Raw genomic sequence first — 56,668 nt, 5'->3', positions numbered from 1 at the left:
CTGAGCCGCACCCGCCGCTCCAAGCACATGCTCTTCGGGCTGATCAACCGGCCGGAATTCGACGCCCGGCTGGTCGAGTCGGCCAAGGACGCCGGTGCCACGGTCCGTACCGGCGTCACGGTCTCCCGGGTCGAGCAGCACGGCGCCGAGGTCCCGGACCGCCGTACGGTCGCGGTGGTGCTGGGCGACGGCGAAGTGGTGCTGGCGCGCGCCGTAGTGGGCGCGGACGGCAGCGCCGGCCGGATAGGAGCACATGTCGGGGTCAAGCTCGACCAGGTCGACCTCGGCCTGGAGGCGGAGATTCCGGTGCCCGGGCCGGTCGCCGAGGACTGGGCGGGCCGGGTGCTCATCGACTGGGGCCCGCTCCCCGGCAGCTACGGCTGGGTCTTCCCCAAGGGCGACACCCTCACCGTCGGCGTCATCTCGGCACGCGGCGAGGGCGCGGCGACCAAGCGCTACCTGGAGGACTTCATCGGCCGGCTCGGCCTGGCGGGCTTCGAGCCGAGCATCTCCTCGGGCCATCTGACCCGCTGCCGCGCCGATGACTCGCCGCTCTCCCGCGGCCGGGTGCTGGTGTGCGGCGACGCGGCCGGCCTGCTGGAGCCGTGGACCCGGGAGGGCATCTCGTTCGCCCTGCGGTCCGGGCGGCTCGCGGGGGAGTGGGCGGTCCGGGTCGCGGAGGCGCACGACGCGGTGGACGCCCGCCGCCAGGCGCTCAATTACGCCTTCGCCATCAAGGCGGGCCTCGGGGTGGAGATGGGCGTGGGCCGCCGCATGCTCCAGGTCTTCTCCCGCCGCCCCGGCCTGATGCACGCCGCGGTCACCGGCTTCCGCCCGGCCTGGCACGCCTTCGCGAAGATCACCCGCGGAACAAGCACCCTCGCCGAGATCATCCGCACGAACGGCGTGGCCCGTCGTGCACTGGAGGCGCTGGACCGGGGGTGAGCCGGGGCGCCGGGGGCGCTGTTGGTTGTGGGCCGGAGGCACCGGGATGAGCTGGGGCGTCAGGGGTGTGCCGGTTGTCGCCCGGGGTGAGCCGGGTCGGCAGGGCTGAGACGGAGCACCTGGGGTGAACCGGGGCGCCTGGGGTGAACCGGGGTCGCCAGGGGTGAGTCCGGGCAGCAGGGAGAGGCCGTGGCACCTGGGGTGAGCCGGGGCACCTGGGGTGATTCGGGGTCAGCAGGGACAGGCCGGGTCACTTGGGGTGAGTCGGGGCGCCGGAGCTGAGCCGGTCACCTGGGGCGAGCCGGGGCGGCAGGGGTGAGGGGCTTCGGGCGGGGTGTCCCGGGTGTGCGTTCGGCACGCGCATCGGAACGGGGTTGCGGCCGACCTGCCGGGCGGCGGCTCCGCTTCAGGCTTCCGTGACCGGCAGCCTCCGGCCATCTGCAGCCTTCCGTGACCGGCAGCCTTCGGTGATCCGCAGCCTCCCGTGGTCCGCAGCTTCCGTGACTGGCGGCCTTCGGTGATCGGCGCCCTCCCGTGGTCCGCAGCCTTCGGTGATTGGCGACCTCCCGTGGTCCGCAGTCGTCGGTGAGCCGCAATCTTCAGTGACCCGAGGCCTGGCCTTTCCTGACCTCCAGGCCTGGCTGATCGTCAGGCTTCGGTGATGCGGAAGACGGGGTGGCGGGGGGCCGCGGCGTGAAGTTCCGCGTCGGTGGAGGTGGCGGTGACCCCGCCGAAGTACGGCTTCGCCTCCCAGCCCCAGCGTTCGAGGTAGGCGCGCAGCAGTTCCGGGGTCTCGGCGAGCGGCAACTCGACCGCGGTGAACGGGCGGGCCCGGCGTCCGACACGCAGTTCGCCGCCGCCCGCCGCGCGGAGGTTGCGCACCCATTCGGAGTCGCCGCGGACCGAGACGAGATACCGGCCGTCCCCGTACGCCATGGGGTTGACCGGGACGCGGCGCCATTCGCCGCTCTTACGGCCCCGGACCGCCAGGTCGGCCGAGCCGGCGAGGCTGATGCCGCGGCGCGCGAGCCAGCCGATGGTTCCGTTGAGACGGGCGGCGAGGCGGCTGGGCTTGAGGTAGCGGGACATGAAGCGGGCTCCTTGGGGCGGGGACTCCGGTCGTCCGTTGTCCGAGCGCTGATCTGTTTCGAGAGCAGTGCTCTCGGTCATGAACAGTGTGCACGCGACTGCCGCACCAAAGCAAGAGCACTGCTCTCGTTTTTGTGCGGCGCTCCGAAGCTGGCACACTGCTCACATGACTGCGATCCGAGGAGCCAGGGAACGGGCCCGTACCGAAATCACCGAGGCCATCAAGGCGGAGGCGCGCGCCCAGCTCGCTGCCGAGGGCGCCGCGAAACTCTCCCTCCGGGCCGTCGCCCGCGAACTGGGCATGGCCTCCTCCGCGCTCTACCGCTACTTCCCCAGCCGCGACGACCTGCTCACCGCGCTGATCGTCGACGCCTACAACGCGATCGGTGAGGCCGCGGAGCGCGCCCGCGACCGCCGCGGCACCGCGACCGCGAGCCCCGTGGACCGCTGGACCGCGATCTGTACCGGCGTCCGCGAGTGGGCGCTGGCCCATCCGCACGAGTACGCGCTGATCTACGGCTCACCCGTTCCCGGCTACCACGCCCCGCGCACCACCACGGAGCCCGCCGGCCGGGTCGGTCTGGCGCTGATCGGCGTGGTCCGCGACGCCCATGCCGCCGGGGCCCTGAAGGAACCCGCCGAACCACTGCCCGACCCGGTCGTGGCCGATGCCCTGGCACTCGGTGCCGAGCACGGCGTCGAGCTGCCCGGCACGGTACTGGCCCGGCTGGTCGGGGCCTGGGCGCAGCTCTTCGGGCTGTTGAGCTTCGAGCTGTTCGGCCAGTTCCGGAACGTCATCGAGGCCCGTACGGAATTCTTCGAGCAGGCCGTCCTCCAGCTCGCCCGGAGCGTCGGCCTGACCACCCCGCGCTGACCCGGCCGCCCCCGGCCCGGGCTGAACCCGCCCGCCGATGCCCGTTCATCGCCGCGGATGCCCGTCCATCGCGGATGCCCGCTCACCGCGGATGCCCGCTCACCGCCGAGGCCCGCTACCGCACCGCGGTCTGTCGTACCGCTGCGGTCGCGCCACTGGGTCCTGCTGCCATTGCCGGCCGTGCCTCCGGTGCCGGTGCCGTTCCGCCGCTACGGCCGTGTCGCCGGCGTCGGCGCCCCCGCCCGCCGCTGCCCGTCCATCGCGGATGCCCGCTCACCGCCAACGACCGCTCACCGCGGATGCCCGCTCACCGCCGAGGCCCGCTCACCGCGGAGTCCCGCTACCGCACCGCGGCCGGTCGTACCGCTGCCGTTGTGCCGCTGAGGTCCTGCCGCCAGTGCCGGCCGTGGCACCGATGCCGGCCGTGCCGCCGGTGCCGGCCGTGGCGCCGGTGCCGGGGCCAATCCGCCGCTGCGGCCGTGTCGCCGGTGTCGGCCGTTCCGCCGCTTGCCGTGCGGCCACTCGCCGTTCCGCCGTTCCCCGCTGGCCAACGCGTCGTACTGCGTACTCCCGGTACTCCCGCGGGAGTACGCGCGGGCACTGCGTCCGGCTGACGCCGCCGCGTCCCGTCGCGGTCTAGCGTTGCGGCATGGAGAACGCACGGCCGCCGTGGGCGCGGCGCCCCCTCGGCCCGGCGTGGGAGCGGTGGCTGTCGGCCCCGCCCGGCCTCGGGCACGACCGTCCGGCCGCCCGGCTGCCGTGGCTGTCCACGCTGGTCGTGACCGTCTTCGTGACCGTGGGCACCAGCTTCGCCGCGCACCAGCAGCCGGACCGCGTACTCCTGGACGCCCTCGGGCGCGCGCTCCTGGTCTTCGGCGCGGCCCTGCTGCTGTTCCGGCACCGCGCCCCGCGCACCGTCGCCCTCGGCACGGCCGTGACCACCGCGGCCTATCTCGCCGCCGGTTACCCCTACGGGCCGGTCTTCCTGACGCTCGCCCTCGGTGCCTTCGCCGCGCTCGTCGCCGGGCACCGTACGGTCGCCTGGTGCGCGCTGGGCGGGGTGTGGGCCACCCATCTCCTCGTCACCCACTGGCTCTACCGCTGGCTGCCGCCTCCGCACGACGGTCCCGCCCCCTGGGGCGACGAACTCTTCGTCACCGCCTGGGTGGTGGCCGTGGTGGCCCTCTCCGAACTGGTCCGGGTACGCCGCGAGCAGCTCGCCAGGGCCCGGGCCGAGCGGGCCGCCGCGGAACGCCGCCGGGCCGACGAGGAGCGGCTGCGGATCGCCCGCGAGCTGCACGACGTGCTCGCCCACAGCATCTCCGTCATCAACGTCCAGGCCGGCGTCGGCCTGGCGCTGCTGGACCAGGACCCGGAGCAGGCGCGCACCGCGCTGACCACCATCAAGGCGGCGAGCAAGGAAGCGCTCGGCGAGGTCCGCCAGGTCCTCGACACCCTGCGCACCCGGGGTGCCGCGCCGCGCTCCCCGGCCCCCGGGCTGGACCGGCTGTCCGAACTCACCGAGCAGGCCCGACGCGCCGGCCTCGCCGTGGACGTCACCACCGAGGGCACCCGGCGCCCGCTGCCGCCCGGCACCGGACTGGCCGCGTTCCGTATCGTCCAGGAGGCGCTCACCAACATCGTCCGGCATTCCGGCTCCCGCACCGCCCGGCTACGGCTCCGCTACGCGCCCGGAGAACTGGAGATCCGGATCGACGACGACGGCCCGGCGACCTCCACCACGGGCGAACCGGCCGGCGGCGGTAACGGCCTGGTCGGCATGCGGGAGCGGGCCGCGGCACTTGGCGGCACCGTCGAGGCCGGCCCCCGCCCCGACGGGGGCTTCCGTGTCCGCGCCCGCATCCCGTTCACCGGGGGCGCGGCGGACGACGCCCCCGATACCGTGTCGCCGACCCCGACCCCGACCCCGACCCCGACCCCGACCCCGACCCCCGAAGCGACCCCTGCCCCCGAGGCGACCCCCGCCCCCAAGGCGACCCCTGCCCCGGAATCTGTCCCTGCCTCAGGATCTGCCCCCGCCCAGAAATCGGCCCCGGCCCAGGAATCTGCGCCCGCCCAGGATCCAGCCCCCACCCAGGAACCGGCCCCCACCCACGATCCAGCCCCCGCCCAGAAGCCGGACCCCGCCACCGAGGAGGAGTCGTGATCCGCGTACTGCTCGCCGACGATCAGCTGCTGGTCCGGGCCGGTTTCAAGGCGCTGCTGGGCGCCCAGCCGGACATCGAGGTGGTCGCCGAGGCCGACGACGGGCAGCAGGCGCTGGCCGCGGTCCGCGAACACCGGCCGGATGTCGTGCTGATGGACATCCGGATGCCGGTGCTCGACGGGCTGGCCGCCACCCGGCGGATCACCGAGGACCCGCAACTGGCCGACGTCAAGGTCGTCATGCTGACCACCTTCGAGCTGGACGAGTACGTCTTCGAGGCGATCCGGTCGGGCGCCTCCGGCTTTCTGGTGAAGGACACCGAACCGGACGAACTGCTGCGGGCCGTGCGGGCGGTCGTGGCCGGTGACGCGCTGCTTTCGCCCGGAGTCACCCGCCGGCTGATCGCGGAGTTCGCGGCCCGCTCCAAGGAACCGGCCGTCGCCGACGCCCTGTCCGCCCTGACGGAGCGGGAGCGTGAGGTGATGGCGCTGGTCGGCATCGGGCTGTCCAACGAGGAGATCGCCCGACGCCTGGTCGTCAGCCCGCTGACCGCCAAGACCCATGTCAGCCGCACCATGGTCAAACTGGGCGCCCGCGACCGCGCCCAACTCGTCGTGCTGGCCTACGAGTCGGGGTTGGTACGGCCCGGCTGGCTGGGCTGATACGGCCGCCACACGACGTCCCGGGCGCTCGGCCGCCCGCCGGACGCGACGTACGGCCGGCGCAACACCCGTACCACCTGGAAAACGAACAGCACACCGCCCACCACGGCACTGACCGCGAGCCACGGCCCCTTCCACGCGCCGGGCAGACCGGACCACAGCACCGCACTGCCCAGCACCAGGAACCCGGCGCCAGCCAAGAACCCGCCACTGACCAGCGCGAACATGATCTCGACGGTGATCGCGTCACGCTCGGCGCGGCTACGGGTGGGTGACATCCCGTCAGTTTCCCAGAACTCCGGTGCCCCCGCTGCCCCCAGGACCCCTCAGATGCCCCCCTTCTCGCGCCACAACTCGGCCAGGGCCTGCTCGCCCGTGACCGTGAGGGTGTCCCACGGCAGGCGGTTCCACAGGGCGAGGTACAGCTCTTCGGCGCGGCCCTCGATCGTGCAGTCGGCGGGCTTGGCGTCGGCCGGCGTCTTGTCCACCGGGGCGCCCGCTTCCGGTATCCGTGCTGCTTCGGGGGTCGGTATCGGCGCCGCTTCCGGTGTCGTACGGATCGCGTGCGGCGGGGCGTCGGAGAGATGGACGGTCCAGTCGGCGCCGGGCACGTCGGTCGCGCGCACCCGCACCGTCCGCGGGACGTCCGTGCGCAGCTTGCTGCGCTCGAGCGAGTGAATGCCCACCAGGAGTTCGTCGATGCCGTCGGCGGCGAAGGCGGACGGCAGGGGCGTGAGGGAGGTGCCCGCCGCCTGCTGGGCGTCGACGCGGTGCACCGAGGTCTCGTGCGCCTGCCGGCGGGCCCAGAACGCCAGCGGCGAGTCCGTCGGCAGGATCGTCCAGGCAGCCAGGTCCCGCGGGGCGCCGTGCAGAGCCAGGACGAGCTGGTGGTGGCCCTCGCGGAGCCAGGGCACGAGTTGGTCGTCGGTCAGCTCCGGCGCCTCCGCGGGCCGGATGGGCTGCTCCAGCCCCTGGGTCACGATCTCCGTCGACCAGCGGTGGACCCGCCCTATATGGACGACCAGGTCCCGCATCCGCCACTCGGGACAGGCCGGGACGGCCGCGTCCGGGCCGGCTTCCTGGGCGGCGTCGGCGAGCAGACCGCCGTCCAGTCGCAGCGTTTCGACGAACTCAGTGATCTCCATGCCACGAGTGTGCCAGCCGCCACTGACAACGAACCGGCGTGGGTCACCACCCCGAACATTGACCCGAGCATTGATCAGGCCCGGCGACTGTCAACGGCACCAGTGATCAATACATTTGGCGGTCCGGGCGGTCCGGGCGGTGCGCCTGCCTGGTCGCGTAGCCGATGACCGCGGCGACCGCGGCGAGCAGGGCGACCGTCGTGAGGGCGAGCGGCAGCGTGCTGGTCTCGGCGAGGAAGCCGATGGCGGGCGGGCCGAGCAGCATGCCGCCGTAGCCGACCGTGGAGGCCACCGCGACCCCGTCGGAGCCGCCGGCCTCACCGGCCCGGGCGATGGCGATCGGGAAGATGTTGGCGAGCCCGATCCCGGCGACGGCGAAGCCGAGGCAGGCCGCCCAGGCGGTGGGGGCGAGCGCGCCGAGCAGCATGCCGGCGGCCGCCGTCGTACCGCCCGCGGTCAGCGACCGGGCGGCCCCGAACCGCTGCACCACTACGGTCCCCGTCAGCCGCCCCGCGGTCATCGCCAGCGCGAACACCGCGTAGCCGGCCGCCGCGAGCCCCGGGCCCGCGGAGAGGTCCTGGGAGAGGTGCAGCGCACCCCAGTCGGCCATCGCGCCCTCTCCGTAGGCGGTGCAGAGCGCGATCAGCCCGAAGACGAGGACGAGACGGCGCCCGCGGGACGGGCGGGCGCCCTGCGGGCCGTCCGGCGACGCCGGCAGCCGCTCGGGGACGACGGGAGCCGGGTGGGTGTGCAGCACGCGCCCCGCGACGGCCGTCACCAGCAGGCCGATCGCGGCGAGCAACAGCAGGTGCACGGTGGGGGAGAGGTGGCCCGCGATCAGCCCTCCCAGGCCCGCGCCGAGCATGCCGCCGAGGCTGAAGGCCGCGTGGAAGCTCGGCATCACGGGCCGGCGCAGCGCCTCGATCAGGTCCACGGCGGCACTGTTCATCGCGACGTTGAGCGAGCCGTAGGCGGCGCCGAAGACCAGGAGGACGAGCCCCAGCGCGGTGGCGGAGTGGGTGAGGGGCGGGAGCACGATGCTCAGCGCCATGGCGGCCCCGGAGGCGGTCGTCACGGCATGGCTGCCGAACCGGCGGCACAGGCGCCCGGTCACCATCATGAACGCGACCGCGCCCGCCGACACGCCGAGCAGGGCGAGTCCGAGCGCACCGGCGCCGGCGCCGGTCTGCTCCTTGATCGCGGGGATCCGGACGACCCAGCCGGCGAACAGGAAGCCGTCCATGGCGAAGAACGCGGTGAGCGCGAGGCGGAGTCGGGTCAGGTCCGTGCGGGGCGGAACGGAGGGGGAGGAGGTCGGGTGTCGATCGGCGGGGGCAGGGCCGTGGTGCTTCTTCCAGGCCCACCGTATTTTGTTTAGCGTCGGCACAAAGTCAGAATAGGGGGGTGACCCACATTCGGACAACCAGGCTGGAGCGGGGCCGAGGCGCCCTCGGCCCCGCACTGGAGCTCGTACACACCGGACGCGCGCCCACCCGTGCCGTGCTGACCTCGGAACTCGGCGTGACCCGCGCGACCGCGGGCGCGGTGGCCGCCGAGCTCGAAGCACTCCGCCTGATCACCGTCGACTCCCGGCCGACCGCCTCCGCCGGCTCCCAAGGGCGCCCGTCGCACCGGCTGTTCGTCAACGAGAACGGCCCGGTGGTGCTCGCCGCGCAGATCCACGCCGACGGGTACCGGGTCGCCCTGGTCGGCCTCGGCGGGCGCATCGTGGCGACGACGAGCGGCTGCGGCACCATCCCCGCCGATCCGGCCCATGTCCTCGCCGAGGCCGTCGCGGCCGGCTCCGACCTGCTGCGCGAGACCGGGCGACGCTGCCTGGGCGCCGGGTTGGCGGTGCCGTCCGCAGTGGCGGAACCGGACGGCGAGGCCCTCAACCCGCTGCACCTCGCCTGGCCTTCGGGTGCGCCGGTACGCGCACTCTTCCTCCGGGCGCTCGCCGATGCCGGCATCCCCGGTGTCACCGAGGCGATCGGTTTCACCGGCAACGATGTCAACCTCATGGCGCTCGCCGAACACCGGCACGGTGCCGGCCGCGGCGCCCGTGACCTGCTCTGCGTGGCCTCCGGCCACCGGGGCGTCGGCGGGGCGCTGGTGCTCGACGGGCGGCTGCACAGCGGCAGTTCCGGGCTGGCGCTGGAGGTCGGCCACCTGACCGTCAATCCCGAGGGAGCGCCCTGCCACTGCGGCAGCCGCGGCTGCCTGGACGTCGAGGCCGACCCGCTCGCCTTCCTCGTCGCGGCCGGCCGCGAACCGGGCCCCGAGGTCTCGCTGCTCCGGCAGGCCGCCGACCTGCTCCAGGACGAGTACGCCGACCCGGACGTACGCGCCGCCGCCGACCTCCTCATCGACCGGCTCGGCCTCGGGATCGCCGGGCTCGTCAACATCCTCAACCCCGACCGCATCATCCTCGGCGGACTGCACCGTTCACTTCTGGAGGCCGACCCGGAACGGCTGCGCGCGGTGGTCGCCGACCGCAGCCTGTGGGGCCGCAGCGGCGGCGTACCGATCCTGCCGTGCAGTCTCGACTACAACAGCCTGGTGGGCGCGGCGGAATTGGCGTGGCAGCCTGTGCTGGACGATCCGCTGGTGGTGCTGGAGCGGTAGCGGTCGCCCGCCGTAGGGGCCGAGGGACGCGGGGTGAGGGGTGCGGGGCGAGGGGCTCGACGCGGAACCGGGCCATTCCGCCCGCCCGCCCGCGAAGGCGGAACTGGACCACTACACCCGCCCACCCCCCGAAGGGGGGTGGGCGGCGGGGAAAAAATGGGGCCCAGGAATGCGGCCCAGCAAACCGGCCCAGCAAACCGGCGACCGGAAACCGCCGCAGGAAACCGCCGCAGGATAACGACGTAGGAAAACACCGCAGGAAGAAGCCCCAGCAGGTCCACCCAACTCCGCAGAACCTGCCCGAAGCCGCCACCCTTACCGCCGCCCCGCCCCCGCCCCCCACTCCGCCGCGAACGCCCGTGCCGGGTTGTCCGTCAGGAAGCGGGTCACCAGCTCGGCGCCCAGGGCGAGTTCGAGCCGGGCCCGGTGGCGGCGGAGCAGATGCGGCATGCCCGGCCCGCCGTTGACCGAGCGCGCGGCGGCCGTCGTGGTGTCCCCGCCGAGCAGGATCCGGTCGCCGAAGCCCGCCTCCGCCAGCGCGGCGAGCGCCTCGGGCAGCCGCCAGTCCGTCGCGTGGTGCGCCCGCGACGGCCCGTCGAAGGCCAGATACGCCCCCGCCTCAGCGGCCGCCCGGTGGACCACGGGGTCCGGCGAACGGTTGAGGTGCCCGAGGACCACCCGGTCCGGCGGCACCGCCAACTCACCGCAGAGGAGCTCCAATACGTCCAGCGCTCCGGTGCCCAGTTCCAGATGGACCCCGATGGCCGCACCCGTTGCCCGGTGGGCCTCGGCGGCCGCGGCCATGGTGTACCGGGCGTGCGGGTCCAGCCCGTGATACCCGCCGGCCACCTTGATCATTCCGGCCCGCGTCCCGGTGTCACCGATCCCCTCGGTCAACTCGGTGACGAACAACTCGGCCAGATTCGGACGGACGCGTTCCACCGTCCCGGGTGCGTAGTGCGCCGCCTGGTGCAGCCCGGTGGCGGCGACCAGCGTGACCCCCGACTCCCGGGCCAGCCGCGGCAGTTCGGCGGCGCACCGGCCCATGCCGTACGGCGTCCACTGGATCACCGCGGCGCCGCCGGCCGCCCGGAACGCGGCCAGTTCCGCGGCCGCGGCGCCGGCGTCGGCCAGCTCCTGGCCCGGCAGTTGGGGGCTGCGCAGGAACAGGTGGTCGTGTGCATTACAGACACCGAGATCGGCGGGGGAGATGTCGCCCAGGACCGTACGGATCGTGGGCCCGGTCACCACTGCCGCCCCGCACCGAGCCGGGCGATGCCCGGGGCGGACAGATGCAGCACCTGATAGCGATCGCCTGCGGACGGCGGAACGTCCGCCGCGGCGTCCGCCCAGAGGGTGAAGCGGATCAGTTCCCAGTGCCGCGGATCGAGCGCCACCACGGCGCTGTGCACCCCGTCCCCCATGGCCAACTCCTCCTGCTCGGCGACCGCCTCCGCCACTACGGTGGTCACATCGGCGCCCTCGGGGAGGACATCGGCCCGCCGTGTGTACGCGCGGGGGACGGCACCCGACGACGGGCCGGGCCGGTGGAAGAGCCCCCGCCAGTTCTGGACGACCGGCCGCCCGAAGTCCCGGACCACGCCGCGGAACCCATCGCCCAGCAGGAAGCCGTTCATCGCCTCCGGGTCCGTCCAGAGGTAGAACGGCGCGTACTGGTTGACCGGCGAACCGTCGACACCGCGCTCCCGCATCCCGTACGCCTTGAGACCGAGCCCCTGGTAGTCGTCCAGGAGGTGGCCCTTGGACCGCACCCGCTCCCGGATGATCTCCATGTCGTAGTCGGCGGGCAGGGTGACGGCGTACTGCATGGCGTGCATCGGGGTCTCCTGAGTCTCTGTACGGGAGGGCAGGGCGAAGGGGTCTCTGTATGGGTGAGGAGGAGCGAAGGCGGGGTTTTCACGGGCCCTCGGCGGCCGGGGCCGGACCGGCGGCGCTGCCGGTGGCCTGGGCCGCGAGCAGGGCCAGTACGCCGCGTACGGCCGCGTCGAACGGCGCGGTGTCGTCGGCCGCCCTGGCCAGCACATAGCCGCCCTGGACGACGGCCGCGACGGTGGCGGCGGTGGCCACCGGGTCCACCGCGGCGGTCAGTTCGCCGCGGCGCACCCCCTCGCCGAGGACCTCGGCGATCCGTTCCTGCAGCCAGCCGAACATCTCGTCCAACGGGGCCCGCAGTTCGGCGCTCCGCACCACGTCCCGGTCCTGCGTCATCCGCCCGATCGGACAACCGCGCAGCACCCGCCGCTCGCGCAGCAGATAGGCGGCCACCCGGTCGTACGCCGTACCGGGAGCGGACAGGCTTTCCTCGGCGACCGCCTTCATGCCCTCCGCGGTCCGCCGGATGGCAGCCAGGGCAAGATCTGACTTGCCGGAGAAGTGGTGGTACATGCTGCCTTGTCCGACTCCGGCCCGCTCCAGGATCGCCTTCGGGCTGGTGCCGACGTAGCCGCGCTCCCAGAGGAGTTCCTGGGTGCTGCGCACCAGCCGCTCCTGCGCGCCGAGCTGTTGCTGCCGTTCCTGAGGGCCGGGCGCATGCTCCTGAGCATTCATGATCGCGACTGTACATACCAGTAGTTACAGAAGGCAAGGGGGGTCACTCATGGATGCGGGGAAGGGGGCGGCGGGGCGCCATGCTGCGGCCGGCGGAGCAGTCGCCCGACCCCCGCGTACTTCCCGCGTGGTACCGGTGAAGCCGCTGGCCGTACGACGACGCGCGGTCCCCGAAAAGCCAGGCTCGTAAGGGCAATGACAACACCGGTCCCGCAAGGACGTGGACCCGTCCTCCCAAGGAGCTGATCGAGATGTTCGAGCTGGCCCATCCCTGGTCCGGTGGCGGCCCCGGTCCCTGGATCCTCTTCGTGCCGTTCCTCTGGGCGCTGGCGGTCTTCGGCGTGGTCACCCTGCTGCGCCGCACGGTGTGGCGTAACGGCGGACCCGGTCTCCGGTTCGGGGGCGGCCCCCGGTCCGCCGCCCGTACGGCTCGCACCGCCGGTCCCTCCGGTGCGGACGTCCCGACCCCGATCGCCGTACTGGGACGCCGATTTGCGGCGGGCGAGATCGACGAGGAGGAGTACTGGCGCCGCCTGTCCGTCCTGGAGGAGCACTTCGCCACCGGCGGCCCCAAGGGCGGCACGGCATGAGCCCTTGCCTTCGGGGCAGTTGGCGGTATTTGGCGGCAGTTGCCCCCTGATCGCCCCGGTGGCATGCCTGATCGCCCCTGGTCGCCCCGGGTCGCATGTCTGATCGCCCCTGGTCGCCCCCTGGCCAGGCCGGAGGTCGGAGTCCTCGCCCGTGTGGGTCAGCCGACCCGCGCCCCCCGTACGCCCCTCTTGGGCGCCGCCTCGGCGGGCGTACGGGCGGGGGTGTCGTCCAGTGGCAACGGGTCCCAGCGGGAGCGGACCGTACGGGCTTCACCGGGTGCGGAGGTCAGGGCCGGAAGGGTGAACCACACGACCTTGCCGCCGCCCTCCGGGCGCATCCCCCAGCTCTCGCTGAGCGCCGCGATCAGTGTCAGTCCGCGACCGCAGGTCTCCCAGTTGCCGGCGGTCCGGATCCGTGGCAACCGGGGATCGTCGTCGTACACCGAGACCGTCAAGCGGCCTACCAGGACGCTTAGTTCGACGGTGCAGCGTTTGCTGGGGCTCGCGTGCCGGTGGACGTTGGCGAGGAGTTCGGTCACGCCGAGCGTCACGGGGTCTATCAGGGCGTCGAGATGCCAGCGCCGCAGCTGGGCGGAAACGATTCTTCGCACATGTCCGATGCATGCCGGAACGGCGTGGAGCTCCACCGTGCAGTGCCTGCTGGGCTGCGTGATCACGACCGCGACTCCCTGATGAGGTCGGGCGCCCCCCGTTCCTGGCAGGGCGAAGATCGGACCCAGCGATGCCCGCTGCACCACAGCGTCACCGCTGGTGAACCCTCAGTGATACGAGTCCAGGGTCAGCCAGACGGCGCGCTCCCGCAACCGCACCCCCACCGGTCACGGCGACGGTCAGGAACCCGGTGGACGGGCCGTTTCCAGGGCCTTGAGGAAGAGTTCCGGGGTGTCGAGGGTGAGCGAATACCGGTGGCCGTTGAGGGTGGCCAGTGCCCGGTCCCGCGCCGCGAACAGCGGTTTGTGGGCCTGGACCGACTGCAGTGGCGCACTGTCGATCTCCGTGCCGTAACTGGTCAGCAGCACCAGCCGGCCGTCGCTGATGACCACCTGCCCGGCGCGGGTCAGCGACCGCAGCGAGCGCTCGATCCGTACGCCGGTCGCGGTGAACTCGGGCTCCGCCATGGCCGGCACCTCCTCGGTGAGACGGGCGGATCCCCTCCACCGCCCCTTGTGGGCAGTTTGCCGGGAGGGCGCCCGGCGCACCAGTGCCGCTGGTCACCGTGCAGGGACGCGCTCCCTCGCCGGCCCCGGTCGCGGCGGCCCACCGGTCACCGGACGCCGACGTTCCACGGTGTCCGACACCGGGCAACTCCGCCGCGAAAGGCCCGCCCCAGGGTCTCCTTGGGGTCTCTCAAAGTGATGTTTATGCAGGTGAGAAGGGTGCGACCGGTGGTTATAGTCGGAATCAGGCCCGACGTCGTGCGCGGGCTCACATACGTCTGAGGAGTGCGCCGGTGAGTACCGCACAGCAACCCACGAGCCGGCCCGGCGACACGGTCGCGGCCGAGGCACCGATGCCGACCGTCGACGTCGACCGCTCGGATCCGGCCTACCGGGCCTGGCTGAAAGAAGCCGTACGCAAGGTCCAGGCGGACGCCAATCGCACCGCCGACACCCACCTCCTGCGCTTCCCGCTGCCCGAGGAGTGGGGCATCGACCTGTACCTCAAGGACGAGTCGACGCACCCCACGGGCAGCCTCAAGCACCGGCTGGCCCGTTCGCTGTTCCTCTACGGGCTGTGCAACGGCTGGATCCGGCCGGGCAAACCGGTCATCGAGGCGTCCAGCGGCTCCACGGCGGTCTCCGAGGCGTACTTCGCCAAGCTGATCGGCGTCCCGTTCATCGCGGTCATGCCGGCCACCACCAGCCGCGAGAAGACCCGGCTGATCGAGTTCCACGGCGGCCGCTGCCACCTCGTCCAGGACCCGCGGACGGTTTACGAGGTCTCCGCCCGGCTCGCCGCCGAGTCCGGCGGCCACTACATGGACCAGTTCACCTACGCCGAACGGGCCACGGACTGGCGCGGCAACAACAACATCGCCGAGTCGATCTACCAGCAGCTGCGGCTGGAGCGGTACCCCGAACCGGCCTGGATCGTGGCCACCGCGGGCACCGGCGGCACCTCCGCGACCATCGCCCGTTACGTCCACTACATGCAGTACGACACCCGGATCTGCGTCCCCGACCCGGAGAACTCCTGCTTCTTCGACGGCTGGCTCACCGGCGACGCCGGAACCGACTGTGCCACCGCCTCCCGTATCGAGGGCATCGGCCGGCCGCGGATGGAACCGAGCTTCGTACCCGGCGCGATCGACCGGATGATGAAGGTCCCGGACGCGGCCAGCATCGCGGCCGTACGCGCCCTGGAGGCGGCGATCGGCCGCAAGGCGGGCGGCTCGACCGGTACGGGGCTGTGGAGCGCCCTGCGGATCGTCGCCGAGATGGTCGCCGAGGGCCGTACGGGATCCGTCGTCACCCTCCTCTGCGACCCCGGCGACCGCTACCTCGACAAGTACTACTCCGACGACTGGCTGGCCGCCCAGCGCCTGGACATCACGCCTTACGCCCGCACCCTCGACGAGTTCCTGACCACGGGGCGCTGGCCTGGGTGAGGGCGTTTGGGGTGGGTGGGGTTGGTTGGGCTGGCTGCGGGACGACGGGGGTGGCGCCCGGTTGGCGGGGGCGGTACGCGGTCGGCGGGGGCGGCGCGGGGTTGAAGCGGGGGATACGGGGCGGCGCGGGGCTGGTGGGGTCGAGGCTCGGTGGCAGGCGGCAGGCGGCAGGCGGCCGATGCGGCCACGGTTAGTTCGGGGGGTAGGCGGTGCGTGGACGACCGCGGGGCCACCGGCCGACGGGGGCAGCGTCGGCTACTGGCGGGCCAGGCGGCGGTCCAGCTCCCGCGTCGACTCGCGGAAGGCCCGGCCCAATCCGGGCCTGGCCAGCGCCATGACCCAGCGGAACGGCGCCGGGCCGTCCGCCGCGAACGTCCACCGCAGACGGGTGCCGCCGCCCGCCGGCGTCAGCCGCCAGTCCTCCAACAAGGCGCGCAGACCAGGGGCGTTGGTGGTGTCGACCCGGTAGGCGTAGTGCGCGTCCGGCTCGGCCGCCAGCACCGTCTCGGCGAAACGGGTACCTCCCGTGAGCCGCACCTCCCGTTCCCGGCCGTCATGCGTCGACGTCGCCCACACCACACCCGTGAACCAGGACGACCACCCGGCCACATCGTCCGCGAGCGCCGCATAGACCACCTTGGGCGGCGCGGCGATCTCTCCGGTGAACACCAGCCGCAACGGCGCGGACTCGACGAAGTCCAGCTCGACGGCGCGGAGTCGGCGTGCCATGGATGAGCACCCCCTCGGGGACGGTTCGAATCGAGCGGGACGAGCCGGATCGCCAGGATGGATCGGACGGGACGTGATGGACGGGCCAGAACGGGGCGAGATCGGCTGGACCGGATCGGACCGGACAGGGTGGGGTGGGCCGGGCCGGGCCGGGAGTGTGTGGGTGATGGTGGGCGAGGCGGCAGGGGCGCACACTTTACCTGACGCTCCATCAGGTGGATAGTGGACAGCCCTTCACCGCCGCCGGCCGGCAGCGCAGCCTCAGAGCTCTTCGTCCTCCGGAAGCTCGCCCGCGATCATCAACTCCGGTGGCAATTCCGCGAACTCCGCCCGCGCCTCCGCGGACAGCCCCGCATCCGTCACCAGCACATCGACCTCGTCCAGTGTCGCGAACGAACTCAGCCCGACCGTCCCCCACTTGGTGTGATCGGCGACCACCACCACCCGCCGCGCGGACCGGACGAAATGCCGGTTGGTCTCCGCTTCCGCCAGGTTCGGCGTCGAGAGCCCGGCTTCCACTGATATGCCGTGAACACCGAGGAACAGCACGTCGAAGTGGAGCGAGCGGATCGCGGCATCGGCGACCGGCCCTACGAGCGTGTCCGACGGCGTCCGTACCCCGCCCGTCAGCACCACCGTCGCCGCCCCCGCACGGGGCGCCGCACCGCCGCTGGCCGCCGCCCGCTGGGCGGTGTAGAACACGTCGGCCACCCGGACCGAATTCGTGACCACCGTCAGATCCGGCACGTCCAGCAGCTGCTGCGCCAGCGCGAAGGCGGTCGTGCCGCCCGCCAGGGCGATGGCGCTGCCCGGCGCCGCCATCTGGGCCGCCGCCTTGGCGATGTCCTCCTTGGCGCTCAGCTCCAGCCCGGACTTCGCCTCGAACCCGGGCTCATGGGCGCTCGGCTCGCTGACCGGCACCGCGCCGCCGTGCACCTTCTCCACCATGCCCTGGCGGGCCAGCGCGTCCAGATCGCGACGGACCGTCATGTCGGACACGCTCAACTTGCGGGTGAGCTCATTGACCCGCACCCCGCCGCGTCGCCTGACCTCATCGAGAATCAGGGCCCGCCGCTGCTCCGCGAGGAGGTTCTGGTTGTCGCTCAACCCGCCCGTCCCTTCCGCCCGGCTTGCCATGTCGGCTCGTACGCGCCGGCTCCCGCCTGCGATCACTATGCCCTCATCCTCGCACGAGGCACCGACACCGACGCCGCCCCGACGAACACGGCCGAGGCGAGGTCCGCCGATGCATGCCGACTGCCAAGGGCGCCGGTCCGGTGATGCATGCCGACTGCCAAGGGCGCCGGTCCGGTGATGCATGCCGACTGCCAAGGGTGCGGGCCGGTGATGCCGGCTACCAAGGGCGTGGGCCCGGCGATGCATGCCTGGGGCGACGGTCGGCCCAGTGAGCTCCAGGCGCCTTCCTGGCTCCTCCCGGCGCCCTGCCCGGCCTGCCCGCTCTGCCGCTCTGCCCCTCCCGGTCCCCGCCGTCCTGTCGGCTCGCGGTGGCCTGTCGACTCCTTGCCCATCCAGGCCCCTGCCGTGCTGGCTCCTCCCGGCCCCCGGCCCCCGGCCCCCCGCCGTCCCGTCGGCTCCCGGCCCGCCATCCCGTCGGCTCCCGGTGACCTGTCGCCCCCCGGGGCCCGCCCTTCCCGAGCTCTGCCCCCTTCCGGACTCTGCTCCCTTCCGGGCCTGCTCCCCTCCGGTGTCCCGCCGGGCCGCCGCTGTCGCGGCCCTGCTGCCTGCCGGCGCCCCCGCCTGCTTCCGGAGCTCCGCCGGTTCCTGGGTCCTGCCGGTTCCTGGGTTCTGCCCCCTCGCGGAGTCCCGCCGCTCTGCCGCCCCTCGGAGTCCCCTGCCGCCCCGCCGTCTGCGGCGTCCTCTCTCCCCTCGCGCGTCGCTGCCGTTGCCGCGCCCTGCCGCCTGCCACGCCCCGCTTGGTTCCTGGCGCCCCGTCGCCGGTCGCCTGTCGCCTGCCGCGCTGCCCCGTTACCTCCGGCGCCCTGCCGCTGTCGGGGCTCTGTCGCCACACTGACGACTCCCGTAGCCCTGGTGTCCCCACGCCTCCCCCCCCGCAGGCCCTGCCCTGCCGGAGCCCCACGTCACCCGCCGCCCGGCTGCGCGCCGCCGCCTTCTCCCTCCTCGCGCCGGTGCTCCCGTCGGCCGCTGGGTTCTCCCTCCCGGCGCCCGCGCTCCCGCCGGGCTCCGCGGGCTTCCCCCGCCCCCTCCCCCTCTCCCCCTTCGGGGGAGGGGGCGGGGGGTGGGTTCGGGGGTGGGGGGATGCGGAGCATGGCGCGGATACGCCCTAAGCGGGCCCACCGCGCCGGTCCGTGTCGCGGTTCGGGTGGATGCGCCCCTGCCGGAAAGGGACAATCCTTGGTGCGCCGCACCAAGTTCGTCGGCGTACCAAGACCAAGCAGCGCCCAATGCCAAGCCGCACGAAAAGCCAAACCGCACCAATAGCCAAGCCGTACCAAGACCAAGGCCATAACAAAGACCAGCACGTCGCGAAGACCAAGTGCCGCCACCACAACGGGGATCACGAGCAACAGCCGCCGCACCCACCACTTGCGCGCACATCAGGCGCCCCACACGGCACTCGCCTCACGCGACAGCCACGACGCACAGCAGACCGCCGCACAACAACCGCCACACGACAGGCGCCACACACAGCCCACCAGGCCACACCCACGCGCACCGCGCTCGGCCACATCGCGCCGCACCAGACGGACATCGGGGGACACCAGTGGAGACCGCGGAACCCACACCGATCGACCCAGCCAACCCAACCGGCCCAACCGACTCAGCCACCCCACCCCATCCAGCCAACCCGAGCGACCCAATCACCCCTACAACCACCCCTGCCGGCCAGTCAGCCACCCACGCCGACCTACCAACCACTCACAACAACCCACCAACCACTCACAACAGCACCCCAGAAGCCCCCCTCACCCCCTCAACCTCGCCCACCCACCCAGCACCAGAGTCAGCACACGCACCAGCACCCGCGCCACCCCCGCCCACCTCAACACCACCCGCAACCCCAACAAGCCGCACCCCCACCCCCACAGCCACCCCCACCCCCACTCCCGCGACCACCCCCGCTCCCACCCCCACTCCAGCCCCCCAGCTCTCCCTGGAGTTGCTCGTTCACGGTGTAGGCGGCACCACCGCGCAGGACATGCTCGGTGATCCGCGGGTGCAGTTGATCACCGGGGACGACACGGCCGCCTGTTACCGGCGTACGGAGGATGCCGACGCCGAGGAGCGGCCCGGTGACTACCGGGGTGAGCCGGTGCGGGAGGCGTACTGCTGGTCCAACCTCACCTCGGGCAACGGGGCCCGCGCCCTGTGGTTGATCCTGGTGCCCTTCATGGTCGCCAACCTCGCGCACTGGATGCGCCCGGCCGCACCACCCGACCACCGGGCGCAGCGGATCTACGACCTCCTGGTGCGGATGCTCGCCCTCACCCTGACCGTCCTGCTCGCCGCCGCGGCCTGTGAGGTCGCCCTGGACCTCACGGCCTGGCAGTGCGCCGGAACGCCCGTGTGCGTGGCCGGTAAGTCCTGGCTCGGGTTCCTCAGTCCGGCCAACGGCGGCTGGTGGAGCGCTCCCGGCCGGCGGCTGGCGCTCGCCTCGGTGGTGCCGCTGCTCGTCATCGGCTTCCTGTGGTGGCTCTCGCACCGCACCTGGAGCGCGTACGAATCCGCCTCGCCGCCCCCACGGGTGCCGGGCAGTTCCCGCTACACCCCGGACGCCGAACGCACCGCGCTGAGCCTGGAGGGCTTCTGGTACGGCCGCCGGCTGGTCGCCCGGCTGCGGGCCGCGCACACCACCGCGGGCGTGCTCACCATCGCGGCGGTGCTGCTCGCCGCCAGCGCGAAGGCGGACGGGGTCGGAGGCCACTATTCCGTTCTCGCCGTCACCGGGCGGGTGCTGACCGCCCTGGTCATCCTGCTCGCCGCGGCCACCCTGGTGGTCGTCTGGCGCACCGCGCGCAGTGAGGCCGCGCCGGACGAGGAGTCCGACCGGCTCGTCGTCCGCGCGCTGCCCTACGCCGCCCTGGTGGTGCTCGGGCTGATCGCCGTGCACTCCGGCTGGGCGCGGCCCGGATCGCACAGTTACGGCCCGCTGCCGGGCGCCGCGGCGTTCGGTGGCATCGCCGTCTTCCAGGGCGTGCTGGTGCTCGCCCTCGCGCTGACCGCCTGGGTGCTGCAGCGCGCCGCCCGGGACGACGCCCGGAGCGCCCTGCGCGGCATGGGCGGCCCGGCCGTCGCCCTGCTGGCCTGTGCGGTCGGCGGGGTGCTCTCCGGGGGAGTGGCCCAGCGCTTCGCCGACTGGATGGACGGCGGGGCGACACCCGGCCAGGCGCACGCGCCGATCCCCGGCCCGCCGGTGCTGCTGTCCTGGCAGGCCTCGGCCATCCCCGCCCTGCTGGTCGTGTTCGCGGTCGTCGCGGTGCTCGCCGCCGTCCGCGTGCTGATCGTCCGCCGCCGGGTCGCCGCGGACGTGCCCGGCCTCTACGACCCGCGCGAACACCCCGACGAGCGCCGTACCCGGGCGATCGCCGGCACCATCGCCCGGGCCGGGCTCACCGACGCCGCGCCCGTCCTGGTCGCCGCCACCTCCGCGGTCACCCTCGTCCTCGGTGCGGGCGCGGTGGCCGGCGCCTGGCTGACCGACCGTGCGCCCGGCCGCGCCACCGAGGGCGCACCGCCCGTCGTGCACGCCGCCGCCGAGACCGCCGAGTCCCTCGGCTCCTGGCTGATGGGTGCCGGCGTCATACTGCTGCTCGCCATGGGGCGGCGCGCCTACCGCGACCACTCCGCCCGCCGCACCATCGGCATCCTCTGGGACGTCGGCACGTTCTGGCCGCGCGCCGCCCACCCCTTCGCGCCGCCCTGTTACGCCGAGCGCGCCGTACCGGACCTCACCTGGCGGATGGCCACCTGGACCGAGCGGTTCGACGGCCGGCTGGTGATCTCCGGGCACTCCCAGGGCAGTGTGCTCGCGGCCGCCGCCGTCTGGCAGCTGGACCTGGTCACCCGCAGCCGGGTCGCCCTGCTGACGTACGGCAGTCCCCTGGAGCGCCTCTACGGCCGCTGGTTCCCGGCCTTCTTCGGGCCGCCCGCGCTCACCGGACTCCACCGCGAGATGGACGACTGGCGCAACCTGTGGCGCTTCACCGACCCCATCGGCGGGCCGATCCGGCTCACCTGCGAGGACGGCCGCAGGGTCGACCAGGGGCCGCTACGCGATCCGCTCGCCTTCGGCCGTACGCTGCACAACCCGCTGCCCGCCCAGATACTGGGCCACGGCGACTACCAGGCCGACCCGGTCTTCGACACCGTCCGGGCCGAGCTGATCGCCCGGCTCGGCCCCGGACTGCCGGGAATGCCGGAGCAGCGGCCGGCCGGCGGGCACCCCGACGGCCTTCCCGCTCAAGGGAGTTCGGGCAGGTCCTCGGCGTAGAGCAGGGTGAGGTCGTCGGTGCTCGGGTCGGTCAGCTGCGCCACCCGGCCCGCGTGCCGCTCGACCATCGCCTCGAACGTCTGCCGTGCGGTGCGGCCGTTGCCGAACGACGGGCCCTTCGGCAGCACGGTGAAGTACTTCAGCAGCGCCTCGCCGGCCCCGTCGGCGAGGCGGTACTCGTGCTCCTCGCCCTGCTGCTCGACGATCCGCAGCAGCTCCTCCGGGGCGTAGTCGCCGAAGGTGATGGTGCGGGAGAAACGCGACGCCACACCGGGGTTGACCGCCAGGAACCGCTCCATCTCGGCGGTGTAGCCGGCCACGATCACCACCACGGCGTCCCGATGGTCCTCCATCAGCTTCACCAGGGTGTCGATCGCCTCCTTGCCGAAGTCCCGGCCGGAGTCCTCGGGGGAGAGGGCGTACGCCTCGTCGATGAACAGCACCCCGCCGCGCGCCCGGTCGAACGCCTCCTGGGTACGGATCGCGGTCGACCCGATGTGCTCGCCGACCAGGTCGACCCGGGACACCTCGACCAGATGGCCGCGCTCCAACACCCCGAGGGCGGCCAGGATCTCGCCGTAGAGGCGCGCCACCGTGGTCTTGCCGGTACCGGGGGAGCCGGTGAAGACGAGGTGGCGGCGCACCGACGCGGCCTTCAGACCGGCCTCCTGCCGGCGGCGGCCCACCTCGATCATGTTGATCAGGCTGCGCACCTCCCGCTTGACGCTCTCCAGGCCCACGAGGGTGTCCAGTTCGCCCAACACCTCGTCGGAGGGCCGGCTGCTCACGGCCGGGTCCGGGGCCGCGGGGGCGGCCGGCGGGGGGCTCTGCGCCGGGACGTTGCCGAGCAGCCCGGCGGTCTGCGTCGCCTGCTGCACGGCGGGCGCGGTGCCGGTGCCCGGCGCGGGCACCGCCCGGCTCTCGTCGCTGGTGCAGTCCTGGACCGTCGGCCCGTCGCCCTGTCCGGCGCCGCCCTCGGCGAACTCGTAGCCGCCGCGTGCGCACCGCTCCGTACGGCACCGTGTCAGCGTCGTGCGGCAGCCGTCGATCACATGGAAGCCGAAGCCGGAGCTGCCGGTGACCCGGCAGCTGTGGAACGTGCCGCGGCCCTCGGCGGAGACGTAGAAGCCGGCCTCGGTCGGCGAACTGACCGTGCAGCCCTCGATGGTGGGGTCCGCGCCCTTGGTGACGATCACGCCGGTCTGGGCGCCGTCGATGGTGCAGTTGGCGAGCGTGCCGCCGCTGCCGTGGTCGCGGAACCAGGCGCCGGTCGCGGCCTCCCGGATCCGGCAGTCGTCGAGCTGGACGGTGGCCCCGTCGCTCACCGACACCGCGGTGTTGCGCACCTGGGCGAGGTCGCAGTCCACCACGTCCGCCCGGGAGCCGCGGTCCAGGACGAACAGCGCGTCCGGTACGTCGTGGACCCGGGTCGCGTCCAGTACGGCGGTGGCGCCGTCGCTGATCCACACCGCGGGGTAGTCGCCCGTACTGTCGTGGATCTCGCACTGGTTGGCGTCCACCCGCGTGCCCGGGTCCCATACGGACAGCCCGTTCCGCCCGAAGTGGCGCACCGTGCTGCGGGTCAGCGTCAGCACCGAACGGGACCGCAGATCGACCGCGTTCTCCGGGATGTCGTGGATGTCGCAGTCGGCGAGGGTGAGCACCGCGTCGGTGTCCAGGGTGACGCCGTCGGCGGAGGTGCGGTGGACCGTGCAGTCGGTGAGATGGCCGGTGGCCCGCGACGCCACCTGGATCCCGGCACCCTTGATCTCGTACAGCTCGCAGCCGACCGCCTCGACCGCGCTGCCCTCGCCGTTGACCGCCAGGCCCGCGCCCGAGGCGTGATGGACCTTGCAGTTCTCCAGCCGCGGGTGCGCGCCGTCGCGCACCGTGATCCCGGTCTGCCCGGCGGCCATCACCTCGCAGTCCTCGAAGAGCCCGCCGGCGCCGTCCAGGACGCTGATGCCCACGCCGCCCGCGTTGTCGACGGTGCAGCGGCGCACCGTCGGGCGGGCCCCGCCGCGCACCTCGATGCCGGACGCGGACCGGGTCACCACCCGCAGCCCGGACAGTTCGGGGGCGCCGTCCTCCACCAGCAGCGCGGGGGCGGCCGAATCGGTGGCCTCCAGATGGAGGTCGTGCACGGTCGCCGACGCCCGTATCGTCAGCGCCACCCCGTCGGGCGGCGCGATCCGCACCGAGCCGCGCGACCCGTCCGCGCCGCGCAGCGTCACCGCGCGCACCAGCACCAGGTTCTCGCGGTACGTACCGGCCGGGACGGTGAGCACATCACCGTCCCCGGCGGCCTCCAGGGCTGCGGCGAGCGAGCTGTACTCGCCTGTACGGCGCCGCCACCGCGACGTGCCGGAGTGCGTCACCTGGACCGAGCCCTGTGCCATGGCGCTGTCGTGTCCCCACTTCGTGCGGCTGATGTCGGCCCGGCACCCCTCCGTCCGCGGATGTCCGCATTCGGGTCCGCCGGGCCCCAGCCGGGAGGCTGGCGCCCCCACCGTAGCGCGCCCGGAGGGCGCCGGTTGACACGGTCAGCTGCTGGTCAGCCACCGGGCCCGGAAGCCTCAACTCCCGGTGTCCGCCCGGCCCCAGGTCTGGCCGGCGCGCTCCCACTCCTCGTCCCACCGGCGGAAGCGGCGCACCATCAACTGCCCGACGACCAGCCGCCGGACGGCCTCGATCAGTCCGCCGGCCGCGGCGGTGGTGCCCAGGCCGGCCAGCACCGCATGCGTACCGGCCGTGCTGACGTCCATCGGGCGCGGCAGCACCCGGCCATGGCCGTCCGTCCAGATCCGGAACCCCTCACCGGGCTCCACCGGATGCGGCGCCGCGATCTGCCCGATGTGCGGACTGCCGTCGACGGCCGTCCAACGGGCGATGACCCGCAGATGCGCATCGCGCTGCGACGACGTCTCCGGATCCGGGTCGAGCGGGGCGCTGGACACCAGCCGGTCGACCGTGACCCGGACCAGATGCCGCTGCTGGTGCTGCAGCCGTACGGTCTCCAGCAGCGCGCCGTGCGCGGCCTGGCCGGCGAACCAGCCCGCCAGGGGCGCGCCGAGCACGATCAGGAGCATGGCCGCGAGGGCCGCCCAGGCCTCGATCAGGTCCGTGCGGCGCCGCAGCGGATTCCGCCGCCAGCGCCGGACTCCTGTCATCGCGCGCATCGTCGCCCCCTCTCGTGTCCGTTGAATACCGCATCCGGGGCGGTCCGCGCGAGGGTTGTGCGAAGAGAGACCAACATCACGCCCCACGGAACGCAACGTTCCGGCCGTGGGGCGTACGGCGGTCCGGCCGGGCGGTACGGGCCCGCCGTACCGCACCGGCGGGGTCAGCGCAGGCGGACGGCCAGGGTCACCTCGGCGCCCGGCAGGCCCGTCCCGGCCGGCCCCGAGGCGACCGAGAACCGGTCCGCCACCAGGCGCGCCAGCCACAGCCCGCGCCCCTTCGGCGCGCCGTCCAGACCCGGTAGCAGCTCGGGGATCACCGCCTCGCTGAACCCGGGGCCGGTGTCGCTGATCCGGCACTCCAGTTCGTCGCCGATCCGGCGCAGCACCAGCCGGCCCGAGCCGCCCGCGTGCTCCACGGCGTTGCCCGCGATCTCGTCGACGGCGAGCACGAATTCGCCCCTCCGGGGCTCGCACAGGCCCTCCCGGGCGGCGCATTCCTCGACCAGCAGCCGCAACTGCGGCAACAGCCGGGCGGTGAACCGCCGCTGGAGCAGCCGGCGGCCGGACCCCTCCGCCGGGTCCGCCGGATCCGCGTTCACCACGGCCGTACCACCTCCTCCCACACCAGCCGCGGCAACTCGTCGCCGCCCAGCCGGCGCAGCATCCGGCACTGCCCGCCGTCGCAGCGCACCTCCACCAGATCGTGGCCCACGGCGCCGCGGACCAGCAGGAGCAGACTGACGGCACAGCCCACCGACAGGAAGTGCAGCCCGGTCAGATCCACCGTCAGCCGCCGGGCCGGTGCGCTGTGCGCCAGCGCGATCTGCAACGCCCGGGTGAAGGCGCCCTGTTGGGCGGCGTCCGCCTCACCGATGAAGCGCAGCGCGCCGTCCGGCTCCCGCTCCCAGCGCAGACTGCCCAGCCGCTCCAACAGCGCGCGCGGATGCGCCCGTTCCATGGCGGTGAGCACCGCCCGGTCGAACCGGCGGCGGTCGTAGGCGCAGATCTCGGTGTACGGCCGGCCGGCGAAGAGCGCCTGGGCACCGGTCTCGCGGTGCATCATCGCCTCCACGCCGGCGCCGAGCGCGCGCACCCAGCCCATGTCGATGAACGCCCGCAGCCCGGTGTACCCCTCGGCCGTCGCCCGGTCGGTCTCGGAGTGCAGCCGGCCCATCTGGCGGGCGGCGGTGAACTCCGCGTCGGGGCGGATCACCTCGCGCATGCTGCTCACCACCAACTGGCCGCGCCGGCGGGCGCGTACCGTGCTGCGGCTGGGGAAGTCGATGCGGGCCAGCACCTCTTCCTCGGGCACCTCGGGGCAGGGCAGCACCAGGACCTTCTCGCCGCGGGCCAGTCCGAGCCGTACGAACGCCGCGACCACGTCCCAGCGCACCTCGTCATTGGCGTAACTCACAAAGGCGTGGTCCCCGGGGCGCAGCTGCTGGACGGGCAGGAGATGGTCGCTCCAAGGGTCGTTCGCAGGCATCGACACGCAGTTCTTCGTCTCCCGTCGCCTCCGCCGGCTGTGGGCGCGGCCGGCTGGGGGGCCGCGCCGGCCCGTCAGTCGAGTATCTCGAACGGGTCGCCGATCCGGATCGTGCCCGCCCCACGGGGTATCAGGTTCTGGCCGAAGACCAGACGGTCACCGAAGCGGCGGTGTCGGGCGAGGGTGCGCAGCGGTTCCTTGCCGCGCTCGGCGGTGCGCTGGTCGGTGGTCGTGACGACGCAGCGGGAGCAGGGCTTGACGACCTGGAAGACCACCTCGCCGATCCGGACCCGCCGCCACTCGTCCTCCGCCCAGGGAGCCGTGCCGTCCACCACCACATTGGGCCGGAAACGGTTCATGGGCAGGGGGCCCTCGTCGGCGTGGTCGCCCTGCGCGATGAGGGAGTTGAGGGCGTCGAGCGAGGACGTCGTGGTCAGCAGCAGCGGGAAACCGTCCGCGAAGCTGACCGTGTCACCGGGCTCGGAGTACTCCGGATCGACCGGCCGGCGCTTCTCCGGGAGGTCGAGGTACATCAGCCGGCACTCGACGCCCAGATACGCGCTGAACCACTCCGCGGCGGCGGCGCCCGCGGGCACCGCCTCGACCACGTCCCGCCAGACCTCCACCGGGAGGGTTCCGGTGTACTCGGGCACCTCGACCGTCAGCGGCTCCTTGCCGGGCGCGGTGAGGCGGAGGCCGCCGCCCGGCAGCCCCTCGGCACGCGCCAACGCCAGCGTCGGCTGCTGCCGCTGGGTGATCTGCCGGCGCTCGGCGTCCACCAGCAGCCACCGTCGGTCCCCGGCGAGCCCCCACGGCTCCACGACCGCCTCGCCGGGACCGGACCCCGCAATGGATTTGACCGGATAGAGATGGATCGACTGGAGCGCAGGCTTGAGCATGCGTTCCATCCTGCCAGGCACCTCTGACAGCGGATCCGGTGACCGGCTCAGTACCCGCGTGGGTACTGCCGGCCGTACGGATCGTCGTACACCGGGGCCGGCCGGGGCGCGACCGGCGCGGCCGGCCGCATGGCCTCGTACCCCGTGCCCGGCGCCGGGCGCTGGGGCTGCGGTGCCTGCTGCGGCTGGTAGCCGCCGCGGGCACCCGCCTGCTGGGGGATGTAGGGCGCCGGCGCGTGCTGCAGCGGGGCGACCGGATGCGCGGCGGCAGCCGGGTAGCCCTGCGCGGGCGAGGAGTGGGACGGAGCGGCCGGAAGGGCCGGCAGCGCCGAGGGCAGCGCCGGCAGATACGACGAGCCCGTGTCGTAGGGCGAGGGGTTCACCCTGATCGGCGCGATCTGCGGCGTGCCGCGCTCGGCCACGAGGCTGTCGTAGATCGGGGTGTCGGGGAAGGAAGGCGAAGCGTAGTAGCCGCCGTAGGTAGAGCGGGGGGAGGTCATGCGTCATAAGTTAAGCCCACGATGTGTCGATTGGGGAGCCTGAAAAGAAGGTTGTTTTACCTGTGCGGAGCGGCCATGGATCCCCAATGCGAGCGAACTCGGGAAAATCGGTCGCGATCGCCCGTCGGAATCCTGTAAAGACCTGGCTTCTCGTGGGTGAACAGCGGGCGTTCGGCGCGATCCGGGGCACGTTAGGTTGAGGGTGCCGCGTACGCGGGGTGCCACCACGCACGCGGCACGGCGGACGAGAGGAAGGCGCAGCATGTCGATGCCCAAAGGCGGCAACGTTCCGGTCCCGGCCCCGGCGGTACGGGTGGAACTGGGCTGGCGGGCCGGCCCCGGCACACCCGACGTCGACGCCTCCGCGCTCCTGCTGTCGTCCGGAAAGGTCCGCGACGACGGCGACTTCGTCTTCTACAACCAGCCCGCGCACGCCTCCGGCGCGGTGCGCCACGAGGGCAAGCGGGCCTCGGACGGCGCTCTGACGGACGGCCTGACCGTGGACCTCGGCGCCGTGGAGCCGGCCGTCGACACGGTGGTGCTGGCCGCCTCCGCCGACGGCGGCACCTTCGGAAGCGTCCCCGGGCTCCACATCCGCGTACTCGACACGGCCGACGGCACCGAGCTCGCCCGGTTCGACAGCCAGGACGCCACCACGGAGACCGCGTTCGTGCTCGGGGAGCTCTACCGGCGCCAAGGGGCGTGGAAGTTCCGTGCGGTCGGGCAGGGTTACGACAGCGGACTCGCCGGTCTGGCGACCGACTTCGGCATCAGCGTCGAGGAGCCGCCCCGGGCTCCGGCCGCCGCCCCGGCCGCCCCCGCGAGGCCCGTTCCGCCGCCCGCCGCTCCTGCGCCGCCGCCCCTCGCGCCGCCCGCCGCGGCGCCCGCGCCCCCGGTGGCGCCGCCCCCCGCGGCCTTCGCGCCCCCGTTGCCGCCCGGTCAACCGGCGGCGTCAATGGCGCCCCCGCCGGGGCAGTCCGCGCCGGTCTCCGCGCCCCCTGCCGTTCGTCTGACAAAAGTCACCCTCACGAAGGAGGCCCCCGCCGTCTCGTTGACGAAGCAGGGCGGCACCTCCGGGGTGATGCGGGTGAACCTCAACTGGAGCGGCGGCAGCGCCGGCAAGCGGCTGACCCAGAAGCTCGGCCGCAAGGCGATGCAGGCCATGGGCGCCCGTGGGGCCCTGCTGCCGTCGTCCGGCGAGCTCGACCTCGACCTGTGCGCGCTGTACGAACTCACCGACGGCGCCGCCGGGGTGATCCACCCCCTGGGCAACAACTTCGGCGCCCTGCACGCCCCGCCGTACATCCAGCTCGACGGGGACGACCGCACCGGCGCGGTCGCGGCCGGCGAGAACATGACCATCAACCTCGACCACCAGGCGCGCATCAAGCGCATCCTGATCTTCGTCACCGTCTATGCCGGCGCCCGCACCTTCGAGGGCCTGAACGCGACGGTCACCCTCCAGCCGCAGCACGGCGCCCCGGTCGACTTCACCCTCGACGCCTGCACGGTCCCCTCCAACGTGTGCGCCCTGGCCCTGATCACCCACACCGGCGGCGAACTCGTCGTCCAGCGCGAGGCCCGCTACCTCGTCCCCCAGCCCGGCGTCAGCCCCCAGCGCACCGTCGACCACGCCTACGGCTGGGGCCTCAACTGGTCGCCGGCCAGCAAGTGACCGCACACCGGCGGCCGCGGCTCACGGCGCCCCGTACGTCCGGCCCTTCCAGGCCGCCCCGCGCCCCCGGTAGTGCTGCACCGCCGAGTCCACCGTCATCAGGAGGTAGAGCAGCGCCGTGAACGGCAGCAGCGGCGCGGTCCACAGCGGCTGACCGTAGTAGCGCAGCATCGGCAGGTACGTCCCGCACATCACCGCCCAGGCCGCCCCGCCCAGTGCCGCGAGCACCGCCCCGCCGCCGCACAGCCCCGCCACCAGTGCCACCGGCGGCACGAGATAGACCAGGGCCAGCCCCAGGACCGTGCCGAGCAGCAGCACCGGCCGGTGCAGCAGCTGGGCGTACGCGCTGCGCGAGACCATCCGCCACAGCTCGGCCAGCCGCGGATACGGCCGCACGCTGTCCACCCGGTCCGCCAGCCCCAGCCAGATCGCGCCGCCCGACCGCTTCACCGCCCGCGCCAGCGTCACGTCGTCGATCACCGCTCCCCGGATCGCCTCCGGGACGCCGGCCCGCTCCGCCGCCTCCCGCCGCAGCAGCACACAGCCGCCGGCCGCCGCCGCGGTCCACGCCCCCGGCCGGTTGACCCGGCGGAACGGGTACAGCTGCCCGAAGAAGTACACGAACGCCGGCACGATCAGCCGCTCCCAGCACGTCACCACCCGCAGCCGCGCCATCTGGGACACCAGGTCCAGCTCCGCCGACCGGGCCGCCGCCACCAACTCCCGCAGGCTGTCCGGGGCATGGGCGATGTCCGCGTCGGTCAGCAGGAGGTACTCCGGCGCCATCCGCTCCCGCGCGAGCGCGATGCCGTGCCGCAGGGCCCACAGCTTCCCCGTCCACCCCGGGCCCGGTTCCCCGGGCGAGGTGACCGTCAGCGGCAGCCCGCCCCGCGCGGCCGCCAGCTCCCGCGCCAGCGCCCCGGTCCCGTCACCGCTGCCGTCGTCGACCAGGAACACCTCCGCCCGGCCCGGGTACTTCTGGCCGAGCAGCGAGGGCAGGCTCTGCGGCAGCACCGCGGCCTCGTCCCGCGCCGGCACCACCACCGCGACCGACGGCCAGCGGTCCGGGTCCCGGCGCTCCGGCAGCCGGACGTCGGTCCGCCAGAAGAAGCCCTGCCCCAGCAGCAGCCACACCCAGGCCAGCAGCGACCCGGCACCGATCCACTCCATCGCTCCCACGGCCGCAGTCTGCCGCACCGGCCCCCGCGCCGGACGTCCCCGGCGCGGGCCCGGCCGGACGTGTCCCGCCCGGGCGGTACCGCCCCCTGTGGCCCCCGCTCGCCGGGCCGGTATGACAAGTCGGACCTGCCGCCCGATAAAGTGTCCGGGTGAAGATCGCGCTGATGGACTCCGGAACCGGCCTGCTCGCGGCGGCCGCGGCCGTACGGCGACTGCGGCCGGACGCGGATCTGGTCCTCTCCTCCGATCCCGACGGCATGCCCTGGGGCCCGCGCACGCCCGAGGACGTCACGGCCCACGCCCTCGCGGTGGCCCGGGCGGCCGCCGCGCACCGCCCCGACGCGCTGATCGTCGCCTGCAACACCGCGTCCGTCCACGCCCTGCCCGCGCTCCGCGCCGAACTGGAACCGGACGTCCCGGTCATCGGCACCGTCCCGGCCATCAAGCCCGCCGCGACCGGCGGCGGCCCGGTCGCCATCTGGGCCACCCCCGCCACCACCGGCAGCCCCTACCAGCGGGACCTGATCGAGCGCTTCGCGCACGGCGTGGACGTCACCGGCGTCGCCTGCCCGGGGCTCGCCGACGCCGTCGAGCAGGCCGACGAGGCCGCCATCGACGCCGCCATCGCCGGCGCCGCGAGCCGCACCCCGCGCGAGGTGCGGGCCGTCGTCCTGGGCTGCACCCACTACGAGCTGGTCGCCGAACGCATCCGCGCCGCCCTCCAGCAGCCCGGCGACCCGGCGCTCGTCCTGCACGGCTCGGCCGAGGCGGTCGCCGCCCAGGCACTGCGCCGTATCGGCGCCGAGCCGGCGCCCGCGGCCACCCCGGCCGGCGGACTCACCGTGCTCCTCAGCGGCCGCCAGGCGGACCTCCCCGCCGCCACGCTCGCCTACGCCGAGGGCCGGCTGCTGGCGCAGTCCCGTACGGACACCGCCGGGGCGCTGAGCGGCTGAACGGGGCGTTCGACACCCTGCCGTAGCGTGCGAAGACGCGTACGCTGCGTCTCATGAGGGACCACCCCCACGAGGGGGCCGCAGCCCCCGGCACAGACGGCAGTTCCGACGGCGGTACCGACGGCACCGGCCGGCCCGCGGGGCCGGGACGCGTGCCCCATGGCGCGCACGCGGAGATCCCCGAGGTCTGGCACGGCAGCGCCACCAACCGCGTCCAGTGGCTGCTCGCCGGGATCGGTGCGGCCTGCCTGGCGCTCGGCATCGAGCTGGCCGTCGACAGCAGCTGGACGTCGGGCCTGGCGCCGCTGGTGATGGCGGTGGTCGGCTGTGTCGCGGCCGGCCTCCTGGTGCTGTTCGGCACGCTCGCCTTCGTTCACGTCGGGGTGCGGGTCGACAAGGAATGCCTGGAAGTGCGCTGCGGCTACATCGGGGTGCCGCGCCGCCGGATCCCCCTCGACACCGTCGTGGAGGCCGACTTCGCGCCCCAGGTCACGCCCCGCCACTGGGGCGGCTGGGGCTACCGCTGGCGCCCCGAACAGGGCACGGCGGTGGTCGTCCGCCAGGGCGAGGGCCTGGTCCTCCGGCTCGGCGACGGGCACACCTTCACCATCACCGTCGATGACGCCCAGGGCGCTGTCCGGGCCGTCCGCGGCCGGCTGCGGCCGCGCAAGGGGAGCCCGGCGGGCGCCTGAGCGCGCGGCGGGGCGTGCCGCGTGGACCGGGCGCGCGGGCGTGTCGTGAGGAGTGGGGGCGTGCCTCCCGGGCCGCGCTTCGGGACCGGGGACCGCTCCGGGACGTCCCGTAGGGTCGGAGCATGGCAACCCCCGAATTCATCCGTGATCTCCGGAGCTCCATCGGCCGGCAGCTGCTGTGGCTGCCCGGGGTGAGTGCGGTCGTCTTCGACGACGACGGACGGGTCCTGCTGGGCAAGCGGGCCGACACCGGCGGCTGGTCGGTGATCGGCGGCATCCCCGAGCCCGGTGAGCAGCCCGCCGAGACCGCGGTGCGCGAGGTCTACGAGGAGACCGCGGTACGGGTCGTCCCCGAGGGGGTGGTGCTCGTGGAGACCATGCCGCCCACGCGGTACCCCAACGGCGACATCTGCCAGTTCATGGACGTGACGCTGCGCTGCCGGGCGGTCGGCGGCCGGGCCCGGGTCAACGACGACGAGTCGCTGGAGGTCGGCTGGTTCGCCATGGACGCCCTGCCGGAGCTGGACGAGTACGCGCTGACCCGCATCCGCCGGGCCGTCGCGGCCGGACCGACGTGGTTCCACGGGATGGGGGAGGAGTCCTGAGGGGTCTTAAGGGACCCAAGGAGGGGGCCATGGAGGGCCAAGGGGCCTGAGGGGACGCCGTAGCGCTCCGCTACAGCTCCTCCGTCGACGGGTCGTCCATCGGGGCGGAGGGATCACCGGGAAGCGGGGGCAGTTGCGAGCCGTCCGGGGCTTCCGGTTCGTCCGGCCCGTCCGGTCCGCCGGGCGCGTCCGGGCCGGTGTCCTGGTCGTCCGCCTCCTCCGTGTGCATCTCCCGCTTGTCCTTGTCGCAGACCGAGATCCAGGTGCCGGTGGGTCCGCTCTCGTAGTGGCAGAACCAGCCGCGTACGGACAGCGTGCCGCGGTCGTCACCGGCCTCCCGCGGCGCCCGCAGGAAGAACTCGGTCATCACGTCCCGGGCCTCCGCGCACGGCACCGTGCCCCCGGCGCCCGGGTCCGCGTACAGCGCCACGTCCCCCTCCTGCCCCAGCGCGTCCTGGAGGCGTCCGCAGCTCACCGGCTGGCCGGGCACACCGGGCGAGCCCTCCCCGCTGCGCTGCGGCCCCGGCCCGGCACCGGTGGACGAGACCGAGCGGGATCCGCCGTCCTCCCCGTCCGCGCAGCCCGCCGCGGCCAGCGCGAGCAGCACGGTCGGCACGGTGATCAGCCTCCGCATGTGGGACTCCCTCGTGGCGGCGGTGCAGTCGGCGCGCTGCGTCGTACGACGCTAGGAGCCGGGCGGGAGCGCGGCGAACCGGGGCGGCCGATCAGGTGACCCGGCGCGTCGCGCCCGCCGGCCGGCGCACCCGCCCGGAGTCGGCAGGTCCGCCCTCCTCCGCCGCGTCACCCGGGTGGCCGGTCCGCCGTCCCTCGTCGCGCCACCCGGTGGGCGGGCCCCACCTCCCGCCCGTGAACTGTGGTGCCGCGGCACATCGGTGCCCCGCCCGCCCGTGCCTAGGGTGCGGACATGACCACGATCGGCACCCCGGGCCCGGTATCCCTCGACCTCGGCGGCCGCACCGCCCTCGTCACCGGTGCGGCCGGCGGCATCGGACGTGCCTGCGCCCGGCGGCTCGCCGCGGCCGGTGCCACCGTGCGGGCGGTCGACCGGGACGCCGCCGGCCTGGCCGCGCTGGCCGCCGAACTCCCGGACGGCGCCGGCGGCACGATCGAGCCGCTCGTCCTCGACCTGACCGACCTCGACGCCGCCGAGCGGGCCGCGGCCGGCACCGATCTGCTGGTCAACAACGCCGGTCTGCAACTCGTCCGCCCCATCGAGGAGTTCCCGCCCGAGGTCTTCCACCAGGTGCTGACCGTGATGCTGGAGGCACCCTTCCGGCTGCTGCGCGGCGCCCTGCCCCATATGTACGGGCGGGGGTGGGGCCGGATCGTCAACATCTCGTCCGTGCACGGGCTGCGGGCCTCGCCGTTCAAGTCCGCCTATGTGGCGGCCAAACACGGTCTGGAGGGCCTGTCGAAGACCGCCGCCCTGGAGGGCGCCCCGCACGGCGTCACCAGCAACTGCGTCAACCCCGGGTATGTCCGGACCCCGCTCGTCGAACGGCAGATCGCCGACCAGGCCGCGGCGCACGACATCCCCGAGGAGCGGGTGCTGACCGACGTCCTGCTCGCCGACACAGCCCTCAAGCGGCTGCTCGAACCGGAGGAGGTGGCCGAGGCCGTCGCCTACCTCTGCACCCCGCAGGCGTCCTTCGTGACGGGGGCGTCGCTGACCCTGGACGGCGGCTGGACCGCGCACTGACGGCCCGCGGGGCGTAAAGCGGCTCCACGGGAGACCCCCGAGCCCCTGGCGCACGGCGACGACCCGAAGGTATCCCTGTGACCATGCCCACCGACCCGTCCCCGTCCGCGCCCGCCACCGAACCGGCCGAGGCCCCCTTCCTCGCCCTGCTCGCCGCCGACGCCCCCGCCGAGGACTACGAGCGGCCGGTGCTGCGGGCCCGCGCCGAGGGCGCCGCGCCCGGCCGGCTCGCCGCCCTGGAGCAGGCCAAGCGCCAGGCGCTGCGGATACGTACCGAACTGGAGGGCCGCCGGCGCCGCGAGGCCGAACTGTCCGCGCTCTACGCCACCGCGCACGATCTGGCCGGGCTGCGCGACCTGGACGCCGTGCTGCGGGCCATCGTGCGCCGGGCCCGTTCCCTCCTGGGCACCGAGGTCGCCTACCTCACCCTCAACGACCCGGCCGCCGACGACACCTATATGCGGGTCACCGACGGTTCGGTCTCCGCGCGGTTCCAGCAGCTGCGGCTCGGCATGGGCGAGGGGCTGGGCGGACTGGTCGCGCAGACCGCCCGCCCGTACGTGACCGACAGCTACTTCCACGACGAGCGGTTCCGGCACACCGGCACCATCGACGCCGGCGTCCGCGACGAGGGCCTGGTGGCGATCCTGGGCGTCCCGCTGATGCTGGGCAGCGGTGTCATCGGGGTGCTGTTCGCCGCCGACCGCCGGGAGCGGGTCTTCGAACCCGGTCAGATCGCCCTGCTCGCCGCCCATGCGGCGCACGCCGCGGTCGCCCTGGACACCGCCCGCCTGCTCGCCGAGACCCGTAAGGCGCTCACCGAACTGGAGGCGGCCAACGAGATCATCCGCGACCGCAGTGCGGTCATCGAACGGGCCTCGGACGTCCACGACCGGCTGACGGAACTGGTGCTGCGCGGCGGCGGGGTGCGGGACGTGGCGGCCGCGGTGGCCGAAGTGCTGCACGGCGAGGTGGAGTTCACCGAGCCCGCCGACACCCCGGCCGACGCCCTGGACCGCTCCCGCGCCGACGGCCACGCCGTACGGGCCGGTGCCGACTGGGTCGCGGCCGTATCGGCGGGCGGCGAGGTCCTCGGGGCTCTGGTGCTGCGCGGCCACCCGGCGCTGGACCCGGTCGACCAGCGGACCCTGGAGCGGGCCGCCGTGGTCACCTCACTGCTGCTGCTCGCCCGCCGGACCGCGGGCGAGGCCGAACAGCGGGTCCGCGGCGAGCTGTTGGACGACCTCCTGGACGCCGCCGGGCGCGACCCCCGGCTGCTGCGGGAACGCGCGGCCCGGGTCGGCGCCGACCTGGACGCGCCGCAGGTCGTGCTGGCCGCCCGGGTCGATGCTCCCGAGGGGCCCGACGCCGCCGGCGACCGGCGGCGCCTGTGGTCGGCGGCCTCCCACCTCGCCGCCACCCGGCACGGGCTGGCCGCGGTCCGCGACGGCGGCGCCGTCCTGCTGCTGCCGCTCGGGCCGGACGGCGATCCGGCGCGGCAGGCGCGGGAGACCGCCGCCCGGCTGGGCGCCGCGCTGCACGTGCCGGTCACGGTGGGTGCCTCGGCCCCGGTCCCGGCCCCCGCCGGGCGGCCCGCGGCGGTCACCGACGCGTACGCGGAGGCCCGGCGCTGCCGGGAGGCGCTGCGGGTGCTGGGCCGGGCCGGCCAGGGCGCGGCCGCCGCCGACTTCGGCTTCCTGGGCCTGCTGCTCGCCGACAGCCGCGACGTCGACGGCTTCGTGCGCCGTACGCTCGGCGTGGTCGCCGACTACGACGCCCGCCGCGGCACGGAACTGCTGCGCACCCTCCGGGCGTACTTCGCCTGCGGGATGAGCCCGGGCCGCACCAAGGACGCGCTGCATGTGCATGTGAACACCGTGGCGCAGCGACTGGAGCGGGTGGGCCGGTTGCTGGGACCCGACTGGCAGAGCCCGGCGCGCGCCCTGGAGCTCCAACTGGCGCTGCGGCTGCACCAGCTCTCGTCCGCCGTGGGGCACGGGACGGAGCGGTGGCCGCGTGGCGGACGGGGCGGTGGGGCGGGTGAAACGGAGGAGTAACGGGCCGTCGCTCCGGGTGCGCACCGGCGGGGCGTGCGGCAGCGTGGACCCGGAGCCCTCCATCCCGCGAGCGCTCCGCCCCACGTCCCGTGGCCTCCCGCCCGCGGACCACGGGCCACAGATCACGCACGAAGGAGTACGACATGGCCGGCAAGGGCGCCAAGGACAAGATCAAGGGCAAGGCCAAGCAGGCCACCGGCAAGATCACCGGTGATGACCGCCTGAAGGCCGAGGGCCGGATGGACGAGGCCAAGGGCAAGGCCAAGGACGCCATGGAAGACACCAGGGAGACCGCCCGCGGCGCGAAGGAATCCGTGAAGCGCAGGACCGAGCGGTCCTGACGTCCGGCGGGGGCGCGGCGGGTGAGCTTGCCCCGTCTCCCGGAGCGTCCCACGGCCCGCCGCGCCCCCGCCGCACATCAGACCCTCGATTCCCGCCCGTCGCCGGTCGTCCCGGAGGCGGGCCGCGGCCCGTCCTCCGCCGCCAGGTCCCGGCTGCGGGTCTCCCGGGCCACGCCCACCGCGACCAGGGTCAGCAGCGCGGCGGCGATGACGTACAGCGCGATCGGTGCCGGGCCGCCGAAGTCGGCGAGCAGCGCGGTCGCGATCAGCGGGGCCGGGGCCCCGGCCGCGACCGACGCGAACTGCGCACCGATCGAGGCGCCCGAATACCGCATCCGGGTCGCGAACATCTCCGCGAAGAAGGCCGCCTGGGGTGCGTACATCGCGCCGTGGAAGAACAGCCCGACGCCCACCGCGAGCAGCAGCGGACCGAACCCGCCGGAGTCCACCAGCGCGAAGAACGGGAACGCCCAGGCACCGACGCCGGCCGCGCCCAGCAGATAGACCGGCCGCCGCCCGATCCGGTCCGACAGCGCGCCCCAGGCGGGGATCACCGCGAAGTGCAGTGCCGAGGCGAGCAACACCGCGTTCAGCGCGGTCTGTTGCGCCACCCCGGCGTGCGAGGTCGCATAGACCAGCACGAACGCCGTGAGCACGTAGTACGAGATGTTCTCGGCCATCCGCGCGCCCATCGCGATCAGCACCTCGCGCCAGTGGTGCCGCAGCACGGCAAGCAGCGGCAGCTTCTCCGCCCGGGTGGCCGCCCCCTGCGCCCGGCGGGCCTCGGCACGCTCCAACGCCGCCCGGAACACCGGCGATTCGTCCACCGACAGCCGCATCCACAGCCCGACCAGGACCAGCACGCCGGAGAGCAGGAACGGCACCCGCCACCCCCAGGCGGCGAACGCCGCGTCCGGCAGCAGCGCCGTCATCAGCGAGAGCACGCCGGTGGCCAGCAGTTGCCCGGCGGGCGCGCCGGTCTGCGGCCACGACGCCCAGAACCCGCGCCGCCGCGCATCACCGTGCTCCGAGACCAGCAGCACCGCACCGCCCCACTCACCGCCCAGCGCGAACCCCTGGACCAGCCGCAGCGCGGTCAGCAGCACCGGCGCCGCCGTACCGATCGTGGCGTGCGTCGGCAGCAGCCCGATGGCGAAGGTGGCGCCACCCATCGTCACCAGGCTCAGCACCAGCAGCTTCTTGCGCCCCAGCCGGTCACCGAAGTGCCCGAAGACCAACGCACCGATGGGCCGGGCGGCGAACCCGACCGCGTACGTCAGGAACGCCAGCAGGGTCCCGACCAGCGGATCGGACCCGGGAAAGAACAGCTTGTTGAAGACCAGCGCGGCGGCGGATCCGTAGAGGAAGAAGTCGTACCACTCGATGGTGGTGCCGATGAGGCTGGCGGCGACGATGCGCTTGAGGTCGGCGGGTGGTGGGGGAGCGGTTGCTGCGCGGGCCATGTGCACCACTTCCAGGCGGTCGGCGGGACGTGCTCGTGCCCGCCACACGGTAGGAACGCGCAGGTCAGCGGCACATGTGGCGGGACGCCATAGTTCCGGCCACGGGAGTGCGTGCCGCCACCACGAGCGACGTCGCTGTGCTCCGAGAACGATCACCGGTTACGCTCCCCCGGCGCGTATGCGGCGCGAAACGGCAGGTGGGGGAAGTGGGGGAGATGGACGGCGCATTCGACAGATCCGAGACCGGAGCCACGACGGCAGCCACGACCGGCTCCGAGAAGGGGATGAACGCAGGGGCTCAGGTGGTCGCCGCGGTGGTGCTGGTCGGCGGTCTCGCGGGGGGCATGTGGGCCATGGCGCAGGCTTCGGGGCAGGAGACCGAGGAGAGCAGGCCGGCTGCGTGCTCGACCGGGCATGACGGCGCCCGGCCGTCCCGGCATGCTTCCCCGCACGCTTCGGGGGTGCAGCTGTGCAGGGCGCTGAACCGCTCGGACCTGGCGGAGCTCCTCGGGACGCCGGCGGAGCGGGCGGAGACCGCGGACGGCAGCGTGAGCTCCACCGAGCTCGCCGGCGGCAGCAAGATCGTCACGCCCGAGGCGAAGGTCACGCTGAAGACCTACACCGTGCAACTCTCGGCGTCCTACGACGACTTCACGGTGTCCCGGATGGCCCGCCTCCTGGGCAGCAACGCGGAGAAGCGAACGGTCCTGGGGCGCCCCGCGGTGCTCTCGTCGGACCGGACCATCGCCATCCGTTTCCGCTTCGACGGCGGCAGGAGCGGCAAGGCCGACACCGCGCCCGGCGGCCCCGCCCGCCGGCTGCTGGTCGCCAGGAACGCCAAGGACGGCGGCGGCTCCTTCGAGGTCGTCGTCTGGCGCCAGGACGAGGGGATGCCCGATGACGCGGCGCTGCTCCGCGTCGCCGAGAAGGTGCTGCCGACGATTCCGGGCTGGGACGCCGACTGACGGTGCCCGGGCGCCGCTTCCGGGCTTCCGGGATGCGGGGGCCTCGGCGGGGACCGACCCTGGGACCGGGGCCCGGTGCCGGACGAGGAGGAGCTCACGTGGCGGATCGTGCGCACACCGGCGCGACCTCGCAGCCCGGGGCCCGGCAGCGGATGCCCGAGGAAGCCTTCCGCTCCCTGTACCGCCGGCTGCGCGAGCAGGCCCGGGACGGCGCGGATCCCGGGCGCGGAGCACTGGGCCACCTCACCCCCGAGCGGGTGGTGGCCGCCGCCACCGGGGTGCGGTCCGGGCGGACCGTGTCGCTGGCCGCGCCCATCGAGACCACACCGGGGCCGGACGACCCGCAGCCCGCCTCCCACCGGATGACCGCACCGGCGCCCGGCGAGGCCGACGCCCCGGGCCTGCGCTTCGCCCTCGACCGGTTCGCCATGAACGTGCACGGGGACGCCGACAGCCACCTCGACGCGCTGTGCCACGTGATCTTCGACGGCGAACTCTACGGCGGCGTCCCGGCGAGCAGTGTGACGCCGGACGGTGCCGGGGCGCTCACCTCGGACCTGGTGCGCGACGGCATCGTCGGCCGCGGTGTCCTCCTGGACGTCCCGCGCCTGCGCGGGGTGCCGTGGCTGGAGCCCGGCGACCAGGTGACCGCCGCCGACCTGGTGGCGGCCGAGGACGCCCAGGGCGTCACGGTCGGGCCGGGTGACCTGCTGTTCGTGCGCGTCGGGCACCGCCGCCGGCGCCGCAGCCTCGGCCCCTGGAACGCGGCGCGGGAGCGGGCCGGTCTGCACCCGGAAGCGATGCCCTTCCTCGCCGAACGGCGGGTGGCGGCCCTGGGGTCGGACGGCAACAACGACACCGCCCCCAGCGCGGTCGCCGAGGTCCCGTTCCCGGTGCATGTACTGGCCGTGCAGGCCATGGGGCTGCACCTGATGGACTACCTGGACTTCGAGGAACTGGTCCCGGTGTGCGAGCAGCTGCGCCGCTGGCACTTCCTGTGCATGGTCGCCCCGCTGCGGCTCCCGGCCGCCACCGGCTCCCCGGTGAACCCGATCGCCGTCCTGTGAACCCGGCCTGTCAACCCGTCCTGTGAACCCGGTCGCCGCTCTGGCGGCCGTGTCGGGACGCGGCCCTGGCGGCGGCCCGTTCCGGCGGCTCTTCCAGGTGCCGCGCCGCCCCGGGGCGTATACGTTCGAAGAGGGGTGAAGGCTACCGGCAGGTCCCGGCGCGGCCGGGGACCGCAACGGCAAGGACGGTGGTCGCGTTGGGCGGCTCCTCCCATTACGACGTCATCATCATCGGCACCGGCGCCGGCGGCGGCACGCTCGCCCACCGGCTCGCCCCCTCCGGCAAGCGGGTGCTCCTCCTCGAACGTGGTGACTACCTGCCGCGCGAACGCGACAACTGGGAATCCACCGCCGTGTTCGTCAAGGCCAAGTACCGGGCCCCGGAGTTCTGGCTCGACAAACACGGCAACGAGTTCCCGCCCGAGGTCAACTACTACGTCGGCGGCAACACCAAGTTCTACGGCGCGGCACTGTTCCGGCTGCGCCCCGAGGACTTCGGCGAACTGCGCCACCACGACGGCATCTCTCCCGCCTGGCCGCTGCGTTACGACGACCTGGAGCCGTACTACACCCAGGCGGAACACCTCTACCTGGTGCACGGCCGGCACGGCGAGGACCCCTGGGAAGGGCCGTGCAGCGGACAGTACGTCTACCCGCCGGTCGAACACGAGCCGCGCATCCAGCAGTTGAGCGACGACCTGGAGAAGCGCGGACTGCACCCCTTCCACCTGCCCATCGGCGTCGACCTCACCCAGGACGCCGACGGGCGCGCGGTCCCCTCCAGCGTCTGCATCCGCTGCAACCGGGTGGACGGCTTCCCGTGCCTGGTCCGCGGCAAGTCCGACGCCCAGGTCATCTGCGTCGAACCGGCACTGCAGCACCCGCACGTCGAGATGGTCACCCATGCCCGGGTGACGAGGCTGGAGACCGACCCCACGGGGTCCAGCGTCACCGCGGTCGTCGCCGAGCTGCCGGACGAGGAACGGGCCCGGTTCACGGCCGACATCGTGGTCGTGGCCTGCGGGGCGGTCAACTCCGCCGCCCTGCTGCTGGCTTCGGCCAACGACCAGCACCCGCACGGGCTGGCCAACAGCTCGGACGTGGTCGGCCGGCACTACATGCGGCACAACAACCTTGCGCTGATGGCCATTTCGAAGGAGCCCAACGACACCCAGTTCCAGAAGACCCTCGCCCTGCACGACTGGTACCTGGGCGCGGACGACTGGGACTACCCCCTCGGCGGCATCCAGATGCTCGGCAAATCGGACGCCGAGCAGATCCACGGCGAGGCCCCGCGCTGGGCCGGCGCGGTGGTGCCGGACATGCCGTTCGAGGTCCTGGCCCACCACGCCGTCGACTTCTGGCTGTGCGGGGAGGACCTGCCGCAGCCGGACAACCGGGTCACCCTGGACGCCGACGGACGCATCCACCTCGCCCTCGACGAGGGCAACAACACCGCCGGCCTGAGCCGGCTGCGGCACAAGCTCCAGCACATGCTCGGCCACCTGGGCATGCACGAGCACCAGTTGCTGTCCCACAGCATCTACCTGCACAAGGGCATGCCGATCGGCGCCACCGCCCACCAGGCGGGCACCGTGCGGTTCGGTGACGACCCGGCGTCCTCGGCCCTGGACCTCTACTGCAAGGCCCATGACCTGGACAACCTCTACGTCGTCGACACGAGCTTCTTCCCGAGCATCGGCGCGGTCAACCCGTCCCTGACGGCCATCGCGAACGCCCTGCGGGTGGGCGACCACCTCCTGGCGCGGCTCGGCTGACCGGCCCGCGGCGACGCGCCCCCCGACCGGGCGAAGATCGTGAGCCGGGCAGCGCAAAGCAGACCGCTGGGCCACGTCGCCGCCCCGCCACGGTGATTGTGTGACGCCTGCACCTCCGGGCCACGGGCCCGGCTGATTCCCGGTCACCGGTGGAGGAGAGGGTCATCGTGAGTTCCCCCGAGGGCGCAACCCAGGACGTGATCCCCGCGCAGCTGCTGAAGGGCCAGAAGGCGCTGGTCACCGGCGCGAATTCGGGAATCGGCCGGGCCACGGCGATCGCCCTGGGCCGGGCCGGCGCCGATGTGGTCGTCAACTACGTGGCCGGCCGCGAGGAGGCCGACAAGGTGGTCGAGGAGATCGCCTCCTTCGGGGTCCGGGCCGCGGCCTACGAGGCGGACGTCTCCGACGAGGACCAGGTCGTCGCCATGACGGACCGGATGTGCAAGGAGTTCGGGACCCTCGACATCCTCGTGGCCAACGCCGGACTGCAGCGTGACGCCTCGTTCCCCGACATGAGCCTCGCCCAGTGGCAGAAGGTCCTGGACGTCAACCTCACCGGGCAGTTCCTCTGTGCCCGCGAGGCGACCAAGGAGTTCCTGCGGCGCGGCGTCGTCCCGGAGGTGTCGCGGTCGGCGGGCAAGATCATCTGTATGAGCTCGGTGCACCAGATCATCCCGTGGGCCGGGCACGTCAACTACGCCGCGTCCAAGGGCGGGGTGCAGATGATGATGGAGACGCTCGCGCAGGAACTCGCCCCGCAGAAGATCCGCGTCAACGCGATCGCCCCCGGAGCCATCAAGACCCCCATCAACCGCGACGCCTGGGACACCGCGGAGGCCGAGAAGGACCTCCTGCGGCTGATCCCCTACAACCGGGTCGGCGCCCCCGAGGACATCGCCCACGCGGCCGTCGCCCTCGCCTCCGACCTCCTGGACTACGTCGTCGGCGCCACCCTCTACGTGGACGGCGGGATGACCCTCTTCCCCGGTTTCGCCACCGGCGGCTGACCGACCTCACGCACATCGGTCCTCGCGCACGTCGGTCCTCGCGCACGTCGGTCCCGAGGAGACTCCCATGCACACCGCGCTCACGCTGCTGGCGGACGCACCGGCCCAGACGCTCCCGGCCAGATCGCTGATGGCCTTCACCCTCGCCTCGCACATCATCCTGGTACCCCTCGGCGTGGCGCTGCCGCTGATCACGCTCCTGATGCACGCCTACGGGCTGCGCCGCAACGACGCCACGGCCCTGCTGCTGGCCCGGCGCTGGTCGGCGGTCATGGCGGTCCAGTTCGCGATCGGGGTCGTCACCGGCACCGTGCTGTCCTTCGAGTTCGGGCTGCTGTGGCCGGGCATGATGGGCCGGTGGGGCGACGTCTTCGGCATCGGGTTCGGGGTCGAGGCCTGGGCCTTCTTCCTGGAGGCCGTGCTGATCGCCATCTACCTCTACGGCTGGCGCAGACTGCCCACCCGGACCCACTTCCTGCTCGGACTGCCGCTGCCCTTCGCGGCCCTGCTCGGCGCCTTCGGGATCCTGGCCGCCAACTCCTGGATGAACACCCCCCGGGGCTTCTCCCTCGACCCCGCCGGCAACCCCGTCGACGTGAAGATCTGGAAGGCGATCTTCACGCCCATGTTCGGCCCGCAGTACTGGCACTTCGTGGTGGCCATGCTCGTGACCGCGGGCTATGTCGTCGCCGGTGTCTACGCCGTCGGGTGGCTGCGCGGCCGCCGGGACCGCTACCACCGGCTCGGGTTCACCATCCCCTTCACGCTCGCCGCGGTCTTCACCCCCGTGCAGTTCGTGCTGGGCGACTCCATCGCCCGGCAGGTCTTCCACAAGCAGCCGGTGAAGTTCGCCGCGATGGAGATCGTCTGGAAGACCGACACCCATGTGCCGGAATACCTCTTCGGCCGGCTGCACCCGGACGGAAGCATCTCCGGCGGCATCAAGATCCCCCAGCTCGACTCCATCCTCGCCGGCTTCCGCCCGGACACGAAGGTCACCGGGCTGACCACGGTCCCGGCGAGCGACCGGCCGACGGCCACTCAGGCCACCCTCGTCCACTGGACCTTCGACATCATGGTCGGCATCGGCTCCCTGCTGGTGCTGCTCGCCCTCTGGTACGCCCTGGTCCGGCTGCGCCGCCGCGGGCTGCCCGCCTCACCGTGGTTCTACCGGTGCGCCGCCGTGTCCGGTCTCGCCTCCGTCGTCGCCGTCGAATGCGGCTGGATCACCACCGAAGTGGGCCGCCAGCCATGGATCGTCTACCAGAACATGCGGGTCGCCGAAGCCGTGACGTCGACCCGCTCCACCAGCCTGTGGATCATGTTCGGGCTGGTCGTCGCGGTGTACGTGGTCGTCTTCGGCTCGTTCCTCGCGGTGCTGCTGAAGATGCGCACCCGCTGGCGGCTCGCCGACGGGACGGGTGAGGGACCGCCGCCGGAAGGGCCCGGGACGGACACGCCGGAGACGGACACCCCGTACGGGCCGCGCTCGGCGGGGAGCCGGACGTGATCGCCGGGGTCATCGCCGTCGTGCTGCTGCTGGCGGTCGCCGCCTACGCCTGCGCCGGCGGCACCGACTACGGAGCCGGGTTCTGGGACCTGATCGCGGGCGGCGCGGAACGCGGCAGCCGCCCGCGCCGGCTGATCGACCACGCGATGGCTCCCGTCTGGGAGGTCAACAACGTCTGGCTGATCTTCGTGCTGGTCATCATGTGGACCGGCTTCCCGGTCTTCTTCCAGCGCACGTTCACGGCCATGTGGCTGCCGCTGGCGCTGGCCGCCGTCGGCATCGTCCTGCGCGGCGCCGGGTTCGCCCTGCGCAAGCCCGCCGGACGGCTGGCCGGCCGGCGCCTGTACGGAGCGATGTTCGCCGTCTCCTCGCTGCTGACGCCGTTCTTCCTCGGCGCCGCGGCCGGCGGAGTGGCCTCGGGACGGGTGACCGCGGCGACCACGGCGTCCACGGACGCCTGGGCCAACCCCACCTCGGTCCTCTTCGGGCTGCTCGCCATCGCGACCACGGCCCTGCTCGGCGCGGTCTTCCTGGCGGCGGACGCCCGCCGCTTCGCCGCGCCCGAACTCGACGGCTACTTCCGGCGGCGGGCGCTGGCCGCCCTGGCCGCCGTCGCCGTCCTGGCCGTGATCACACTGTTCGTCACCCATGGCGACGCGCCCCACGTCTGGCACGGGCTCACCCACGGCGTGGGGCTCGTCTTCGTCATCGTCTCGGCGCTGGGCACGCTCGCCACCGCCTGGCTGCTGCGCCGCCCCTCCGGCGCCTGGACCCGGGTCACCGCCGCCGGCGTGGTCGCCTGCGCCGTCCTCGGCTGGGGCATGGCCCAGCGCCCGTACCTCGTCCCGACCTCGCTGACCGTCGCCGAGGGCGCGGGCGCGCACACCACGCTCCGCTGGCTGGGGCTCGTCACCCTGGTCGCCGTCGTGCTGATCGTCCCCGCGGTCGCGCTGCTCTACTGGCTGGACACCCGTGGCGAGTTGGAGAGCCTCACCGACGCCGACCTGCGGCGCCGGGGCGCCGGTGACGAGGGCTGACCCCGTGACGGCCGGCCACCGCAGGGCCCGCGCCGAGGGATGAGGACGCGATGAGCACGGACGAGATCCTGCTGGGCACCGGCCTGACCGTGGCCCTCGCGGTCGGCTCCCAGATCCTCGCGAGCCGGCTGCGGATCCCCTCCCTGATCGTGCTGCTGCCGGCCGGCTTCGTCGCCGGAGCGGTCACCGACGCCGTCCGTCCCGACAAGCTCATGGGGCAGGCCTTCTCCCCCCTGGTGTCGCTGTCGGTGGCGCTGATCCTCTACGACGCCGGTCTGGGACTGGACCTGCGGCACCTCAAGGGCGCCACGCGGAGCGTCGTCGTGCGCCTCATCGTGCTGGGCGTGCTGCTCACCGCGGGGACCGGCATGGCCCTGGTGCCTGCCCTGTACGGCGTGCCGTTCGCCGTCGCCTGCATGATCGGCGTGATCCTCGTGGTGTCCGGGCCGACCGTCGTCGCCCCGCTGCTCGAACACGTCCGGCCGTCGGACAAGGTGCGGCGGGTGCTGCTGTGGGAAGGGTCCCTGGTGGACCCCGTCGGCGGCATCCTCGGCGCCGTCGTCTTCCACTCCGTCATCTCCGGCGGCTTCCGGACCGGCCACGGCTTCCGGTCCGCCTCCTTCTTCGCCGGCCTCGCCCTGGGGGTCGCGGGCGGGATCGTCGGTGCGGCGCTGCTGTGGTTCACCCTCCGCCGGCTCCGGCTCGGCGAAACGCTCGGCACGCTCACCCAACTGGCCACCGTCGTCGTGGTGGCCGCGGGCTGCGACATGGTCTTCGACGACACCGGGCTCATCGCGGCGGTCGTCACCGGGCTGATCGTCGCGAACCTCCCCGGCTTCGAGATGCCCGCGCGCCGCCCCTTCTTCGAGACGCTCGTCCAGCTCATCATCGGCCTGCTGTTCATCGCCATCTCGGCGACCGTGACGCCGGAGTCCCTCGTCCCCGTGCTGCTGCCCACCCTCGCGCTGCTCGCCGTGCTCGTCCTGCTGGTCAGACCGCTGGTCGCGTTGCTGTCCACCGCCGGGACGGAACTCGCCGCCCCGGAACGCGCCTTCCTCGGCTGGATGGCCCCGCGCGGCATCGTCGCGGCATCCACCGCCACGACGTTCTCCGCCTCGCTCACCGCCGCGGGGCTGCGCGGCGCCGGCACCATCCTCCCCGTCACCTTCCTGGTGATCGTCGGAACGGTCGTGCTCTACGGGCTGACGGCGCGGCCGGTGGCCGGCGCGCTGGGCGTCGCCCACCCCGCCCGGGCCCGCCCGCTGCTGGTGGGCGGCGATCCCTGGGTGATCGATCTGGCCCGGTCGCTGCGCGCCGCCGGACTCGACGTGCTGATGTGGGCCGGCCCGGCACAGCAGAGGGAGCGGATCGGAGCAGCCGGGATCGAGCTGGCCGCCGGGGAGTTGATGGCCGCGGCCACCGATCCGCAGGCCCGGCTGGAGGGGGTCACCGCGGCCTTCCTGCTGACCGATGACGACGACTTCAACGCGCTCGCGTCGATCGTCCTGCGGGACAGCGTCGACGGGCCCGTCCACCGGATCGGCCCGCCCCCGGACGGCCGCGGTGTCGTCGCCCCCTACACGGCCGGTGACACCCTCTTCGGCGCCGGCCTCCCGCGCCACGCCCTGGTGGCCCGGCACGGGCAGGGCGCCCGCTTCCACGTCCAGCCCGGGTCGGTCCCGCCCCCGCCGGGGTACGAGACCCTGTTCGTCGTCCGGCGCGACGGCCGGCTGGAACCGGTCACCGAGGCCGCGCCGGTCACCGCGGAGGACGGCGACACACTGATCCTCCTCGGGCCCGCGTCCTCGACGGACACGGATACGGATACGGCCGGTTGATGCCGGTCCGGCTACCGCCGGTCGAGCGCCGCGTTCAGCGTGAGGGCCGCGTCGATGAGCGCGAGATGGGTGAACGCCTGGGGGAAGTTCCCCAGTTGACGTCCCGTCAGGTCTATCTCCTCGGAGTACAGGCCCAGATGGTTGGCGTACCCGAGCATCTTCTCGAACACCAGCCGCGCCCGTTCGGTGCGTCCCGCGCGGGCCAGGGCGTCGACGTACATGAACGTGCACAGCGAGAAGGTCCCCTCGGAGCCGCGCAGACCGTCCGGCGAGGCTCCGGGGTCATAGCGGTACACCAGGCTGTCGCTGACCAGCTCCTGCTCCATCGCGTCCAGGGTGGAGTACCACATCGGGTCATCGGGGGTGATGAACCCCACCGTCGCCATCCGCAGCAGCGACGAGTCCAGGACGTCACTGCCGTAGTGCTGCACGAACGCCTGCCGCCCCTCGCTCCAGCCCTTCGCCATGACCTGCTCGTAGATCTCGTCCCGGGCGCGCTGCCAGCGGTCGGCGGCGCCCGGCCGGCCGTTGGACTCGGCGAGCCGCAGCGCACGGTCGAACGCCACCCACGACATCACCCGGCCGTACGTGAAGTGCTTGCGGCCGCCGCGGGTCTCCCACAGGCCCTCGCCCGCCTGGTCCCAGTGGTCGGCCAGCCAGGCCAGGTTCGTCAGCAGCGCGTTCCACCCCCGGTGCCCCAGCTGGATCCCGTGCCGGTGCGCGAAGTAGATGCTGTCGCAGGCCTCGCCGTAGATGTCCAACTGGAGCTGGGTGGCGGCGCCGTTGCCGATCCGGACCGGCGCGGAACCCGCATAGCCCTCCCAGTGGTCGAGGACCTGCTCGTCCAGGTCGGAGGAGCCGTCGACCTTGTACATGATGTTGAGGGGGTCGGAGTCCTGGTCGGTGCCGGCCCGCTCGTCGACCCGGTCGCCCAGCCATTCGATGAACGCCTTGGCCTCCTCGGTGAAGCCCAGTCCCAGCAGGGCGTACACGGAGAAGGAGGCGTCCCGGATCCAGGTGAACCGGTAGTCCCAGTTGCGTTCGCCGCCCAGTTGCTCGGGGAGCGCCGCCGTCGGGGCGGCCACCAGGGCGCCGCTGGGCGCGTACGTCATGAGCTTCAGCGTCACCGCGGAGCGCTCCACCGCCTCCCGCCAGCGTCCCGAGTAGTGCGACTGGCCGAGCCAGGAACGCCAGAACGCGACGGTGTCGTCGAAGAGTTGCTGGTATGCGGCGAGCCGGATCTCCCGGGGCGGCCCGTCGGCGGCCGACGCCAGCACCACCCCGCGCTGCTGGCCCGCCTGCAGGGTCAGCGTGAAGTGCAGGTCGTCCCGGTCCGGCCGGACGTCCACCAGATGATCGTCCTCCGGTTCACGGACGGGGTGCACGGTGAGTTCCGTACCGTCGTCCGCGGCGAACACCGCGCCGTGCTCGGTGAGGTGCAACTGGTGGCCGGTGCGCCCGTAGTTGAACCGCGGGGCGATCTCGACCTCGAAGGACATGCTGCCGCGCACACAGCGGATCATGCGCACCAGTTGGTGGCCGGCGGTGACCTTCGTCCCGGTGACCGGCATGAAGTCGAGCACCTCGCCGGCGCCCGCCTCGGTCATGAACCGGGTGACCAGGATCGCCGTGTCGGGCAGGTACAGCTGCTTGGTCGCATGCGTCGCGTGCTTCGGCCGGACCGTGCAGTGCCCGCCCTTGTCCTTGTCCAGCAGCGCCCCGAAAACGCTGGGTGAGTCGAACCGCGGGAAGCAGAGCCAGTCGACCGTCCCGTCCGTGGTCACCAGGGCCGCGGTCTGCAGATCGCCCACCAGGCCGTGGTTCTCGATCAGCGGGTAGTCGTCCATCGGGGCGCCCCTCTCGGCGTGCGGTCCACCCGGATGCCACCCCCTCGCCCAGCGTACGGCGGGGGGCCGGGCCGTGGCGCGCCGAGCCCGCGACCGTGCGCCACGTGCCGGTCGCGGAGGGTGCGTGACGGCTAGGCGCAGTCCGCGTCGAGCCGGTCGCCGTGCAGGTGCCGGACGAGCGCGTCTCGGTGCAGAGCGGCGACCGGGGCGAGGAGGTCGGGGTGGCGCAGCAGGGCCGCGGCCCGGCGGTCGCGTTCGTCGGGGTGGGTCAGCCGGCGGAAGTCGGGGGAGATCCCCGTGATGTGCTCACCGCCCGCGAGGGCGGCCACCGCGTCCGCGGCGAGTCCGGGGGTGGTGAGCAGGCAGGCCGCCCAGCTGGCCACGACCTCGTCGACCCAGCTCCGCCAGGCCTCCTCAGGGGCGTCCGGGCCGGACGTGTCGGCACCGGTGAGCCAGTCCAGCCGGGCCGAGCCGCCGGGACCGACCAGCGCGACCAGCCCGGCGTCCGCGGCCGTGGGGTAGCGCAGCCAGGCGGCGACCGTGACGGCCTGCCGGGCCTGGGCCTGCGCGAGGGCCGTGTCGAGGGCGCCGCCGGTGACGGGGTAGGAGCGCAGCAGCCACTGCGCGGTGGAGGCTATGACCGGCGAGATGTCGGCGGACAACGGCATAGGTCCCTTCTGGTGGCGCTGGCGTGGTGAGGAGTCGTGGCCGTCCGGGGCGCGGAACGAGGAGCCGCCCCGGCCCGGGAGAAAGTGAGCCTCCGGAAGCGTAGGCGCCCGGCCTATCGGGCGAAATGACGCAGCTCACGCGAAAGCCACCAAGTCCGCTCGAAGGTCTGGCCAGGCCCCGCCGGAATCCCCGGTCGGCCTCACCGCCGCCGCGCCGTCGGCCTCCCCGCCGTCTCGCCGTCCCCGCCCCGGCTCCCGTCCCCGCCTCCGGGTGACAACGCGGCGCCAACCAGGGCCAAGAAGCCCGTCTCCCCGTTAGGAAACGACCAGCCCGGGAACCCGTGGTGACGCCCGCCGCACGGTGCGCGGGCAGCACGGCCCACGTTTCAGGAGGCGCGCATGGCACACGGCGGCAACATCATCGACGAACTGACCACCGACCACCGCGAGGTCGAGGACCTGTTCCGGCGGATCGAGGCCATGCCCAGCGGCCACAAGGACCGCAAGAACCTCATCGACCAGGTGACCATCGAGCTCGTACGGCACTCCGTCGCCGAGGAGCAGTACCTGTACCCGACGGTCCGCGAGCACGTGGCCAACGGCGGTGCGATGGCCGACAAGGAGCTCAATGACCACGCCGAGGTCGAGAAGATCCTCAAGAAGCTCGAAGGCTGCTCCGCCGACGACCCGCAGCTGGACCAGCTCTTCATGACCCTGAAGGACTCGGTCACCAGCCACGTCCAGGACGAGGAGGTCAACCTCTTCCCCGCGCTGCGCGCGGTCTGCTCCGCCGACGCCCTGGACACCCTCGGCGACAAGATCCGTACCGCGAAGAAGATGGCCCCCACCCGCCCGCACCCTTCGGCGCCCGACAAGCCGCCGGCCAACAAGCTGCTCGCGCCGGGGGCCGGACTGGTGGACCGGGCCAGGGACTTCGTCACCGGCCGTGGGAAGACCCTGTAGCGGCGCTGCGACGGTACGACGCCCGGCCGGGCGCAGACGCCCGCCCGATTGCGGGCGTATCGTCCCGATATGGTGGATGCGCGGTGCGGCAGATGCGGCGACCGGCCGGGGAGGCTGACGCGGTGACGGAGGTCTTCGGGTCCGCTGCCGCCGGGGGCTCCGACATGCTGCTGGACGCCCCCCTGGTCCAGGCCGTCCAGGAAACGGGGGCCTCCGCCGGCCTGGTGTTCCTGCTGCCGCCGGGCGACAACCGGCTGCACCTGACCGTCATGACGGGCATCTCCCAGCGCATCGTCGCCCCCTGGGAACAGATGCGGCTGGCCGGGGCGGTCCCGGTGTCGGACGCGGTCCGCGAGCGGCGCCTGGTGTGGGTCGCCGGACACGAGGAGATGGCCCGCCGCTACCCCCGGGCCGCCCTCGCCCTGCCGTACGCCTTCGCGGTGGCCACCGCGCCGATCACCGCCGACGGGACCGCATGGGGCGGCCTGGCACTGCTCTGGCCCGGCTCGCACCCGCCGGAACTCGCCCCGCGCGAGCACGACTGCCTCCGCGCCTGCTGCCACCACATGGGCCTGCTGCTGCAGCACGCCGCCGACACCGGCCACCCGGTCGTCCCGGGGCCGGAGCCACGGATCATCCCGGCACTGCGGACCCGCGCGCCCGATACGGCCGAGGCGCTGGCGGCCTTCGACTTCGCCGAGCGGCTGCCCGAGGGCTGCTGCGCGCTGGACCTCGACGGCCGGATCACCTTCCTCACCGCCGCCGCCGCGGAGCTGGTCGGCGCCCCCGTCGCCGAGCTGCGCGGCGCGCTGCCGTGGGAGGCGCTGCCCTGGTTGCACGACCCGGTCTTCGAGGACCACTACCGCGCCGCGGTCATCAGCCGGCAGCCGGTCTCCTTCACCGCGCTGCGCCCGCCGGACCGGTGGCTGTCCTTCCACCTCCACCCGGACGGCGGCGGCCTCAGCGTCCTGATCACCCCGGCCGCCTCGGACCAGCTGACGGACCGGGCCACCGACCGGCCCGCCGCCGCGGACCGCCCCGCGGACGGCTCCCGGCCGGGCCGTCCGGCCGCCCCCGCCGCCCCCAGCCGGGCGGACGTGCTCTACCACCTGCTGCACCTGGCCGCCGCGCTGACCGAAGCGGTCGGCGTGCAGGACGTGACGGAACGGGTCGCCAACCAGATCATGCCGGCCTTCGGCATCCAGGCCCTGGCCCTGACGACCGCCGTGGAGGGACGGCTGCGGATCGTCGGCCACCGCGGCTTCACCGCCGGGGTGCTGGACCGCTTCGAGGGCCTGACGCTGACCGCGAACACCCCGGTCGTCCGCGTCCTGTCCAGCGGCGTCCCCAGCTTCTTCGGCACGTTCGAGGACCTCCGGCGGGCCTATCCCGATGCCGTCCTGCTCGATGACATGGCCGCCTGGGCCTTCCTGCCCCTGATCGCCTCCGGCGCACCCGTCGGCTCGCTGGTCCTCGCCTACGACCGGCCCTTCCCCTGGGGCCCGCAGGAGCGCGCCATGCTGACCTCCCTCGCCGGGCTCGTCGCCCAGGCCCTGGACCGCGCCCTGCTCTACGACACCAAACACCGGCTCGCCCGCAGCCTGCAGGCCGGTCTGCTGCCCACCGCCCTGCCCCGGATCCCCGGCCTGGACGTGGCCGCCCGCTACCTCCCGGCCGGCCGGGTCACCGACATCGGCGGCGACTTCTACGACCTCATCCACCTCGGGGACCGCACCGCCGCCGCGGCCATCGGCGACGTCCAGGGCCACAACGTGGACGCCGCCACCCTGATGGGCCAGGTCCGCACCGCCGTCCACGCCACCGCCGGCGCGCCGCCCGGCGAGGTCCTGGCCCGCACCAACCGCCTGCTCACCGACCTGGACGCCCGACTGCTGACCAGCTGCCTCTACGTCCACCTCGACCTCGCCGAGCACCGCGCCCGGATGGCCAGCGCCGGCCATCCGCCCCCGCTGCTGCGCCACCCCGACGGGCACACCGAGATCCTCACCCTGCCGCCCGGTCTGCTGCTCGGCATCGACCCCGACACCGACTACCCGATGACCGAGATCACCCTCCGGCCCGGCAGTGTGCTCGCCCTCTACACGGACGGACTCGTCGAAGCGCCCGGCGGCGACATCGAGGAGGAGATCGCCGAGCTCGCCGGCCACCTCGCCCGCTCCGGGCCCCCGCCCATGGAGACCCTCGCCGACGACCTCCTCCGCCGCACCGGCCTGCCCTCACCGCTCCACGACGACGTCGCGCTCCTCCTGATCGGCGCCCAGGGCGACGGCGGCGGCACGGCCGCCGGCACCGGACGTGACACACCTGGAAGGGACCGCTCCGATGGCTGACCGGATCACCGATGTGTGGGGAGCACGCACACCGTTCGGCGCCGGCGACCGGTGGCCACGCCGCCCGGACCGGTACCTGACCGTGCCGGACGACGAGGTCGAGCACTGGGTGCCGTCCGCGTGCGTGCTGTGCTCCAACGGCTGCGGCCTGGACATCGCGGTCGCCCGGGGACGCATGGTCGGCGTACGCGGCCGGGAGGACGACCGGGTCAACCACGGCCGGCTGGGACCGAAGGGCCTCTACGGCTGGCAGGCCAACCACTCCGACGACCGGCTCACCCGTCCCCTGGTCCGGTCGGACGGTGCCCTCCGGCCGGCGGACTGGGACACCGCGATGCGTGCGGTGACCGACCGGTCGAAGGCGGTGCTCGCCGAGCACGGGCCGCTGGCCATGGCGTTCTACACCAGCGGCCAGCTGTTCGCCGAGGAGTACTACGCCCAGGCCCTGATCGCCCGCGCCGGCATCGGCACCCCGCACCTGGACGGCAACACCCGGCTGTGCACCGCCACCGCGGAATGGGCGCTGATCGAGAGCTTCGGCAGCGACGGCGCCCCCGGTTCGTACCGTGACATCGACGTCTGCGACACCCTGCTGCTGGTCGGCCACAACGTCGCGGAGACCCAGACCGTGCTGTGGTCCCGGATGCTCGACCGGCTGCACGGCCCGGACCGCCCCCGGCTGGTCGTGATCGACCCGCGGTCTACACCCACCGCGCGCGAGGCCGACGTCCACCTGGCCCTCCGGCCGGGCACCAACGTCGCCCTGCTCAACGCCCTCCTGCACGAGCTGATCAGCCACGACCGGATCGACCGGGCCTTCCTCGACGCGCACACCGTCGGCTTCGAGGAGCTGGCGGAGGTCACCGCGCGGTACCCCGCGGAGAAGGCGGCGGACCTCTGCGGCGTACCGGCCGACGACATCCGTGCGGCCGCCCGGATCATCGGCACCGGCCACCGGCTGGTGTCCACCGTGCTGCAGGGCGTCTACCAGTCCCACCAGGCCACCGCCGCGGCCGTCCAGGTCAACAACATCAACCTGGTACGCGGCATGATCGGCCGCCCCGGCTGCACCGTCTTCCAGATGAACGGCCAGCCCACCGCCGAGAACACCCGCGAGACCGGCGCCGACGGCACCCTGCCCGCCTACCTCAACTGGCAGAACGACACGCACGTCCAGCGGCTCGCCGACGCCTGGAACGTCGACGTCCTGCAGATCCCGCACTGGTCACCGCCCACCCACGCCATGGAGATCTTCCGGCACTGCGAGAACGGCTCGATCAGGTTCCTGTGGGTCACCGGCACCAACCCCGCCGTCTCCCTCCCCGAACTCCACCGCATCCGCGCCATCTACGGCTCCGACCGGCTGTTCCTCGTGGTGTCCGACGCCTTCCCCACCGAGACCACCGCCCTGGCCGACGTCGTCCTGCCGGCCGCGATGTGGGGCGAGAAGACCGGCTGCTTCACCAACGCCGACCGGACCGTGCACCTGTCCGCGCGGGCCGTCGATCCGCCCGGCGAGGCCCGCAGCGACTTCGACATCCTCCTGGACTACGCCCGGCGGATGGACCTCACCGACCGGGACGGCCGTCCGCTGCTCCCGTGGACCCGGCCCGAGGAAGCCTGGCACGACTTCATCGCCCTCACCCGGGGCCGCCCCTGCGACCAGTCGGCCCTCACCTACGACAAGCTGCGCCACGACGGCGCCGTCCAGTGGCCGTGCACCGACCGGGCGCCCGACGGCACCGAACGCCTCTACACCGACCACCTCTTCCCCACCGCGGCCGACCGCTGCGAGGACTACGGCCACGACCTGACCACCGGCGCCCAGAAGGACGCCGACGCCTACCGCGCCCACGACCCCGGCGGCCGGGCCGTACTCAAGGCGGCGCCCTACCTGCCGCCGCACGAACCGGTCGACGAGCGCTACCCGCTCCAGCTCACCACCGGCCGCACCGTCCACCACTGGCACACCCGCACCAAGACGGCGCGCACCCCCCAACTCCAGGACGCGGCCCCGGAGATGTGGGTCGAACTGCACCCCGAGGACGCCGCGCGCGCCGGCATCGCCGAGGGCGACCTGGTGCGCGTCGCCTCCCGCCGCGGCGACCTGGTGGCCCTCGCCTTCCTGGGCGGACCCCGCCCCGGCGTGGTCTTCGCCCCGTTCCACTACGGCTACTTCGACCAGACCGACCCCGACCGCCACAACCGGGCCGCCAACGAACTCACCCGCACCGAATGGGACCCGGTCTCCAAACAGCCGGTCTACAAGGTCACCGCCGTCCGCATCGTCAAGGTCGCCGATGCGGCGGTCGGCGGCCGGCCCGTCGTCATCAGCGAACCCGGCCTCAGCGCCACGACCCCGCCGCCCCCGAAGGAAAGCCCATGAGCAAGACCGGCCTCCTGCTGAAGGAACTCCACGCGTCCGAAACGGAGTTGGCGGCCGCCTACCACGCCGTGGCGGAACGCCATGCCGCCGACCACGGCACGTACTACCCCTGCCACACCCTCGCCGCGCAGTGCGACGAGCACGCCGAGCAGATCCGTGGCTGGGGCGCACGCCACGGAGCCACCCTCCACCCACCGGTCCACTCCGACCTGCTGACCGCGGCCCGGGACGCGCTGCGCCACGAGGCCGCCGAACTCCTCGGCCGGCGGCCCGAGTCCGGCCTCCTCCTGCTGCGCGATCTGCGCCGGCTGTACGTCAAGGCCGAGACCACCCACATCAACTGGATCATGCTCGGCCAGGCCGCCCGGGCCCTCCGCGACCGGTCCCTGCTGACCGCCCTCACCCCGCTCCAGCAGCAGACCCGCACCCAGTCGGCCTGGATCACCACCCGCATCAAGGAAGCCGCGCCCCAGATCCTGGTGGCCGGCGACTGAACGGGGCGGCGCGGCCACCGCCGGACGGTGCCCGCGGCTCACGCGCCGCCGGCGGGGCGGGCGTCGACGTGGTCCGGGAAGAGGGTGAGGGCCACGTGGTGGGTGTCGGCGTACTCGATGACGGAGACGATCCTGCCGTCGCGGACGGTGTAGATGCCCAGGCAGCGGTTGTCGTAACGGTCGCCGTGCACGGTCGTGGCCCTGGCCGTCCATTCGGCGACCACCCGGTCGCCCTCGGCCACGGTGCTGACCAGCGCTATCTCCATGGTGCCGGGGACGAAGGCGGGTCCCATGCCGCCGAGGAAGTCCTCGACGATCGCCTCGCGGCCCCGCCAGACCTTGGAGACCGGCAGGCTGCCCGGGTAGTGCCAGGTCGCGTCCTCGGCGAAGCTGTCGCGGATGACGTCGGCGTCGCCGTCGCGGACCGCCTCGACGTAGCGGATGACGACGGTCCGGGGGTCGGTGAGGGTGCTCATGGTCGTGCTCCTTCGTTCGTGTGCGTGCGTGAGTTC

Annotated in this window: 48 protein-coding genes and 1 pseudogene (1 of these 49 cut by a window edge); 26 read left to right on the top strand and 23 right to left on the bottom strand. The window is 73.5% G+C overall.

Annotation, left to right across the window (positions count from 1 at the left end; translation table 11 throughout):
- A protein-coding gene (locus tag ACFV1J_RS14145) for a geranylgeranyl reductase family protein (protein ID WP_385857608.1) crosses the window boundary here: on the top strand, positions 1-945 show its 3' portion. Its footprint begins 261 nt before the window's first position; the window shows 945 of its 1,206 coding nt (coding positions 262-1,206); its start codon lies beyond the left edge, outside the window; its stop codon occupies positions 943-945.
- 648 nt (positions 946-1,593) lie between these two features.
- Here the strand turns inward: ACFV1J_RS14145 and ACFV1J_RS14140 are convergent.
- Positions 1,594-2,034: a nitroreductase family deazaflavin-dependent oxidoreductase gene (locus ACFV1J_RS14140; protein ID WP_385857607.1), complete on the bottom strand. Its 441-nt coding sequence runs from the start codon at positions 2,032-2,034 to the stop codon at positions 1,594-1,596.
- Between the two features lie 166 nt (positions 2,035-2,200).
- On the opposite strand from ACFV1J_RS14140, the gene ACFV1J_RS14135 reads away from it, so the two are divergent.
- From ACFV1J_RS14135 to ACFV1J_RS14125, 3 genes and pseudogenes are all read left to right on the top strand, one after another.
- Positions 2,201-2,908: a TetR/AcrR family transcriptional regulator gene (locus ACFV1J_RS14135; RefSeq protein ID WP_385857606.1), complete on the top strand. Its 708-nt coding sequence runs from the start codon at positions 2,201-2,203 to the stop codon at positions 2,906-2,908.
- A 649-nt stretch (positions 2,909-3,557) separates the two neighbouring features.
- A pseudogene (locus tag ACFV1J_RS14130) lies at positions 3,558-4,805 on the top strand (sensor histidine kinase); the annotation flags it as partial.
- Positions 4,806-5,071: 266 nt separating this feature from the next.
- Positions 5,072-5,737 carry a response regulator gene (locus tag ACFV1J_RS14125; RefSeq protein WP_385857605.1) on the top strand — a complete coding sequence of 222 codons (666 nt, stop codon included), beginning with the start codon at positions 5,072-5,074 and terminating at the stop codon, positions 5,735-5,737.
- Here the strand turns inward: ACFV1J_RS14125 and ACFV1J_RS14120 are convergent.
- The 3 genes from ACFV1J_RS14120 to ACFV1J_RS14110 form a co-directional block, all read right to left on the bottom strand.
- Entirely contained in the window at positions 5,698-6,015 is a 318-nt protein-coding gene (locus tag ACFV1J_RS14120; protein WP_385857604.1) for a DUF6332 family protein, read from the bottom strand. The genes ACFV1J_RS14125 and ACFV1J_RS14120 overlap by 40 nt on opposite strands.
- 48 nt (positions 6,016-6,063) lie before the next feature.
- The gene (locus ACFV1J_RS14115; RefSeq protein WP_385857603.1) at positions 6,064-6,882 is read right to left on the bottom strand and encodes a maleylpyruvate isomerase family mycothiol-dependent enzyme; all 819 of its coding nucleotides are present in this window, start codon (positions 6,880-6,882) and stop codon (positions 6,064-6,066) included.
- A gap of 106 nt (positions 6,883-6,988) precedes the next feature.
- On the bottom strand, positions 6,989-8,269 hold the full coding sequence (locus tag ACFV1J_RS14110) for an MFS transporter (RefSeq protein ID WP_385857602.1): 1,281 nt from the start codon (positions 8,267-8,269) through the stop codon (positions 6,989-6,991).
- A 17-nt stretch (positions 8,270-8,286) separates the two neighbouring features.
- On the opposite strand from ACFV1J_RS14110, the gene ACFV1J_RS14105 reads away from it, so the two are divergent.
- Entirely contained in the window at positions 8,287-9,507 is a 1,221-nt protein-coding gene (locus ACFV1J_RS14105; RefSeq protein WP_385857601.1) for an ROK family protein, read from the top strand.
- Positions 9,508-9,822: 315 nt separating this feature from the next.
- Here ACFV1J_RS14105 and ACFV1J_RS14100 read toward each other — a convergent pair whose 3' ends face one another.
- The 3 genes from ACFV1J_RS14100 to ACFV1J_RS14090 form a co-directional block, all read right to left on the bottom strand.
- Positions 9,823-10,755 carry a phosphotriesterase gene (locus ACFV1J_RS14100; protein ID WP_385857600.1) on the bottom strand — a complete coding sequence of 311 codons (933 nt, stop codon included), beginning with the start codon at positions 10,753-10,755 and terminating at the stop codon, positions 9,823-9,825.
- Positions 10,752-11,345: a DUF4865 family protein gene (locus tag ACFV1J_RS14095; protein ID WP_385857598.1), complete on the bottom strand. Its 594-nt coding sequence runs from the start codon at positions 11,343-11,345 to the stop codon at positions 10,752-10,754. Before ACFV1J_RS14095 ends, ACFV1J_RS14100 begins: the two co-directional genes overlap by 4 nt.
- A gap of 79 nt (positions 11,346-11,424) precedes the next feature.
- On the bottom strand, positions 11,425-12,075 hold the full coding sequence (locus ACFV1J_RS14090) for a TetR/AcrR family transcriptional regulator (RefSeq protein WP_385857597.1): 651 nt from the start codon (positions 12,073-12,075) through the stop codon (positions 11,425-11,427).
- Between the two features lie 251 nt (positions 12,076-12,326).
- On the opposite strand from ACFV1J_RS14090, the gene ACFV1J_RS14085 reads away from it, so the two are divergent.
- A complete protein-coding gene (locus tag ACFV1J_RS14085; protein WP_385857596.1) occupies positions 12,327-12,665 on the top strand; it encodes an SHOCT domain-containing protein in 339 nt (112 codons plus the stop codon).
- 158 nt (positions 12,666-12,823) lie between these two features.
- Here ACFV1J_RS14085 and ACFV1J_RS14080 read toward each other — a convergent pair whose 3' ends face one another.
- Both ACFV1J_RS14080 and ACFV1J_RS14075 read right to left on the bottom strand, forming a co-directional pair.
- A complete protein-coding gene (locus ACFV1J_RS14080; RefSeq protein WP_385857595.1) occupies positions 12,824-13,342 on the bottom strand; it encodes an ATP-binding protein in 519 nt (172 codons plus the stop codon).
- A 174-nt stretch (positions 13,343-13,516) separates the two neighbouring features.
- On the bottom strand, positions 13,517-13,804 hold the full coding sequence (locus tag ACFV1J_RS14075) for a hypothetical protein (RefSeq protein ID WP_385857594.1): 288 nt from the start codon (positions 13,802-13,804) through the stop codon (positions 13,517-13,519).
- A gap of 392 nt (positions 13,805-14,196) precedes the next feature.
- Between ACFV1J_RS14075 and ACFV1J_RS14070 the strand changes: the two genes are divergently transcribed.
- On the top strand, positions 14,197-15,294 hold the full coding sequence (locus tag ACFV1J_RS14070) for a PLP-dependent cysteine synthase family protein (RefSeq protein ID WP_385857624.1): 1,098 nt from the start codon (positions 14,197-14,199) through the stop codon (positions 15,292-15,294).
- Positions 15,295-15,549: 255 nt separating this feature from the next.
- Here the strand turns inward: ACFV1J_RS14070 and ACFV1J_RS14065 are convergent, their stop codons facing one another.
- On the bottom strand, positions 15,550-16,023 hold the full coding sequence (locus ACFV1J_RS14065; RefSeq protein WP_385857593.1) for an SRPBCC family protein: 474 nt from the start codon (positions 16,021-16,023) through the stop codon (positions 15,550-15,552).
- A 261-nt stretch (positions 16,024-16,284) separates the two neighbouring features.
- Positions 16,285-17,130: a DeoR/GlpR family DNA-binding transcription regulator gene (locus tag ACFV1J_RS14060; RefSeq protein ID WP_385857592.1), complete on the bottom strand. Its 846-nt coding sequence runs from the start codon at positions 17,128-17,130 to the stop codon at positions 16,285-16,287.
- A gap of 2,071 nt (positions 17,131-19,201) precedes the next feature.
- Between ACFV1J_RS14060 and ACFV1J_RS14055 the strand changes: the two genes are divergently transcribed.
- Positions 19,202-21,493: a hypothetical protein gene (locus ACFV1J_RS14055; protein ID WP_385857591.1), complete on the top strand. Its 2,292-nt coding sequence runs from the start codon at positions 19,202-19,204 to the stop codon at positions 21,491-21,493.
- On the opposite strand, the gene ACFV1J_RS14050 is transcribed toward ACFV1J_RS14055, so the two are convergent.
- The 6 genes from ACFV1J_RS14050 to ACFV1J_RS14025 form a co-directional block, all read right to left on the bottom strand.
- Positions 21,463-23,892: a right-handed parallel beta-helix repeat-containing protein gene (locus ACFV1J_RS14050; RefSeq protein ID WP_385857590.1), complete on the bottom strand. Its 2,430-nt coding sequence runs from the start codon at positions 23,890-23,892 to the stop codon at positions 21,463-21,465. The genes ACFV1J_RS14055 and ACFV1J_RS14050 overlap by 31 nt on opposite strands.
- A 177-nt stretch (positions 23,893-24,069) precedes the next feature.
- Entirely contained in the window at positions 24,070-24,663 is a 594-nt protein-coding gene (locus tag ACFV1J_RS14045) for a hypothetical protein (RefSeq protein ID WP_385857589.1), read from the bottom strand.
- Between the two features lie 173 nt (positions 24,664-24,836).
- The gene (locus ACFV1J_RS14040; RefSeq protein WP_385857588.1) at positions 24,837-25,277 is read right to left on the bottom strand and encodes an ATP-binding protein; all 441 of its coding nucleotides are present in this window, start codon (positions 25,275-25,277) and stop codon (positions 24,837-24,839) included.
- Positions 25,271-26,161 (bottom strand): MEDS domain-containing protein, encoded by an 891-nt coding sequence (locus tag ACFV1J_RS14035; RefSeq protein WP_385857587.1) that lies wholly within the window; start codon positions 26,159-26,161, stop codon positions 25,271-25,273. Before ACFV1J_RS14035 ends, ACFV1J_RS14040 begins: the two co-directional genes overlap by 7 nt.
- A 74-nt stretch (positions 26,162-26,235) precedes the next feature.
- Positions 26,236-27,060 (bottom strand): MOSC domain-containing protein, encoded by an 825-nt coding sequence (locus tag ACFV1J_RS14030; RefSeq protein WP_385857586.1) that lies wholly within the window; start codon positions 27,058-27,060, stop codon positions 26,236-26,238.
- A gap of 47 nt (positions 27,061-27,107) precedes the next feature.
- Positions 27,108-27,560 carry a DUF6643 family protein gene (locus ACFV1J_RS14025; protein WP_385857585.1) on the bottom strand — a complete coding sequence of 151 codons (453 nt, stop codon included), beginning with the start codon at positions 27,558-27,560 and terminating at the stop codon, positions 27,108-27,110.
- A gap of 262 nt (positions 27,561-27,822) precedes the next feature.
- On the opposite strand from ACFV1J_RS14025, the gene ACFV1J_RS14020 reads away from it, so the two are divergent.
- Positions 27,823-29,235: a TerD family protein gene (locus tag ACFV1J_RS14020; RefSeq protein ID WP_385857584.1), complete on the top strand. Its 1,413-nt coding sequence runs from the start codon at positions 27,823-27,825 to the stop codon at positions 29,233-29,235.
- 21 nt (positions 29,236-29,256) lie between these two features.
- Here ACFV1J_RS14020 and ACFV1J_RS14015 read toward each other — a convergent pair whose 3' ends face one another.
- Positions 29,257-30,405: a glycosyltransferase gene (locus ACFV1J_RS14015; protein WP_385857623.1), complete on the bottom strand. Its 1,149-nt coding sequence runs from the start codon at positions 30,403-30,405 to the stop codon at positions 29,257-29,259.
- Between the two features lie 158 nt (positions 30,406-30,563).
- On the opposite strand from ACFV1J_RS14015, the gene ACFV1J_RS14010 reads away from it, so the two are divergent.
- The 3 genes from ACFV1J_RS14010 to ACFV1J_RS14000 all read left to right on the top strand — a co-directional run bounded on the left by ACFV1J_RS14010 (position 30,564) and on the right by ACFV1J_RS14000 (position 32,664).
- Complete coding sequence (locus ACFV1J_RS14010; RefSeq protein ID WP_385857582.1) at positions 30,564-31,367, top strand: glutamate racemase; 804 nt, start codon at positions 30,564-30,566, stop codon at positions 31,365-31,367.
- Between the two features lie 53 nt (positions 31,368-31,420).
- Positions 31,421-32,059, top strand: coding sequence for a hypothetical protein (locus ACFV1J_RS14005; protein ID WP_385857581.1), 639 nt, complete (start codon positions 31,421-31,423; stop codon positions 32,057-32,059).
- A gap of 122 nt (positions 32,060-32,181) precedes the next feature.
- On the top strand, positions 32,182-32,664 hold the full coding sequence (locus ACFV1J_RS14000; RefSeq protein WP_385857580.1) for an NUDIX domain-containing protein: 483 nt from the start codon (positions 32,182-32,184) through the stop codon (positions 32,662-32,664).
- Between the two features lie 70 nt (positions 32,665-32,734).
- Here the strand turns inward: ACFV1J_RS14000 and ACFV1J_RS13995 are convergent, their stop codons facing one another.
- Positions 32,735-33,298 (bottom strand): hypothetical protein, encoded by a 564-nt coding sequence (locus ACFV1J_RS13995; RefSeq protein ID WP_385857579.1) that lies wholly within the window; start codon positions 33,296-33,298, stop codon positions 32,735-32,737.
- A 291-nt stretch (positions 33,299-33,589) separates the two neighbouring features.
- Here ACFV1J_RS13995 and ACFV1J_RS13990 point away from each other — a divergent pair, with 291 nt between their 5' ends.
- From ACFV1J_RS13990 to ACFV1J_RS13980, 3 genes are all read left to right on the top strand, one after another.
- Positions 33,590-34,384, top strand: a complete 795-nt coding sequence (locus ACFV1J_RS13990) for a 3-hydroxybutyrate dehydrogenase (RefSeq protein ID WP_385857578.1) — start codon at positions 33,590-33,592, stop codon at positions 34,382-34,384.
- 83 nt (positions 34,385-34,467) lie between these two features.
- A complete protein-coding gene (locus ACFV1J_RS13985) occupies positions 34,468-36,441 on the top strand; it encodes a helix-turn-helix domain-containing protein (protein WP_385857577.1) in 1,974 nt (657 codons plus the stop codon).
- 143 nt (positions 36,442-36,584) lie between these two features.
- Positions 36,585-36,782 carry a CsbD family protein gene (locus ACFV1J_RS13980; RefSeq protein WP_385857576.1) on the top strand — a complete coding sequence of 66 codons (198 nt, stop codon included), beginning with the start codon at positions 36,585-36,587 and terminating at the stop codon, positions 36,780-36,782.
- 77 nt (positions 36,783-36,859) lie between these two features.
- On the opposite strand, the gene ACFV1J_RS13975 is transcribed toward ACFV1J_RS13980, so the two are convergent.
- Positions 36,860-38,245, bottom strand: coding sequence for an MFS transporter (locus tag ACFV1J_RS13975; protein ID WP_385857575.1), 1,386 nt, complete (start codon positions 38,243-38,245; stop codon positions 36,860-36,862).
- A gap of 284 nt (positions 38,246-38,529) precedes the next feature.
- Here ACFV1J_RS13975 and ACFV1J_RS13970 point away from each other — a divergent pair, with 284 nt between their 5' ends.
- The 7 genes from ACFV1J_RS13970 to ACFV1J_RS13940 all read left to right on the top strand — a co-directional run bounded on the left by ACFV1J_RS13970 (position 38,530) and on the right by ACFV1J_RS13940 (position 47,447).
- Entirely contained in the window at positions 38,530-39,210 is a 681-nt protein-coding gene (locus ACFV1J_RS13970) for a DUF6215 domain-containing protein (RefSeq protein WP_385857574.1), read from the top strand.
- 152 nt (positions 39,211-39,362) lie between these two features.
- Positions 39,363-40,277 (top strand): cyclase family protein, encoded by a 915-nt coding sequence (locus tag ACFV1J_RS13965; protein WP_385857622.1) that lies wholly within the window; start codon positions 39,363-39,365, stop codon positions 40,275-40,277.
- Positions 40,278-40,465: 188 nt separating this feature from the next.
- Entirely contained in the window at positions 40,466-42,055 is a 1,590-nt protein-coding gene (locus ACFV1J_RS13960; protein WP_385857573.1) for a GMC oxidoreductase, read from the top strand.
- 167 nt (positions 42,056-42,222) lie between these two features.
- Entirely contained in the window at positions 42,223-43,062 is an 840-nt protein-coding gene (locus ACFV1J_RS13955; protein WP_385857572.1) for an SDR family oxidoreductase, read from the top strand.
- Between the two features lie 67 nt (positions 43,063-43,129).
- Positions 43,130-44,572 carry a cytochrome ubiquinol oxidase subunit I gene (locus ACFV1J_RS13950; RefSeq protein ID WP_385857571.1) on the top strand — a complete coding sequence of 481 codons (1,443 nt, stop codon included), beginning with the start codon at positions 43,130-43,132 and terminating at the stop codon, positions 44,570-44,572.
- Entirely contained in the window at positions 44,569-45,609 is a 1,041-nt protein-coding gene (locus ACFV1J_RS13945; protein ID WP_385857570.1) for a cytochrome d ubiquinol oxidase subunit II, read from the top strand. Before ACFV1J_RS13950 ends, ACFV1J_RS13945 begins: the two co-directional genes overlap by 4 nt.
- A 50-nt stretch (positions 45,610-45,659) precedes the next feature.
- Positions 45,660-47,447 (top strand): cation:proton antiporter, encoded by a 1,788-nt coding sequence (locus ACFV1J_RS13940; protein ID WP_385857569.1) that lies wholly within the window; start codon positions 45,660-45,662, stop codon positions 47,445-47,447.
- Positions 47,448-47,458: 11 nt separating this feature from the next.
- Here ACFV1J_RS13940 and ACFV1J_RS13935 read toward each other — a convergent pair whose 3' ends face one another.
- Both ACFV1J_RS13935 and ACFV1J_RS13930 read right to left on the bottom strand, forming a co-directional pair.
- Positions 47,459-49,294 carry a glycoside hydrolase family 15 protein gene (locus tag ACFV1J_RS13935; protein ID WP_385857568.1) on the bottom strand — a complete coding sequence of 612 codons (1,836 nt, stop codon included), beginning with the start codon at positions 49,292-49,294 and terminating at the stop codon, positions 47,459-47,461.
- 131 nt (positions 49,295-49,425) lie between these two features.
- Positions 49,426-49,956 carry a hypothetical protein gene (locus ACFV1J_RS13930; protein WP_385857621.1) on the bottom strand — a complete coding sequence of 177 codons (531 nt, stop codon included), beginning with the start codon at positions 49,954-49,956 and terminating at the stop codon, positions 49,426-49,428.
- Between the two features lie 405 nt (positions 49,957-50,361).
- Between ACFV1J_RS13930 and ACFV1J_RS13925 the strand changes: the two genes are divergently transcribed.
- The 4 genes from ACFV1J_RS13925 to ACFV1J_RS13910 all read left to right on the top strand — a co-directional run bounded on the left by ACFV1J_RS13925 (position 50,362) and on the right by ACFV1J_RS13910 (position 56,156).
- Positions 50,362-50,925: a hemerythrin domain-containing protein gene (locus tag ACFV1J_RS13925; RefSeq protein ID WP_385857567.1), complete on the top strand. Its 564-nt coding sequence runs from the start codon at positions 50,362-50,364 to the stop codon at positions 50,923-50,925.
- Positions 50,926-51,089: 164 nt separating this feature from the next.
- Entirely contained in the window at positions 51,090-53,276 is a 2,187-nt protein-coding gene (locus tag ACFV1J_RS13920) for a SpoIIE family protein phosphatase (RefSeq protein WP_385857620.1), read from the top strand.
- Complete coding sequence (locus ACFV1J_RS13915) at positions 53,269-55,662, top strand: molybdopterin oxidoreductase family protein (protein ID WP_385857566.1); 2,394 nt, start codon at positions 53,269-53,271, stop codon at positions 55,660-55,662. Before ACFV1J_RS13920 ends, ACFV1J_RS13915 begins: the two co-directional genes overlap by 8 nt.
- Positions 55,659-56,156 (top strand): hypothetical protein, encoded by a 498-nt coding sequence (locus ACFV1J_RS13910; RefSeq protein WP_385857565.1) that lies wholly within the window; start codon positions 55,659-55,661, stop codon positions 56,154-56,156. The genes ACFV1J_RS13915 and ACFV1J_RS13910 overlap by 4 nt, the downstream gene beginning before the upstream one ends.
- Before the next feature lie 38 nt (positions 56,157-56,194).
- Here the strand turns inward: ACFV1J_RS13910 and ACFV1J_RS13905 are convergent, their stop codons facing one another.
- Positions 56,195-56,632, bottom strand: a complete 438-nt coding sequence (locus tag ACFV1J_RS13905) for a nuclear transport factor 2 family protein (protein WP_385857564.1) — start codon at positions 56,630-56,632, stop codon at positions 56,195-56,197.
- Between the last annotated feature and the right edge of the window lie 36 nt (positions 56,633-56,668).

Source organism: Streptomyces sp. NPDC059649, from assembly GCF_042734445.1.
Lineage (GTDB): Bacteria > Actinomycetota > Actinomycetes > Streptomycetales > Streptomycetaceae > Streptomyces.
This window is presented reverse-complemented; position numbering and strand designations above follow the sequence as displayed.

Excerpts from the sequence above, each read along its gene's own strand:
- ACFV1J_RS14140 (WP_385857607.1), bottom strand. The coding sequence starts at position 2,034 with ATGTCCCGCTACCTCAAGCCCAGCCGCCTCGCCGCCCGTCTCAACGGA.
- ACFV1J_RS14135 (WP_385857606.1), top strand. The coding sequence starts at position 2,201 with ATGACTGCGATCCGAGGAGCCAGGGAACGGGCCCGTACCGAAATCACC.
- ACFV1J_RS14120 (WP_385857604.1), bottom strand. The coding sequence starts at position 6,015 with ATGTCACCCACCCGTAGCCGCGCCGAGCGTGACGCGATCACCGTCGAG.
- ACFV1J_RS14115 (WP_385857603.1), bottom strand. The coding sequence starts at position 6,882 with ATGGAGATCACTGAGTTCGTCGAAACGCTGCGACTGGACGGCGGTCTG.
- ACFV1J_RS14095 (WP_385857598.1), bottom strand. The coding sequence starts at position 11,345 with ATGCACGCCATGCAGTACGCCGTCACCCTGCCCGCCGACTACGACATG.
- ACFV1J_RS14090 (WP_385857597.1), bottom strand. The coding sequence starts at position 12,075 with ATGAATGCTCAGGAGCATGCGCCCGGCCCTCAGGAACGGCAGCAACAG.
- ACFV1J_RS14085 (WP_385857596.1), top strand. The coding sequence starts at position 12,327 with ATGTTCGAGCTGGCCCATCCCTGGTCCGGTGGCGGCCCCGGTCCCTGG.
- ACFV1J_RS14075 (WP_385857594.1), bottom strand. The coding sequence starts at position 13,804 with ATGGCGGAGCCCGAGTTCACCGCGACCGGCGTACGGATCGAGCGCTCG.
- ACFV1J_RS14070 (WP_385857624.1), top strand. The coding sequence starts at position 14,197 with ATGCCGACCGTCGACGTCGACCGCTCGGATCCGGCCTACCGGGCCTGG.
- ACFV1J_RS14065 (WP_385857593.1), bottom strand. The coding sequence starts at position 16,023 with ATGGCACGCCGACTCCGCGCCGTCGAGCTGGACTTCGTCGAGTCCGCG.
- ACFV1J_RS14055 (WP_385857591.1), top strand. The coding sequence starts at position 19,202 with ATGCTCGGTGATCCGCGGGTGCAGTTGATCACCGGGGACGACACGGCC.
- ACFV1J_RS14050 (WP_385857590.1), bottom strand. The coding sequence starts at position 23,892 with ATGGCACAGGGCTCGGTCCAGGTGACGCACTCCGGCACGTCGCGGTGG.
- ACFV1J_RS14045 (WP_385857589.1), bottom strand. The coding sequence starts at position 24,663 with ATGACAGGAGTCCGGCGCTGGCGGCGGAATCCGCTGCGGCGCCGCACG.
- ACFV1J_RS14035 (WP_385857587.1), bottom strand. The coding sequence starts at position 26,161 with ATGCCTGCGAACGACCCTTGGAGCGACCATCTCCTGCCCGTCCAGCAG.
- ACFV1J_RS14030 (WP_385857586.1), bottom strand. The coding sequence starts at position 27,060 with ATGCTCAAGCCTGCGCTCCAGTCGATCCATCTCTATCCGGTCAAATCC.
- ACFV1J_RS14025 (WP_385857585.1), bottom strand. The coding sequence starts at position 27,560 with ATGACCTCCCCCCGCTCTACCTACGGCGGCTACTACGCTTCGCCTTCC.
- ACFV1J_RS14020 (WP_385857584.1), top strand. The coding sequence starts at position 27,823 with ATGTCGATGCCCAAAGGCGGCAACGTTCCGGTCCCGGCCCCGGCGGTA.
- ACFV1J_RS14015 (WP_385857623.1), bottom strand. The coding sequence starts at position 30,405 with ATGGAGTGGATCGGTGCCGGGTCGCTGCTGGCCTGGGTGTGGCTGCTG.
- ACFV1J_RS14005 (WP_385857581.1), top strand. The coding sequence starts at position 31,421 with ATGAGGGACCACCCCCACGAGGGGGCCGCAGCCCCCGGCACAGACGGC.
- ACFV1J_RS14000 (WP_385857580.1), top strand. The coding sequence starts at position 32,182 with ATGGCAACCCCCGAATTCATCCGTGATCTCCGGAGCTCCATCGGCCGG.
- ACFV1J_RS13995 (WP_385857579.1), bottom strand. The coding sequence starts at position 33,298 with ATGCGGAGGCTGATCACCGTGCCGACCGTGCTGCTCGCGCTGGCCGCG.
- ACFV1J_RS13990 (WP_385857578.1), top strand. The coding sequence starts at position 33,590 with ATGACCACGATCGGCACCCCGGGCCCGGTATCCCTCGACCTCGGCGGC.
- ACFV1J_RS13985 (WP_385857577.1), top strand. The coding sequence starts at position 34,468 with ATGCCCACCGACCCGTCCCCGTCCGCGCCCGCCACCGAACCGGCCGAG.
- ACFV1J_RS13980 (WP_385857576.1), top strand. The coding sequence starts at position 36,585 with ATGGCCGGCAAGGGCGCCAAGGACAAGATCAAGGGCAAGGCCAAGCAG.
- ACFV1J_RS13975 (WP_385857575.1), bottom strand. The coding sequence starts at position 38,245 with ATGGCCCGCGCAGCAACCGCTCCCCCACCACCCGCCGACCTCAAGCGC.
- ACFV1J_RS13970 (WP_385857574.1), top strand. The coding sequence starts at position 38,530 with ATGAACGCAGGGGCTCAGGTGGTCGCCGCGGTGGTGCTGGTCGGCGGT.
- ACFV1J_RS13965 (WP_385857622.1), top strand. The coding sequence starts at position 39,363 with ATGCCCGAGGAAGCCTTCCGCTCCCTGTACCGCCGGCTGCGCGAGCAG.
- ACFV1J_RS13950 (WP_385857571.1), top strand. The coding sequence starts at position 43,130 with ATGCACACCGCGCTCACGCTGCTGGCGGACGCACCGGCCCAGACGCTC.
- ACFV1J_RS13940 (WP_385857569.1), top strand. The coding sequence starts at position 45,660 with ATGAGCACGGACGAGATCCTGCTGGGCACCGGCCTGACCGTGGCCCTC.
- ACFV1J_RS13935 (WP_385857568.1), bottom strand. The coding sequence starts at position 49,294 with ATGGACGACTACCCGCTGATCGAGAACCACGGCCTGGTGGGCGATCTG.
- ACFV1J_RS13925 (WP_385857567.1), top strand. The coding sequence starts at position 50,362 with ATGGCACACGGCGGCAACATCATCGACGAACTGACCACCGACCACCGC.
- ACFV1J_RS13920 (WP_385857620.1), top strand. The coding sequence starts at position 51,090 with ATGCTGCTGGACGCCCCCCTGGTCCAGGCCGTCCAGGAAACGGGGGCC.
- ACFV1J_RS13915 (WP_385857566.1), top strand. The coding sequence starts at position 53,269 with ATGGCTGACCGGATCACCGATGTGTGGGGAGCACGCACACCGTTCGGC.
- ACFV1J_RS13910 (WP_385857565.1), top strand. The coding sequence starts at position 55,659 with ATGAGCAAGACCGGCCTCCTGCTGAAGGAACTCCACGCGTCCGAAACG.
- ACFV1J_RS13905 (WP_385857564.1), bottom strand. The coding sequence starts at position 56,632 with ATGAGCACCCTCACCGACCCCCGGACCGTCGTCATCCGCTACGTCGAG.